At 45.4% G+C, this 57,671-nt stretch carries 44 protein-coding genes and 1 other annotated feature (2 of these 45 running past the window's edge); of the genes, 16 read left to right on the top strand and 28 right to left on the bottom strand.

Features of this window, described 5'->3' with window-relative positions:
- Positions 1-283, top strand: partial view of an autonomous glycyl radical cofactor GrcA gene (grcA, locus tag R7Q41_RS10880; protein ID WP_005381814.1) — the 3' portion only. Its footprint begins 95 nt before the window's first position; the window shows 283 of its 378 coding nt (coding positions 96-378); its start codon lies beyond the left edge, outside the window; it ends in the stop codon at positions 281-283.
- Between the two features lie 110 nt (positions 284-393).
- Here grcA and R7Q41_RS10875 read toward each other — a convergent pair whose 3' ends face one another.
- From R7Q41_RS10875 to thrL, 5 genes are all read right to left on the bottom strand, one after another.
- The gene (locus R7Q41_RS10875; protein ID WP_318144492.1) at positions 394-1,053 is read right to left on the bottom strand and encodes an NAD(P)H-dependent oxidoreductase; all 660 of its coding nucleotides are present in this window, start codon (positions 1,051-1,053) and stop codon (positions 394-396) included.
- 140 nt (positions 1,054-1,193) lie between these two features.
- Positions 1,194-2,474, bottom strand: a complete 1,281-nt coding sequence (gene thrC, locus R7Q41_RS10870) for a threonine synthase (RefSeq protein ID WP_318108296.1) — start codon at positions 2,472-2,474, stop codon at positions 1,194-1,196.
- Positions 2,471-3,427, bottom strand: coding sequence for a homoserine kinase (gene thrB, locus R7Q41_RS10865; protein ID WP_318108468.1), 957 nt, complete (start codon positions 3,425-3,427; stop codon positions 2,471-2,473). The genes thrC and thrB overlap by 4 nt, the downstream gene beginning before the upstream one ends.
- Positions 3,428-3,447: 20 nt before the next feature.
- Positions 3,448-5,907, bottom strand: a complete 2,460-nt coding sequence (gene thrA / locus R7Q41_RS10860) for a bifunctional aspartate kinase/homoserine dehydrogenase I (RefSeq protein WP_318108298.1) — start codon at positions 5,905-5,907, stop codon at positions 3,448-3,450.
- A 53-nt stretch (positions 5,908-5,960) separates the two neighbouring features.
- Positions 5,961-6,080, bottom strand: a sequence feature (Thr leader region).
- A complete protein-coding gene (gene thrL, locus R7Q41_RS10855; RefSeq protein ID WP_074192076.1) occupies positions 6,016-6,093 on the bottom strand; it encodes a thr operon leader peptide in 78 nt (25 codons plus the stop codon). It overlaps the preceding feature by 65 nt.
- 423 nt (positions 6,094-6,516) lie before the next feature.
- Between thrL and R7Q41_RS10850 the strand changes: the two genes are divergently transcribed.
- Positions 6,517-6,987, top strand: a complete 471-nt coding sequence (locus R7Q41_RS10850) for a hypothetical protein (protein ID WP_017821468.1) — start codon at positions 6,517-6,519, stop codon at positions 6,985-6,987.
- Here R7Q41_RS10850 and R7Q41_RS10845 read toward each other — a convergent pair.
- Positions 6,984-7,466, bottom strand: coding sequence for a putative 4-hydroxy-4-methyl-2-oxoglutarate aldolase (locus tag R7Q41_RS10845; RefSeq protein WP_318108300.1), 483 nt, complete (start codon positions 7,464-7,466; stop codon positions 6,984-6,986). The two genes, R7Q41_RS10850 and R7Q41_RS10845, sit on opposite strands and share 4 nt — an antisense overlap.
- Before the next feature lie 64 nt (positions 7,467-7,530).
- Positions 7,531-7,938 (bottom strand): DUF3293 domain-containing protein, encoded by a 408-nt coding sequence (locus R7Q41_RS10840; protein ID WP_104978799.1) that lies wholly within the window; start codon positions 7,936-7,938, stop codon positions 7,531-7,533.
- 361 nt (positions 7,939-8,299) lie between these two features.
- Here R7Q41_RS10840 and arcA point away from each other — a divergent pair, with 361 nt between their 5' ends.
- Positions 8,300-9,016, top strand: a complete 717-nt coding sequence (gene arcA / locus R7Q41_RS10835) for a two-component system response regulator ArcA (protein ID WP_005381824.1) — start codon at positions 8,300-8,302, stop codon at positions 9,014-9,016.
- Between the two features lie 85 nt (positions 9,017-9,101).
- On the opposite strand, the gene R7Q41_RS10830 is transcribed toward arcA, so the two are convergent.
- From R7Q41_RS10830 to R7Q41_RS10815, 4 genes are all read right to left on the bottom strand, one after another.
- Complete coding sequence (locus R7Q41_RS10830) at positions 9,102-9,551, bottom strand: hypothetical protein (protein ID WP_005381825.1); 450 nt, start codon at positions 9,549-9,551, stop codon at positions 9,102-9,104.
- 1 nt (position 9,552) lies between these two features.
- The gene (gene arcB / locus R7Q41_RS10825) at positions 9,553-11,907 is read right to left on the bottom strand and encodes an aerobic respiration two-component sensor histidine kinase ArcB (RefSeq protein ID WP_005381826.1); all 2,355 of its coding nucleotides are present in this window, start codon (positions 11,905-11,907) and stop codon (positions 9,553-9,555) included.
- 237 nt (positions 11,908-12,144) lie between these two features.
- Positions 12,145-13,890 (bottom strand): GGDEF domain-containing protein, encoded by a 1,746-nt coding sequence (locus tag R7Q41_RS10820; RefSeq protein WP_104978797.1) that lies wholly within the window; start codon positions 13,888-13,890, stop codon positions 12,145-12,147.
- A gap of 35 nt (positions 13,891-13,925) precedes the next feature.
- Positions 13,926-14,885 carry a TIGR01212 family radical SAM protein gene (locus R7Q41_RS10815; protein ID WP_017633631.1) on the bottom strand — a complete coding sequence of 320 codons (960 nt, stop codon included), beginning with the start codon at positions 14,883-14,885 and terminating at the stop codon, positions 13,926-13,928.
- Positions 14,886-15,436: 551 nt separating this feature from the next.
- Between R7Q41_RS10815 and gltB (R7Q41_RS10810) the strand changes: the two genes are divergently transcribed.
- The 10 genes from gltB (R7Q41_RS10810) (at position 15,437) to R7Q41_RS10765 (ending at position 32,538) form a co-directional block, all read left to right on the top strand.
- Entirely contained in the window at positions 15,437-19,987 is a 4,551-nt protein-coding gene (gene gltB / locus R7Q41_RS10810) for a glutamate synthase large subunit (RefSeq protein ID WP_318144491.1), read from the top strand.
- A complete protein-coding gene (locus R7Q41_RS10805) occupies positions 19,987-21,456 on the top strand; it encodes a glutamate synthase subunit beta (RefSeq protein WP_064376566.1) in 1,470 nt (489 codons plus the stop codon). Before gltB (R7Q41_RS10810) ends, R7Q41_RS10805 begins: the two co-directional genes overlap by 1 nt.
- Before the next feature lie 448 nt (positions 21,457-21,904).
- On the top strand, positions 21,905-26,368 hold the full coding sequence (gltB, locus tag R7Q41_RS10800; RefSeq protein WP_258494433.1) for a glutamate synthase large subunit: 4,464 nt from the start codon (positions 21,905-21,907) through the stop codon (positions 26,366-26,368).
- A gap of 20 nt (positions 26,369-26,388) precedes the next feature.
- Entirely contained in the window at positions 26,389-27,801 is a 1,413-nt protein-coding gene (locus R7Q41_RS10795; protein ID WP_005381833.1) for an FAD-dependent oxidoreductase, read from the top strand.
- Between the two features lie 90 nt (positions 27,802-27,891).
- Positions 27,892-28,320 carry a DUF1499 domain-containing protein gene (locus tag R7Q41_RS10790; protein ID WP_065274183.1) on the top strand — a complete coding sequence of 143 codons (429 nt, stop codon included), beginning with the start codon at positions 27,892-27,894 and terminating at the stop codon, positions 28,318-28,320.
- Between the two features lie 63 nt (positions 28,321-28,383).
- Positions 28,384-29,079: a 5'-methylthioadenosine/S-adenosylhomocysteine nucleosidase gene (gene mtnN, locus R7Q41_RS10785; RefSeq protein WP_005381837.1), complete on the top strand. Its 696-nt coding sequence runs from the start codon at positions 28,384-28,386 to the stop codon at positions 29,077-29,079.
- An 11-nt stretch (positions 29,080-29,090) separates the two neighbouring features.
- Positions 29,091-30,044, top strand: coding sequence for a cobalamin biosynthesis family protein (locus R7Q41_RS10780; protein ID WP_065274182.1), 954 nt, complete (start codon positions 29,091-29,093; stop codon positions 30,042-30,044).
- Positions 30,044-30,865 (top strand): vitamin B12 ABC transporter substrate-binding protein BtuF, encoded by an 822-nt coding sequence (gene btuF, locus R7Q41_RS10775; protein WP_065274181.1) that lies wholly within the window; start codon positions 30,044-30,046, stop codon positions 30,863-30,865. The genes R7Q41_RS10780 and btuF overlap by 1 nt, the downstream gene beginning before the upstream one ends.
- Before the next feature lie 69 nt (positions 30,866-30,934).
- Positions 30,935-31,555 (top strand): TRIC cation channel family protein, encoded by a 621-nt coding sequence (locus tag R7Q41_RS10770; protein WP_005387377.1) that lies wholly within the window; start codon positions 30,935-30,937, stop codon positions 31,553-31,555.
- A 128-nt stretch (positions 31,556-31,683) separates the two neighbouring features.
- The gene (locus tag R7Q41_RS10765) at positions 31,684-32,538 is read left to right on the top strand and encodes a LysR family transcriptional regulator (RefSeq protein ID WP_213869785.1); all 855 of its coding nucleotides are present in this window, start codon (positions 31,684-31,686) and stop codon (positions 32,536-32,538) included.
- Here the strand turns inward: R7Q41_RS10765 and R7Q41_RS10760 are convergent.
- Positions 32,480-33,259: a TSUP family transporter gene (locus tag R7Q41_RS10760; RefSeq protein WP_017821480.1), complete on the bottom strand. Its 780-nt coding sequence runs from the start codon at positions 33,257-33,259 to the stop codon at positions 32,480-32,482. The two genes, R7Q41_RS10765 and R7Q41_RS10760, sit on opposite strands and share 59 nt — an antisense overlap.
- 304 nt (positions 33,260-33,563) lie before the next feature.
- Between R7Q41_RS10760 and R7Q41_RS10755 the strand changes: the two genes are divergently transcribed.
- Both R7Q41_RS10755 and R7Q41_RS10750 read left to right on the top strand, forming a co-directional pair.
- Positions 33,564-34,433, top strand: coding sequence for a hypothetical protein (locus R7Q41_RS10755; RefSeq protein ID WP_065274179.1), 870 nt, complete (start codon positions 33,564-33,566; stop codon positions 34,431-34,433).
- Positions 34,430-34,855 (top strand): hypothetical protein, encoded by a 426-nt coding sequence (locus tag R7Q41_RS10750; protein ID WP_017633621.1) that lies wholly within the window; start codon positions 34,430-34,432, stop codon positions 34,853-34,855. Before R7Q41_RS10755 ends, R7Q41_RS10750 begins: the two co-directional genes overlap by 4 nt.
- A gap of 323 nt (positions 34,856-35,178) precedes the next feature.
- On the opposite strand, the gene carB is transcribed toward R7Q41_RS10750, so the two are convergent.
- From carB to secA, 5 genes are all read right to left on the bottom strand, one after another.
- Complete coding sequence (gene carB / locus R7Q41_RS10745; RefSeq protein ID WP_005381854.1) at positions 35,179-38,412, bottom strand: carbamoyl-phosphate synthase large subunit; 3,234 nt, start codon at positions 38,410-38,412, stop codon at positions 35,179-35,181.
- A 16-nt stretch (positions 38,413-38,428) separates the two neighbouring features.
- Positions 38,429-39,568, bottom strand: a complete 1,140-nt coding sequence (carA, locus tag R7Q41_RS10740; protein ID WP_017633620.1) for a glutamine-hydrolyzing carbamoyl-phosphate synthase small subunit — start codon at positions 39,566-39,568, stop codon at positions 38,429-38,431.
- A 481-nt stretch (positions 39,569-40,049) separates the two neighbouring features.
- Complete coding sequence (dapB, locus tag R7Q41_RS10735; RefSeq protein WP_005381860.1) at positions 40,050-40,859, bottom strand: 4-hydroxy-tetrahydrodipicolinate reductase; 810 nt, start codon at positions 40,857-40,859, stop codon at positions 40,050-40,052.
- A 110-nt stretch (positions 40,860-40,969) separates the two neighbouring features.
- Positions 40,970-41,368 (bottom strand): 8-oxo-dGTP diphosphatase MutT, encoded by a 399-nt coding sequence (gene mutT / locus R7Q41_RS10730; RefSeq protein ID WP_005387387.1) that lies wholly within the window; start codon positions 41,366-41,368, stop codon positions 40,970-40,972.
- Positions 41,369-41,523: 155 nt separating this feature from the next.
- Positions 41,524-44,253, bottom strand: coding sequence for a preprotein translocase subunit SecA (gene secA / locus R7Q41_RS10725; RefSeq protein WP_005381868.1), 2,730 nt, complete (start codon positions 44,251-44,253; stop codon positions 41,524-41,526).
- Positions 44,254-44,660: 407 nt separating this feature from the next.
- Between secA and R7Q41_RS10720 the strand changes: the two genes are divergently transcribed.
- The gene (locus R7Q41_RS10720) at positions 44,661-45,119 is read left to right on the top strand and encodes a DUF721 domain-containing protein (RefSeq protein WP_033906094.1); all 459 of its coding nucleotides are present in this window, start codon (positions 44,661-44,663) and stop codon (positions 45,117-45,119) included.
- A gap of 113 nt (positions 45,120-45,232) precedes the next feature.
- Here R7Q41_RS10720 and lpxC read toward each other — a convergent pair whose 3' ends face one another.
- The 11 genes from lpxC to murE form a co-directional block, all read right to left on the bottom strand.
- Positions 45,233-46,150, bottom strand: a complete 918-nt coding sequence (gene lpxC / locus R7Q41_RS10715; RefSeq protein ID WP_005381871.1) for a UDP-3-O-acyl-N-acetylglucosamine deacetylase — start codon at positions 46,148-46,150, stop codon at positions 45,233-45,235.
- Between the two features lie 101 nt (positions 46,151-46,251).
- Complete coding sequence (gene ftsZ / locus R7Q41_RS10710; RefSeq protein ID WP_318108311.1) at positions 46,252-47,490, bottom strand: cell division protein FtsZ; 1,239 nt, start codon at positions 47,488-47,490, stop codon at positions 46,252-46,254.
- 30 nt (positions 47,491-47,520) lie between these two features.
- The gene (gene ftsA, locus R7Q41_RS10705) at positions 47,521-48,783 is read right to left on the bottom strand and encodes a cell division protein FtsA (RefSeq protein ID WP_005372946.1); all 1,263 of its coding nucleotides are present in this window, start codon (positions 48,781-48,783) and stop codon (positions 47,521-47,523) included.
- Positions 48,776-49,558 carry a cell division protein FtsQ/DivIB gene (locus tag R7Q41_RS10700; RefSeq protein ID WP_005387393.1) on the bottom strand — a complete coding sequence of 261 codons (783 nt, stop codon included), beginning with the start codon at positions 49,556-49,558 and terminating at the stop codon, positions 48,776-48,778. The genes ftsA and R7Q41_RS10700 overlap by 8 nt, the downstream gene beginning before the upstream one ends.
- Positions 49,559-49,750: 192 nt before the next feature.
- Positions 49,751-51,208: a UDP-N-acetylmuramate--L-alanine ligase gene (gene murC / locus R7Q41_RS10695; RefSeq protein WP_318108313.1), complete on the bottom strand. Its 1,458-nt coding sequence runs from the start codon at positions 51,206-51,208 to the stop codon at positions 49,751-49,753.
- 23 nt (positions 51,209-51,231) lie between these two features.
- Positions 51,232-52,299 (bottom strand): undecaprenyldiphospho-muramoylpentapeptide beta-N-acetylglucosaminyltransferase, encoded by a 1,068-nt coding sequence (murG, locus tag R7Q41_RS10690; RefSeq protein ID WP_151514437.1) that lies wholly within the window; start codon positions 52,297-52,299, stop codon positions 51,232-51,234.
- On the bottom strand, positions 52,286-53,482 hold the full coding sequence (gene ftsW / locus R7Q41_RS10685) for a cell division protein FtsW (RefSeq protein WP_318108315.1): 1,197 nt from the start codon (positions 53,480-53,482) through the stop codon (positions 52,286-52,288). The genes murG and ftsW overlap by 14 nt, the downstream gene beginning before the upstream one ends.
- A gap of 18 nt (positions 53,483-53,500) precedes the next feature.
- Positions 53,501-54,814: a UDP-N-acetylmuramoyl-L-alanine--D-glutamate ligase gene (gene murD, locus R7Q41_RS10680; protein WP_086046526.1), complete on the bottom strand. Its 1,314-nt coding sequence runs from the start codon at positions 54,812-54,814 to the stop codon at positions 53,501-53,503.
- A gap of 39 nt (positions 54,815-54,853) precedes the next feature.
- A complete protein-coding gene (gene mraY / locus R7Q41_RS10675; RefSeq protein WP_005372931.1) occupies positions 54,854-55,936 on the bottom strand; it encodes a phospho-N-acetylmuramoyl-pentapeptide-transferase in 1,083 nt (360 codons plus the stop codon).
- Positions 55,936-57,300 (bottom strand): UDP-N-acetylmuramoyl-tripeptide--D-alanyl-D-alanine ligase, encoded by a 1,365-nt coding sequence (locus R7Q41_RS10670; RefSeq protein ID WP_213909604.1) that lies wholly within the window; start codon positions 57,298-57,300, stop codon positions 55,936-55,938. The genes mraY and R7Q41_RS10670 overlap by 1 nt, the downstream gene beginning before the upstream one ends.
- Positions 57,297-57,671, bottom strand: the 3' end of a protein-coding gene (murE, locus tag R7Q41_RS10665) for a UDP-N-acetylmuramoyl-L-alanyl-D-glutamate--2,6-diaminopimelate ligase (protein WP_158173666.1). The gene runs 1,107 nt beyond the window's last position; only the last 375 of its 1,482 coding nucleotides appear in the window; its start codon lies off the right edge, out of view; it ends in the stop codon at positions 57,297-57,299. The genes R7Q41_RS10670 and murE overlap by 4 nt, the downstream gene beginning before the upstream one ends.

The following is a 57,671-nucleotide window of genomic DNA, read 5'->3' as shown; positions in this document are numbered from 1 at the left end:
TGCTGCAACTGCTGGCTACGAAGCAGACCAAGTTATCGCAATCAGCGACCTAGGTGAATACGAAAGCCGTGAAGTTGCAATCGAAACTGCTCCTCGTATCGAAGGCGGCCAACACCTAAACGTGAACGTGCTTAAACGCGAAACACTAGAAGATGCAGTTGCACACCCAGAGAAATACCCACAACTAACTATTCGTGTTTCTGGTTACGCAGTACGTTTTAACTCGCTAACTCCAGAGCAACAACGTGATGTAATCGCTCGTACTTTTACTGAGACTCTATAATCTCTCAGTAAACTAGCTCGCTAGAATTTAAAAAGCTTGGTCAGCAATGACCAAGCTTTTTTGTTTCAGAATCCTTCTAAACCCTTTCTATAATGGAAAGCAACTCGCCTCTAAGGTGCATTTCTTTGCGAAGGATCTTTCTGAAACGCTTGCGCTAAGGAGGTTGGATCAAGCCTATCTCTTTGCAGTGAGGCCCCTTCTGCCCACCAGATCAATTGATGCATAGTGCGATTCATATAACTGTCCCACTGCGCCTGATCCGACTCATCCGCAGCCACGCCCTGTTCATCAAACACCTCTTGTGCTTTCGGAATATGGCTCATTGCCGACACGGGTAAACATCCCAACTCGGATAAAAAGGTCCGCATCGACACTGCAGCACGAGCGCCACCCCATTGCCCAGCAGAGTAGGTCACGATAGCACTTGGCTTATAGGAAAACAGTGAACTGCCAAAATGGTTAAGCATGTTTGCCAAAGCTGGACTCATCGAATGGTTGTATTCCGGGCTAACCATCACATACCCATCGGCCTGTTTGATTTTATCTGCCAGCTCACTTAGGTGCTCTGGCACTTTAGAGCGGTGATAAGCAAACTCGGGCTTAAACACATCGCCAAAGTCATAGTCCAATGGGTCAATGATTTCGACAGTATGTTGCGAATGCTGACTCGCGATGAGTTTTTTACACGCTCTACTGACTCGCATTCCTAAACGGGCTGGTCTTGGTGGCGTGCTGTCTCTCACCGAACCTAGAAAAATCAAAAAATGCATGCTTCTCTTTCCATCTCATTTAGTTAAGTTCGTTTCTCAATCATAAAGAGAGTTAAAACTTACCGGCAATAAAAAAGGTGAATGATTGCTCATTCACCTCTCGTTATTTGTGTTTTTGATACTGACTGTATTTTTGAAGCTTACTGCACGCGGCGCAGTACTTGCTTCAGTGCGTCAAAGTCTGCGTCGAGATCTTCCGATAGCAGCTCCATCGAAGCGTGCTTCGCTAGTGGCGCAGGAAGGTCGATGTCTGATTCTAGAATATCATCCACCACTTCTTTGAACTTCGCAGGGTGAGCAGTACATAGGAATAGACCGGTTTCACCATCTTGCAATTGTTCTTCAAGAACGCGGTAAGCAATCGCACCGTGCGGTTCACACAGGTAACCCATGGCGTATAGATCTTTTACTGACTGTGCGCTTTGCTCATCAGATACAGCACCTTTACCTAGCGTCTCCAAGCCCCACTCTTTCACGCGGCACAGCTCTTCAATACGAGGCCAGTTGTTTGGTTGGCTCACGTCCATCGCGTTCGATGTTGTTGCGACTGTTGGTTTTGGCTCCCACTTACCTGTTTGTAGGTAGCGAGGAACAGTGTCATTAGCATTCGTTGCAGCGATAAAGCGTTTGATAGGCAAGCCCAGCGCTTTTGCCAGTAGACCAGCAGTTAGGTTACCAAAGTTACCGCTTGGTACTGATACCACTAGGTTTTCACGCTCTTGTTTGCTCATTTGCGCGGCTGCTTCAAAGTAGTAACAGATTTGCGCCATCAAACGGCTGATATTGATTGAGTTTGCTGAGTTCAGACCGATCTCTTCACGCAGTGCAGAATCATCAAAAGCTTGCTTAACCAGAGCCTGACACGCATCGAAGTCTCCATCGATCGCGACAGTATGGATGTTCTTGCCAAGCGTACAGAATAGCTTCTCTTGCAGTGGGCTGATCTTACCTTTCGGGTAAAGAATCACAACGTTGATGTCTTCCATACCGTAGAAAGCATGCGCAACGGCTGCGCCAGTATCGCCAGAAGTTGCAGTCAGAATAGTGATCTTGCCGCCATCCGAAACCGCAGCAAGAGATTGCGCCATAAAGCGACCACCAAAGTCTTTAAACGCAAGCGTTGGACCATGGAACAGCTCCAGTGCATAGACACCGTCTTTTACTTGGTTGATAGGCGCAGGGAATTGGAACGCAGCATCAACAAGAGCATTCACTTGCTCTTCTGCAAGTTCATCGCCAATTAATGCCGATAGAATCTTAGTGCTACGAGAGACAAAGTCTTCTGCAAGCAGCGCATCGATATCTTCAAATTTTGGTAATTCCGATGGGAAAAATAGGCCTTGATTGCGACCTAACCCTTGGCGAACGGCTTGGCCAAAGGAAACTTGTTCATCATTTTCTTTTATATTGTAAAGCTTCATAGCTCACTTCCTGTTACTTTCGAACCCTGCTTATCTAGACGACAAACGTGGACGAATCCTTCTTCGTTTTGTACGTAGTTCTGTTCTAACCAGCGAGCAACTCGCTCAGCGACATCTTTTTCTTTGCAAATACTGAACAGTGTCGGCCCACTGCCAGAAATACCGGTAGCCAATGCCCCCGCAGACGCTGCGTATTGACGTGCATTCGCAAAACCCGGAAGCAGTTTCTCACGATACGGTTCTGCGATCACGTCTTTGATCATTTTTGCAGCAAGTTCTGGCTGACCAGAATGACACGCATGAATAAAGCCTGCAAGGTGGCGACCATGGGCAATGATATCTTGTCGGCGGTATTGAGATGGTAGGATCTCACGCGCTTCTGCTGTGGATACTTTGATACCCGGATACGCCATCACCCAGTACCAATCATCAAAGCAAGGCACTTCTTGGCTGATGACACCCAACTCTTCAAGCATCAATTGCACACCGCCAAGGTAACATGGTGCGACGTTGTCGTAGTGAATACCACCAGAAATCTTGCCTTCCATTTCTCCCATCAGTGCCAGTAACTCTGTCTCGTTAAGTGGCTGTCCATGGAATCGGTTCAATGCATCTAATGCAGCAACGATAGAACATGCACTTGAGCCTAAACCAGAGCCAATTGGCATGTTCTTTTCTAGCGTCATCTCAAGTGGTTTTAGCTCGACGCCTTTTTTGTCTAGCTCGCGAGCAAACACTACCCAACAATCGTAAACGATGTTCTCTTTTGGCTCGGTTGGCAGCTTCTCAACAAAATCACCCGCTGTCTTTAGACTGAACGGCTCAGCCCCAGACTTAACCAACACTCGGTCGCCCAATAGTGTGCCATCAACTGGGGACACCGCCGCCCCCAGAACGTCGAAACCAACGCTTACATTACCAATTGACGCAGGAGCATAAACCACTACATCCATATCACTTGAAATCATTGTTGTTATACCCCTAGCTTCCAACCTAAAGTACGCATCACATCCGAGAATACGCCAGCAGCCGTAACCTCTGTACCCGCACCGTAACCACGCAATACCAGTGGAATTGGTTGGTAGTAGCGGCTGTAGAATGCCAGTGCGTTTTCACCGTCTTTAATCTTAAACATCGGGTCGTTTTCATCGACTGCAGCAATGCTTACTGTGCATTTACCGTCAACGATTTCACCCACGTAGCGCAGTACTTTGCCTTCTTCCGCTGCTTTAGCTGACAGCTCTTTAAAGTATGCATCCGCCTCTGGCAGGCGTTCCATGAATTCTTCAACACTGCCTGAGTCATCAAAACCAGGTGGCAGAGCTTGATCAACCACAACGTCTTCTAGTTCTAGAGACATGCCAGCTTCACGAGCAAGGATCAGAAGCTTACGCGCCACATCCATACCCGATAGATCGTCACGCGGATCTGGTTCCGTAAAGCCGTTTTGTTTTGCGATGTTTGTCGCTTCACTTAGGCTCATGCCTTCATCTAATTTGCCAAAGATGTATGACAGAGAGCCAGAAAGGATGCCGCTGAAGCGCTCTAGTTCATCACCCGCTGAGATTAGGTTTTGCAGGTTTTCGATTACCGGTAGACCCGCCCCCACAGTTGTTTCGTACATCAGCTTGCGACGAGAGCTGCGCGCAACATCGCGAAGCTGATGGTAGTAAGCCATGCTTGCTGTGTTTGCTTTTTTATTTGGTGTAACGACATGGAAACCAGCAGCTAAGAAATCAGCGTATTGATTCGCGATATCTTCACTTGATGTACAGTCAACCAATACTGGGTTGATGATGTGGTTACGTTGAACCAAAGAAATCAAACGCGCTAGGCTGAACTCTTCTGTCGCTGCCGACATACGATCACGCCAATGCTCGAGTGGCAGACCTTCACTATCAAGCAGAAGACCTTTGCTGTTTGCCAAGCCACACACGCGGATCACGATGCCTTTTTCCGCAAGCTTCGCCTGTTGACGCTCGATCTGATCCACCAGCTCACCACCAACGCCACCAATACCAACCACGAATACGTCTAAGAAGTGCTTAGAGTTGAATAGGTTTTCGTGACACGCTTTGATCGCTTCAGAGATTTTATCTTCAGGAATCACGGCTGAGATTGCACGCTCAGATGAGCCCTGTGCGATGGCTACAATGTTTACGTTCACTTCAGCAAGAGATGAGAAGAAGCGAGATGCAACACCGCGCGATGTACGCATGCCGTCACCAACCAACGTTATGATTGAAACATTATCAATAAACTCGACGGGCTCTAATAAGCTATCTTTCAGTTCCAACTCAAACGCATCGGCCAGTACTTGTTGCGCTTTTGCTTTATCTTCTGCCTCAATACAGAAGCTAATGCTGTACTCAGAAGAAGACTGAGTAATAAGAACAATAGACACACCAGCGGAAGACATTGCGCCAAATACGCGGCTTGCCATGCCAACCATACCCTTCATACCTGGGCCGGAGACGTTAACCATGGTTAGGTCGTTTAGCGTCGTGATACCTTTGATCGCCAGATTGTCTTCACCAGTGTCTTGCCCAATCAGGGTACCTGCACCTTGTGGGTTAAAGCTGTTTTTGATCAGACATGGGATGTGGAACTGCGCGATAGGAGCAATGGTTTTCGGATGCAAAACGGAAGCACCGAAGTAAGAAAGCTCCATTGCTTCTTGGTAGCTAAGAGATTTAAGCAGGCGAGCATCTTCTACTAAACGAGGGTCACAGTTGTATACACCATCTACGTCAGTCCAGATCTCACAACAATCTGCGCGCAGACACGCTGCAAGAACCGCCGCTGAATAATCAGAGCCATTGCGACCAAGTGTTACCAATTCACCTTTCTCGTTACCTGCGGTAAAGCCTGGCATGATGTTCACATGGCCCAGAGGAAGAGGGTTTTGGCGGAAGTTTTGCGTTGAAACGTCTACATCAACCATGGCTTCAAGGTGATCACCTTTTGCGTATAGGTATTCAACTGGGTCGATAAGATGTGCAGGCTGGCCTTTGGCTTCTAACACTGCTTTCATCAATTGAATCGAAACGCGTTCGCCTTTGCTAATAATACGTGCATTAACATTGTTTGGGCACATGCCAAGAAGATTGATGCCATGAACGAATTGGCGTAATTGAGAGAGAGAAGTTTTCACTTGGTTATCGAAAGCTGAACCATCGATATTGGGTAGTACTGCTTGGACTTGAGTGAAGAGCGTTTTAAACGACTCCTCCAATTCTTTGATTTGTAGTTCTGCTTCACCATTGCGCAATGCGCCTTCAATGACCGAAACCAATTTGTTTGTTGTTTTACCAGGAGCGGAAAGAACAACCGCCACTTCTTCTTGTTGAGCGTTATTGGCAATAATGTCTGCCGCTCTCAAAAAGCGATCTGCATCAGCTAGTGATGATCCGCCAAACTTCAATACTCGCATCCCTTCCTCCGGTATATCTTCTTAAATTTGTCTAAATTCTGGATAAAAAAGCATAAAAAAAGGCCTGTATCTTGTTGGATACAGGCCTTTTTTGTGAATTTCTTTCGCTCAGCAGCCTGCCCCAACATGTGTCGTGTCGGTAATAATAATGGTCGTGGTCATTACTACTAGGCTGTTAGATGGCATAAATAAATATTCAACGTTAATTGTGTTTGCTTAACTCTACGTTTACCGAGTTTCTGATACATAGTCAACAAAAAATTGTTTGTTTTTCCATCTTTCAGAGATTTCTGCTAAGCAATGTCATTGATATTTATAGTTAATTACACATTATTGATCATTTGAAAATCTACAGTTAATTTTTGTAAAGGACTTAACCATCATCACCAGTTCGGTTTTTTATCTAATAACTAGTCTGATCTTTGCCATAAAACGTACGATCAAATAATTCGAGAGGGTTGTGACACATAACAACAACTTAACTGTGACTTATGTTCATAGGATCGAATTATTTAGAAAATAGGTGAGCTAGCTTTCATATTCTATGCTTTAATAGTGAGAAGCTTTGGGCGCATACTAATAAAAAAGTTGACACAAGGAGTGGTGAACATGAAAAGAGGGCTTTTTCTGTTGCTGTTTTTTGTGCCTGGTGTTTGTCTAGCAAACGAGCTTCCGCCGCTTCCAGGTAAAATATCCCCTTCTCCTCATAAACTATTCATTTCCAGCGACAGTTATCAGTCTGACAGTTTTGATGTTTGGAATATCGATACGGGTTACGCTTACGAACTTTTTGATTCGGTAGACGTTTATGTCGGTGCGCGAGTCAATAACTCTCCTACCAAAAATCAAAGTGGTTTTTTGAGTGGGATCAGCTATCACTTTAATGATCGTGTCACGCTGAAAAGTACAGTTCGCTCTTACAAGAATGAAACAGCGGAAGGTATTCGCCAAGACGACAGTAGCCTCGCGGCTGAAGTATCAAGTCGCGTAAAAATTACCGATAAACTGGATCTTCACGCGACTCTTGATTACCAAGATTGGCAACAAGGCTTTGAGGTTGGTTTAGGCTTTCGTTTTTAGAAGCCCAGCTTTTGCTTAGAAATCAACACACCGTTCCAGTCCGCGTAAACGTAGTGCTTAGGTTGAACGATTTGGTTTTGCATCGTTAAGGTTACGTTTACCTCTCCTATCCCGCGTTTCTCTGTTTTAAACGGGTTAGTTCCAAGAGCTTGAACGCCAATGTCCATTTGAGATATTTGTGCTACGTCGCGTATTGCACCATAGACAATGATACCTTCCCACCCATTTTCTATTCCGAGTATCGCTAATTGATCGCCGAGTAATGCTCTCTGACACGATCCATGTCCGTCAACAATCAATACTTTACCCGTTCCATCTTCGCCCAGTACTTCACGCACTTTCGAGTTATCGTGATAGCAGCGCACCGTAACGATTTCACCGTAAAAAGCGCTACGTTGACCAAAGTTCTGCAATGGTAAAGTAAGCAAGCTCACTTGGTCTTCAAATTGGTCACAAATATCGGGTGTAATGTCTCTCATATTTCCTCCGTGAATTTTCTCACCCAAGCGGTGCTTCAGTGAGCAGTATCCTTTTCTATACCTTCTATACGAGCCGAGGTTTAATGGAGCCTAACGTATGAAAAACTTTCGGCTGCAAGCACGCAATAAGATAAAGTTGGTCATTAATGACGTAATAAATCGCGTTTTGTTGAAAGTCACTCGCCAATTCAACGGCTACCTCTGGCGACAACTCGACGGCAAAGCTTTCCTCATACCATGTAAAAGCGCTATCACCTACCGTGACAGGCGCGTAATTAACGTGCTGTAGCTGTTTTTCTAACGCGTGATTGTTTATGCTGTTCTCTTCTTTGGACCTCAAGTTACTGTATGGGTTCCAAGCGGTTATCACAGCATAGTTTGAAACACGCCACTCGGCTTCGAATCTGAAAAAAGATTCTGAATAAGCATTCCATAACGATGCGTCTATGTTCTTATTACTTTTTTCTATCATAAGTCTTAAACGATTAATAACAGTTACATTTCATCAATTGATATAAATCAACAAACTGAATGGAATTAACATTTGAGCATTGTTAGCATGCTGTTAACAATATAAAATCCGCTCAATATCTTAGGGTGTTTACGTTTCAGGCCCCACTGAAAGCAGGAAATGAAAGGTAAACAAGCCCTTTAGAATAAACGTCGCCATTGGATACTGGTGAGTTGGCAAAATTCCATGGAGGGCGGATAACTGAAAGAAGTGTTTTTTTGATCAACTTGATTTATTATCAAAATCACATTACCTGTATGTTATATTTTTGCCTAGAATTTATTCTATTAGCACAATTTTGTCACAAATTTAGGTACCGCCAATGCAAACCCCGCAGATTCTTATCGTTGAAGATGAGCAAGTAACTCGTAACACTCTTAAGAGTATTTTTGAAGCAGAGGGATACGCTGTTTTTGAAGCCAGTGACGGTGAAGAGATGCACCAAGTGTTGTCTGATAACTCAGTCAACTTGGTTATTATGGACATTAATCTTCCAGGCAAGAATGGCCTTCTACTAGCGCGTGAATTACGCGAGCAAGCGAACATTGCTTTAATGTTCCTGACAGGCCGTGACAATGAAGTAGACAAGATCCTAGGTCTTGAGATTGGTGCAGATGACTACATCACTAAACCATTCAACCCACGTGAACTAACTATTCGTGCACGTAACCTACTTAGTCGCTCAATGAGCTCTAACGCGGTGCAAGAAGAGAAGCGCTCGGTAGAAAAGTATGAATTCAACGGTTGGGTACTAGACATCAACAGCCGCTCTCTAGTAAGCCCTGCTGGTGATAGCTACAAGCTACCTCGCTCTGAGTTCCGCGCATTACTGCACTTCTGTGAGAACCCGGGTAAGATTCAAACTCGTGCAGATCTTCTTAAGAAGATGACTGGTCGTGAACTTAAGCCACACGACCGTACTGTAGACGTAACGATTCGTCGTATCCGTAAGCACTTTGAGTCTGTTTCAGGTACGCCAGAAATCATCGCCACTATCCACGGCGAAGGTTACCGCTTCTGTGGCGATCTAGAAGACTAGATTTAACCGCTAATATGCAAAGGGCTTGCTCATTGAGCAAGCCCTTTTTGTTTTAGGTCTAACGACTAATGCAACATCATTGCGGTTAATAAACCTTGTTAATCTTCACGTACTTTTCGACTAACCAACGCTGTTTACCCGCATCGTCTAGAAGCACTGCGATATCAACCGATTTTTCTGTGTTCACATCAATGTGAGACGAGAACGCCACCTCCCATCGGCTTTCACTGTGCGTTCGAGTATCTAAAGACGCACTGTCCACCAACCACTCTTTTTGCCCCTGTTTAATAATAAGAGCTTCTGCCGTTAGATTTGCAGGAAGTAACTGATCTCCTTCGAGGTAAAGTGCACCTTGAATACTTTGCTCTTCCACGTCCCCAATATTCGGCATGAGGTTCACCCATAAATTACTTTTGAGCTCAACATTAACCTCATTAATCGTAATCTGACTGTTTTGTTGCCAATTCACATTTGGAACGGAACTACAGCCTGCCATCAATGCCATGGCTAATGCCAATGGTGCGATTCTTTTCATGTTATTTCCTTTGTTCCAACCAACTTTTGAGGACTTGAATATCGTTTTGGTATTCATTTTTGATCTCTTCAACCCAGTCTGAAATGTTTTCCCACCATGCTGGCATATCAGGCGATTGCGCTTTTTGCGCCACACTTTGGATACGTTTCAGGCCAATTGAACCTGCAGCACCTTTGATTTTATGCGCTTCAGAAACAATCCCATCTTGATCTTTCGCTGTCATGTTCGAATCTAAGACATCAATATAGTCTGGCATCATATCTTCAAACATTTTTATGCTGTCGTAGACAGGTTTTGCACCAACAATGTCGACGTAAGACTCTAACATATCCATATCGAGCAAATGTGTCTCAATCACAGGAGAAGGCACTGGCTCTTCCACTGTTTCGGGACCGCTCACCACTTCCTTAGGTTGTTCTAACTGGTGAGCGAAGAATTTATCAATCACTGACTGAATAGCATTCACTGCCAGCGGCTTACTGATCGCATCATCCATGCCGTTATCTAAGTATTCACGACGATCTTTCATTACATTAGCAGTTAAGGCGACCAATGGAGGAAGATTGTTATAATGCTTGCGGTAATAATTGGCGACATCAAAGCCCGTCATATCAGGCAGTTGGATATCCAACAACGCTAAGTCGTATTTTTCTGGCACAAAGTTCACTAACGCTTCTTGGCCCGTCATTGCCACGGTGACAGAGTGCCCTAGGCTCTCAAGTAACGATTTAGCCACAGTTACGTTAAGCTCGATGTCTTCGACCATAAATATGTTGAGGCGCACATTGTCGCGTTTCGCATCAATGACTGGCTCAGCTAGTTCAACAATCGGAACGTGGATCGATACAGTAAAAGTGCTACCAAAGCCTTCCTCACTGGTAACCGTAATGTCACCATCCATCATATTGATCAGTTGCTTAGATACCGCCAAACCAATACCTGTACCGACCGCATGCAGGTTGTCCTTGCCTGATTTCACTTGGTAGTACATCGCAAAGATCTTATCTAGCTCTTCGTCTGGGATACCAATACCAGTGTCTTCCACTTCCATAATAATGGTCGCAAAATCGTCTTCGACATCCGCGCTCACTGTCATCACAACGCCACCTTCTTTGGTGAACTTCATTGCGTTGCTGACCAAGTTCCAAATCACCTGACGTAGACGGGTTGCATCCACTTCAATTGCTTTTGGCAAGTCGCTTAAACGTTCTAAGTCAAAGCGTAACCCTTTTTGTTCCGCCATCAGAGCAGAGATACTCTCAATCTCTGCGACGAAGTCTTCGAAGTTAAGTGGCGCAGGTAATAGTTCTAACTTACGGCGATCAAATTTATCCATATCGATAATATCGTTGAAGATGTTACCTAGCGTAATCGCACTCACATTGATGGTCTGCATGTGTTTACGCTGCTCTTCTGTCAACGGACTATCTAGAAGCATACGACTTAAGCCTACAATGCCATTCAGCGGCGTTCGCAGCTCATGACTGATGGTTGAGATGAAGGTAGTTTTGTCGCGGCTTGCTTTCTCTAACGACTCTTCATGGCGCTTACGTTCAGTGATATCACGACCGAACCCAACGAGACCAAGGTGGCGGCCATCTTTGCTGTAAAATGGCACTTTACGCAGCTCAAAGTAATGCTTGCGACCATCTGGGTATTCGAGCCATTGCTCGTAAGTAATCGCTTGATTATCGGCAAAAACCTTTTGGTCAGTATCAACGATATGCTCGGCTATTTCTTTGCTATACACATCCCAAGGGCTTAATCCGACTAACTGGTGCTCTTTCTTGCCCGTTAGCTCTTCCATCGCGCGGTTACAGCCAGAGAAAACACCATCCGCATTGCGGTAGTAAATTAAGTCTGGTGAGGCATCAATAAATGAACGCAGTAATGCGGTACGTTCTGCCAACTCTAATTGAGTACGTTCGCGTTGGAACACCTCATTTTCGAGGTCTTGCATCGCCTCTTCACGTGCTTCTTCCGCTTTAATACGCTCTTCAATTTCTTGGTTAAGCTTTTCAATGTTTTGTTGAAGTTGGTAATTCAGCTCTTGATCTCGCGAACGCATGTCCTTCAGTTTGGACACCAGCTTAGTTAAACGCTGGCGAGACTCTTCTAGTTGATCGACAACCACAGAGAGGAAGTAAACCGCCCAAGGGGTGATCAATAGACCAAAAAACACCGAACGGACAATGTCGATATCATCTACTCGCCCTTTGAGAGCTAAAGTAATCCCTACCTGCACCACAACAGCTAATGCCACCAGCGCAAGGGCTAGCAAAATAGAGAAGCGAACAATCCCCAGTTTGACTAGCAAGTCGACATAATACTGGGCGAGGTTTTTCATGGGTTTCATTAACTACTCCATGGTGGTGGCTAGATAGCGCCATTCGATGATGAAAAACAGGTAAATGCACTCGACCTAACGCAATTTAGGTCTGTTTGATTAGTGAAAAACACACGGTGCGATCTGCGCTTGTGACACGAGATAGAAAGATAAACCAACGAGCGCACAGGCTTCTGTAAGTTTAACGTGTTTAATACGGTGATTTAAACAATCAGCTATCAACTTAGAGCAAGCGGTCACAAAGCGTTAGCAAGAACTGGGGTGAATACAGGTGCGATTACGTCCATCAGCTTTAGCTTGGTATAACGCACTGTCAGCCATAGCGATGCCCATTTCGGGTTCATCACCATGCTGAGGAATGTAAGAGACCAGACCGATACTGACGGTAAGGCGTTCAGATGCTTCTGAACTGTCGTGTTCCATATCAAGCTGTAGAATTTTCTCATGAATACGCTGTGCTACGTTGCGCGCACCTTCCGTGGTGGTATTCGGCAAGATAAAACCAAACTCCTCGCCACCATAACGCGCAACACAATCCGAAGAACGATTGATGACTTGTGTAAACACGGTAGCGACACTGACTAACGCTTCATCACCTTGTTGGTGACCGTAACAGTCGTTGTAATCTTTGAAAAAGTCGATGTCACATAACATGATGGTGAGCGGCAGCTTTTCTCGAGCGTGGTGGTACCACAATACCTGCAGTTGTTCGTCGAAACGGCGTCGGTTCGATACTTGAGTTAAGCTATCCATAAAGCTCAATTTTTCTAACTCTAGGTTGGCTTTTTCCAACTTTTGTTCTGCAAGATAACGCTCAGAAATATCACGCGCCATGATCAGCACACCATTCGTTCCTGATGCTTTATCTTTAAAAGGCGATTTCACCACATCAAACCACGTACTTTTACCATCACTACTCACGACTTTATCTATGTATCGAACTGGCTCTAACTGGCGTAATGCTTCTAAGTCACTATCTGCTAAGCGCGCGTACATCTCTTTAGGAATCACGTCTTGGAGGCGCTTACCTATCAAATCAGAAATTTTTGAAATGCCTAACGCCTTAACAAAAGGCTGATTACACGCTTGATAGACCATGTTCTCATTGAAAATACCAATAGAGTCCGGACTGGCATCCAGAATCGTTTGTAAGATAGTATCTCTTTGCGCTAGCGCCACCTCTGTATCTTTGCGACGCTCCATTTCATCTCGCAGATTCTGTTGCATCTTGTGCCATTCAGTCACGTCATGACTAATAGACAGCGTACCGATAAGCTCACCACTCGGCGAAACAAGAGAGTTTTGATTGACTTCCAATAAGCAACTTCGACCTTGTGGATCCGTTGTCCATTTACGTTCGCTTTTTCTGGTCATCTCACCCAAGGCCTTGGATGCGCAAGCTTCTTCCCTTCGCCCTTGCCAGAATTGATCAAATGCTCGATTGGTCGTTAATAGATTGCCTTGGCGGTCTTGGGTACAAATCAGCTCTGAAAGTGAGTCTAATGCCGAACGTGCGATGATTAATTGTGCAAGTTCTTGTTGCTGATCTTGGTGAGTGGCTTGATATGGCTGAGCATAAAGAATCCAAACTCGATGATTGCGCAATAAACTCTTTCTGCCTGACAGCTCCACTTTAATAGATTCACTATCAGATAGTCGCCAGTCAAAAGCCTGCTGACGAAAATGACGACTAGAGAAGCGATCGAGAAACTGCTCAAGCTCATGAATATCGAATAAAGCAGGATACAAATACCCCGTTCCCAAAGAGCGAATGCCTAACAACTGCATCGCAGCCTGGTTAGATAGCAAGAGCTGAGCATGGCTAGTGTCCACCACTATGACTGGATAGGGAGAATCCGTTACTAGTTGCTTAAGTGATGTCTGAAAGTGCAAATAGATCAGTGCTAACGCGCACACGCCTGCGATTAACAACAAGACGACATAGCCATAACCGCCTTGACCACCCCAAAGCCAATTGAGTAACTGATCCATCGTTTAAACCTTCAAAGAACACTGGTTAAAATATATCAGTTATTTATTGAGCGATCTGCTATTAATTCCGGTTTAGTATAGATAAAGGTATTCCCCGTAAGACTCCCTTGAGCACCATGAGCACTGAGATCTCGACCAATTTCCGTCATCGCTAGCCAACGGTTTTCACACCACAGAGGCGATAATAACGTGGGCCTCCTGGCTGCTGATGAAACGCGATGATAAATCACATCTGGTGGTGTCATACGAATCATTTCACTGGCGATCGCAACATATTCTTCTAATTCAGGGGCTTCTAGCTTTCCAGCACGCCAAGCTTTCGCCATGGTGCTACCTTCGACAATATGCAAGCCATGTAACTTGATGCCATCCGTTCCCACGGCCAACACTTTTTGCAGCGTTTCAATATTTTCGGCGCGGGTTTCTTTGGGTAAACCCACAATTAAGTGAGTACAAACCTTGATTCCGAGTGTTCGCGCACGCTTAGTGATTTCGGCATAACACTCAAAGTCATGACCACGATTGATACGTTTGAGGGTGTCATTGTTGGCGGTTTGAAGGCCTAGTTCTAGCCAAATTTCATAACCTTGCTGTACATAGCCCGACAGTAAATCCAATACCGCATCAGGGACGCAATCAGGACGCGTCCCCACACAAAGACCAACCATGTCTGCAGCCTTTAGTGCTTCCTCATACATGTTTTTGAGAACTTGTACTTCGGCATAGGTACTGGTGTAGGCCTGAAAATAAGCGAGATACTTCTTCGCTCTGTGAATTTCACCTGCGCGATCTTTTAACTGTTCGTGAATGCTTTTTATCTGGACTTCTTCATCTGCAAACGAAGCCACATTGCAAAATGTACATCCTCCCCGCCCAATCGTGCCATCGCGGTTAGGGCAACTAAATCCACCGTGCAATGTTAACTTATGAACCTTTTCACCGTATCGACGCTGAAGATCTTGGCCGATTGTATTGACCAACTCATGTAACTGCATAAATTCTCACCAACAATAAATCGTAATCAATCTCACTACGATCTGTGTAAATAAATTACATCCCTGCAAGAAAAAACACACAATATTAATCAATTCAAACACCCATCATGCGGGTCAAAATCAATAAACTTGCATAATTAAAGACAAAAATCGTTCATGTTGCGTAAATGTTAAACTAAAAATGCATAATTAAACGAAAAAATTGGGTCACAACGCCGACTTTTTCATTGCATTCTGAAGTGACAAAATTGTAGGATACTTACACAACCCCGTTATTTTTGTGACTTTTATTACAAAGCACACTGCGGGATTTGTCGGTGTTATCCCACTCCTACCTATATAAATCACTAGATAGTGATAATAAATAAAGGGATACCACCAAGGATTGTTTTTCTCGCAAAACTTTTCCTGCGAGATACGGAAAGGAATCAAGACCGGTCAACCTAGATCGGTGGCGATAATAAATATAAAGGACAAGACGTAATCAATAGTCTAGGTAGTATTTGCTGCCCGGTACTTTTGCGTCGACATTGAACTGGAAGGATGTATCTATGGTAGATAGAGAGCAAAATCCACAGGGTCTGTACACTCCGGAACTGGAGCATGACGCTTGTGGTATCGGTTTTGTTGCTCACCTTAAAAACCGTAAATCTCATGAAGTAGTGACTCAAGCATTGGATATGCTGGCTCGCATGGAACACCGTGGTGGTCAAGGTTGTGACCCATGCAGCGGTGATGGTGCGGGTATCTTGCTACAAAAACCTCATGAATTCCTATTAGAAGAAGCCGTTAAGCTAGGCATTAAACTGCCTTCGTTTGAAAAGTATGGTGTTGGTGTCGTTCTTTTCCCGAAAGACGAATACAAACGCGAGCAATGCCGTGACATTCTAGAACGTAACGCACAACGTCTAGATCTTGAAGTTATCGGCTACCGCGTATTGCCAACCGATAACTCAATGATCGGTGCAGACCCACTAAGCACAGAGCCTCAGTTTGAGCATGTGTTTATCTCTGGTGGCCCGGGCATCACACCTGAAGAGCTAGAGCGCAAACTGTACGTACTTCGTAACTATACTGTACGTGTTTGCCTAGAAAGCGTTTCGAACATTGGTGACGACTTCTACATTAACTCCATGTCTTACAAGACATTGGTGTACAAAGGTCAGTTAACGACCGAGCAAGTACCTCAGTACTTCCTTGATCTACAAAACCCGACCATGGTGACTGCACTGGCACTGGTACACTCTCGTTTCTCTACCAATACCTTCCCGAAATGGCGTCTTGCACAGCCTTTCCGTTACATTGCCCACAACGGTGAAATCAATACAGTTCGCGGTAACTTGAACTGGATGAAAGCCCGTGAAGCAATCCTAGAATCAGACCTGTTTACTCAGGCTGAAATCGACATGCTTCTTCCAATCTGTCAGGAAGGCAGCTCGGATTCATCTAACTTCGATATGGCACTTGAGCTCCTAGTTCTTTCTGGTCGCAGCCTGCCACACGCATTGATGATGATGATCCCGGAAGCATGGCAAGAAAACAAAAACATGGATCCTAAACGTCGCGCGTTCTATCAGTACCACGCGAACATCATGGAACCATGGGATGGTCCTGCTTCAGTATGTTTTACTGATGGTGTTCAAGTTGGTGCGACACTAGACCGTAACGGTTTGCGCCCTTCTCGCTACACAGTGACCAAAGATAACTTCCTAGTGATGGCATCTGAATCTGGTGTTGTGGATATTGAACCAGAGAACGTAGAGTTCCGTGGTCGTCTACAACCGGGTCGTATCTTCGTTGCAGACCTAGAGCAAGGTCGCATCATCTCCGATGAAGAAGTGAAAGACACCATCGCAACGGCACAGCCTTACGAGAAATGGGTAGAAGAAAACCTACTGAGCTTGAAGAAGCTGCCAGATGCGAGCAACCAGTTCAGCCAACCTAAGCCAGAACACCTTCTACACCGCCAACAAGCGTTTGGCGTAAGCACTGAAGAAGTGAACGAAATCATCGTTCCAATGGCGAATGACGCGAAAGAGCCATTATCAGCAATGGGTGCCGACTGGCCTCTTGCGGTTCTATCTCATCAGTCTCAGCATCTTTCAAACTACTTCAAGCAGCTGTTTGCACAGGTAACTAACCCGCCGATCGACCCGATCCGTGAGCGTATGGTTATGTCGCTGAACACTTACTTGGGTAAAGACCAAAACCTTCTGACTGAAACACCACTTCACTGTCAGAAAGTAGAATTGGAATCGCCTGTTCTAGCCAACTCTGAGCTTGAGAAATTACGTGCGATCGATAACGAGCACCTACAAGCGAAGACGCTGGATATCGTATTCCAAGCTAGTGAAGATCAAGGCAAACTTGAGCGTGCATTAAAACGTATCTGCCAATACGCAGAAGACGCGGTTATCGATGGTTACTCAATCATCCTACTCACTGACCGCGCAGTTAATTCAAACCACGCTGCGATCCCAGCAATGCTGGCAGTTGGCGCAGTGCACCACCACTTGATCCGTAAAGGTCTACGTGCGAAGTGTGACATCGTGGTTGAAACCGGTGACGCGCGTGAAACGCACCACTTTGCAACACTACTTGGTTACGGTGCGAATGCGGTTAACCCATACCTAGTGATTGAAACCATCATTGAACTTCAACGTACGAAGAAGTTGGATCCAGAAGCGAACCCTCGTGATCTGTTCAACAACTACCGTAAAGCGATCAATGGCGGTCTTCTGAAGATCTTCTCGAAGATGGGTATCTCAACGCTACAGTCGTACCATGGTGCGCAAATCTTCGAAGCATTGGGTATCCACAAATCCGTGGTCGACAAATACTTCACAGGGACGGTTTCTCGTATCCAAGGTCTAACCCTTGATGATATCGCCAAAGAAGTACTTATCCGTCACCGCATCGGTTACCCACAACGCGAAATCCCAATTCAAATGCTGGATATTGGTGGTGTTTACCAATGGAAACAGCGTGGTGAGAAGCACCTATTCAACCCAGAAACCATTTCTCTACTGCAAGAGTCTACGCGCAACAAGAACTACGATCAGTTCAAGCAGTACGCGACAGCCGTAGATAAACAAGGTGACAACGCAGTAACTCTGCGTAGCCAGCTAGAATTCATTAAGAACCCAGCAGGTTCTATCTCTATCGACGAAGTCGAACCAATTGAAAGCATCGTGAAACGCTTCGCGACGGGCGCTATGTCATTCGGTTCTATTTCTTACGAAGCACACTCCACACTAGCTGTTGCGATGAACCGTCTTGGCGCGAAATCGAACTCTGGTGAAGGTGGTGAAGACCCAATGCGTTTCGAGCGCAAAGAGAACGGCGATTGGGAACGCTCTGCAATCAAGCAGGTGGCTTCAGGTCGTTTCGGCGTAACCTCTTACTACCTAACTAACGCTGAAGAGCTGCAAATCAAAATGGCTCAAGGTGCGAAGCCAGGTGAAGGTGGTCAGCTACCAGGCGATAAAGTAGATGACTGGATCGGTGCAACGCGTCACTCGACTCCGGGCGTTGGCCTTATCTCTCCACCACCACACCACGATATCTACTCAATCGAAGATTTGGCTCAGCTTATCTACGACTTGAAGAACGCGAACCGCGCAGGCCGTGTAAACGTGAAGCTGGTATCAGAAGCAGGCGTAGGTACGATCGCTTCTGGTGTAGCGAAAGCGAAAGCGGACGTTGTACTAATCGCAGGTTTCGACGGCGGTACAGGTGCATCACCAATGTCTTCAATCCGCCATACAGGTCTTCCTTGGGAACTTGGCTTGGCAGAAACGCACCAAACGCTACTGAAGAACGGTCTACGTAACCGTATCGTGGTTCAAGCGGATGGTCAGATGAAGACACCTCGCGACCTTGCAGTGGCAACACTACTTGGTGCAGAAGAATGGGGCGTAGCAACCGCAGCATTAGTGGTTGAAGGTTGTATCATGATGCGTAAGTGTCACAAGAACACTTGTCCTGTTGGTATCGCGACTCAGAACAAGACGCTTCGCGAGCGCTTTGATGGCCGCGTAGAAGACGTCGTAACCTTCTTCCAATACATGGCACAAGGTCTACGTGAAATCATGGCTGAACTTGGCTTCCGCACTATCGATGAAATGGTCGGTCAAGGTCAGAAACTGAAGATCCGCCAAGACATTTCTCACTGGAAATACAAGAACCTAGATCTGTCTCCTGTTCTCCACGTTGAGCAACCACGTGAAGCTGATGGTGTATTCAACCAAGCTCAACAGAACCACAACCTAGAAGAAGTGCTAGACCGTAAGCTGATTCAAGCAGCGATTCCTGCACTAGAGAAAGGCGAAGCGGTGAATGCCGAGTTCCCTATCGTCAACACGGACCGCTCTGCAGGTACCATGTTGTCGAACGAAATCTCGAAAGTGTACAAAGATGCAGGTCTACCTCAGCCAATGAACGTGAAGTTCAAAGGTTCTGCAGGTCAGTCATTCGGCGCATTCCTAGCTAAGGGCGTGAAGTTCGAAGTGGAAGGCGACGCGAACGACTACTGGGGTAAAGGCTTATCCGGCGGTACTTTAGTACTTTATCCAGATGCGAAATCAAGCATTGTCGCGGAAGACAACATCGTGGTTGGTAACGTGTGCTTCTACGGTGCAACTTCGGGTGAGTCTTTCATTCGTGGTATGGCTGGTGAACGTTTCTGTGTTCGTAACTCAGGCGCGAAAGTAGTAGTAGAAGGCGTCGGTGACCACGGTTGTGAATACATGACTGGCGGTGCAGCCATCATCCTTGGGTCAACAGGTCGTAACTTTGCCGCAGGTATGAGTGGTGGCGTGGCTTACGTATGGGATAAATCAGGTGACTTTGAGTCAAAACTGAACCCAGAGTTAGTAGACCTAGATCCAATCGAGCAAGAAGACAGAGATCTATTACTCGACATGCTAACTAAGCATGTTCAATTCACAGGAAGTGAAGTCGCTCAGTCTTTCCTAGACAACTTTGAAGCAAGCCTAGCCTCTATGGTTAAGGTAATGCCGCGTGACTACAAAGCGGTTCTTCAAAAACGCAAAGCTGAAGCACTGTCTCAAGGAAACGAAACTCAAGTGGAGGCCGTATAATGGGTAAGCCTACTGGATTTTTAGAGCATGGTCGTGAACTACCACAGAAGATCGACCCAGCTGAACGCATCAAGAACAACAAAGAGTTCGTTCTGAACGAGGAGTTTGGTGACAAGATCAATACTCAGGCTTCTCGTTGTATGGATTGTGGTGTGCCGTTTTGTCATAACGGCTGCCCTATCGGTAACATCATCCCAGAGTTTAACGATGCGGTTTATCGTGATAGCTGGGAAGAAGCTTGGAACATTCTAAGCTCAACCAATAACTTCCCAGAGTTCACTGGTCGTGTTTGCCCTGCTCCATGTGAAAGTGCTTGTGTTCTTGGTATCAACCAAGACCCAATCACTATCTGTAATATCGAAAAAACTATCGTAGAAACGGCGTATCGTGAAGGGTACGCCAAACCAAAAACACCACGTTCTCGCACTGGTAAAACGGTGGCGATCATTGGTTCTGGACCTGCTGGTCTTGCGGCTGCTGAGCAGCTAAACAGCGCAGGCCATACCGTGACAGTATTCGAGCGAGACGAGAAAGTGGGCGGTCTGCTACGTTTTGGTATCCCAGACTTTAAACTGAGCATGGAAGTCATTGATCGCAAGATCAATCTAATGGCAGAAGCTGGCATTGAGTTTAAAGTAAACCAACACGTCGGTGTTGATGTAAATGCTCAGCAACTGCGTCAAGAATTCGATGTGGTTCTACTGACGGGAGGCTCAACAGTTCCACGTGATTTGCCAGTTCCGGGTCGTGAGCTCAAAGGCGTTCACTTCGCAATGGAATTCCTAGGTCAAAACAACCGCCGTGCAAATAACATGGACCTGAAAACGGAAGAGATTCACGCAAAAGGTAAACATGTGGTTGTCATCGGTGGTGGTGATACCGGTTCAGACTGTGTAGGTACGTCAAACCGTCACGGCGCAGCAAGCGTAACTCAAGTGGAAATCATGCCGATTCCACCAGAGAAGCGCCCAGCCAATATGCCTTGGCCTCAATACCCAATGATCCTACGTACTTCGACCTCTCATGAAGAAGGTGTCGATCGTCACTGGAACATCCTGACCAAAGAGTTCATCGGAAATGACAAAGGTGAAGTCACAGGCCTTCGTCTTGCTGATATCGTTTGGCAAGATGCAAAACCAGGCGAGCGCCCAAGCTTCAAAGAAGTAGAAGGCAGCGAGCGTGTGATTCCATGTGATATGGCATTTCTAGCGATGGGATTCCTACACCCTGAACCAACAGGCGTACTTGCTCAACTGGATATCGCGCTAGATGATCGTGGTAACGTAGCAACTCAAGGTTTTGCTACAAACCAAGAAGGTGTATTTGCTGCTGGTGATATGCGAACAGGCCAATCTTTGGTGGTTCGTTGTATCAACGAAGGCCGTGAATGTGCCCGTGCTATCGATGATTACTTAATGGGTGGCACAAACCTAGAAGCAAAAGCAGATTCACTGATGCTTTCTGCTTAACGAAGCAGTCATGCTTCTCTCTTTCAATTGCCTAATAGCCATCAGCAATATCGATGGCTATCGGTGAAGAAAGAAAACAATTCCTTCCAATCTTTCTATTTTGACCAGCATTTTATGCTGGTCTTTTTTATCTCCCACAGAATCAAATGTTACTTTTTTGTAACAATCAATTTTCTATCTATTTGAAATTATTAAACTATTTTAGCTTATTAAATGGTAAATCGCATATTCACGTGATGATCCACTAATAACTTGACCTTTTTTACAATAAGCTATAGCTTGTGAAGTTGATGAAAATAAAACACTCAAAAAATGTTAAATATTTCACAACTTTTACTGAATAATTATACATAAAGCTATAAAGATGACGCATAGTTAGTCATCGATATCAACGTAAGCAGTGTTGATATATCTGTCGGGATGACGGATAAGCAAAGGGAGAATTGCAATGGCTCTTTATGATCCAAGTCTTGAGAAAGACAACTGTGGATTTGGCTTGATCGCGCATATGGAAGGCGAACAAAGCCACAAGCTGGTACGTACAGCAATTTCTGCACTTGACCGCATGACTCACCGTGGTGGTATCGCCGCCGATGGTAAAACTGGTGATGGTTGTGGTCTTCTGTTACAAAAGCCCGATTCCTATTTACGTCTTATTGCCGAAGAAAATGGTTTCAACCTTGGTAAGCAATACGCCGTAGGGATGATTTTCTTCAACCAAGATCCAGTCAAAGCTCAACTCGCTAAAGACATCGTCAACAAAGAACTGGCGCAAGAGACGCTAACTGTGGCTGGTTGGCGTGAAGTACCAACTAATTCAGAAGTACTCGGTCCAATTGCGGCCAACTCGCTTCCAAATATTCAGCAAGTCTTTATCTCTGCACCGGCAGGTTGGCGCGAGCGTGACATTGAACGTCGTCTCTACATCGCACGCCGTCGCATCGAGAAACAAATCACCGAAGATCCGGATTTCTACATCTGTAGCTTGTCGACTCAAGTTTTGGTGTACAAAGGCCTATGCATGCCTGCGGACTTACCGCGCTTTTATCTTGATCTTGCCGATCTACGTATGGAATCTGCTATCTGTCTGTTCCACCAGCGTTTTTCTACCAACACTCAACCGCGTTGGCCATTAGCTCAACCGTTCCGCTACCTTGCTCATAATGGTGAGATCAATACCATTGAAGGTAACCGACAATGGGCACGCGCTCGTGCTTACAAGTTCTCGTCACCACTGCTGCCTGACCTACAAACTGCAGCACCGTTTGTGAACGAGACAGGCTCAGACTCGTCTAGCCTAGATAATATGCTAGATCTCTTTTTAGCTGGCGGCATGGATATCTTCCGTGCCATGCGTATGCTTGTGCCGCCAGCATGGCAAAACCACCCTGACATGGATCCGGATTTGCGTGCGTTTTACGATTTCAACTCCAAACACATGGAACCATGGGATGGCCCAGCAGGTATCGTACTGTCCGATGGTCGTTATGCTGCTTGTAACCTAGACCGAAACGGTCTACGTCCTGCGCGTTATGTAATTACCAAAGACAAGTTGATCACTCTGGCGTCTGAGGTAGGGATTTGGAATTACGCCCCAGATGAAGTTGCCAAAAAAGGTCGTGTAGGTCCGGGGGAATTGCTCGTCATCGACACTCGTAAAGGTAAGCTTTGGCAATCTAGCGAGATCGATAATGACCTGAAATGTCGTCACCCTTATCGCGAATGGATGGAGAACAACGTTCGCAAACTAACACCGTTCTCTCAGCTGCCTGAAGATCAAGTAGGTGAGCGCAGCTTTGATGAAGACTTGCTTAAGACTTATCAAAAGCAGTTTGCTATGAGCAATGAAGAAGTCGATCAAGTATTGCGTGTCCTCGGTGATATGGGGCAAGAAGCCGTCGGTTCGATGGGTGATGACACCCCGATGGCGGTTCTTTCTTCGAAAGAGCGCTTGGTGACTGATTACTTCCGTCAGAAGTTCGCGCAGGTCACCAACCCACCAATCGATCCACTGCGTGAGAAACACGTCATGTCGCTGGCGACCAGCATCGGCCAGGAGATGAACGTCTTCTGTGAAACCGATGGCCACGCGCATCGTGTAACCTTTGATTCTCCAGTACTGCTCTATTCAGACATGCAGCAACTACTAGAGCTGAGTGACGATCATTACCGTAATACCATTCTCGATATCAACTACGATCCACAACAGAAAGATCTCAAACAAGCCATTGATGATCTGTGTGAGCAAGCAGAACAAGTGGTGCGTGAAGGCACGGTTCTAGTCGTGCTTTCAGATCGCGCTTTAGTCAAAGGCAAGCTGCCAATTCCTGCAGCAATGGCAGTCGGCGCCGTTCAAACTCGTCTGATTGACGCGAACTTACGTTGCGATGCCAACATTGTTGTCGAAACCGCAACAGCCCGTGATCCACACCAATTTGCCGTCTTACTTGGTTTTGGTGCCACTGCGGTTTACCCATACCTTGCTTATGAAGCGTTAGGTAAACTGATTGATGATAAAGCACTAGAGAAAGACTACCGCGATGTGATGCAAAACTACCAATACGGCATCAACAAAGGCCTGTACAAGATCATGTCGAAAATGGGGATCTCAACCATCGCCTCTTACCGCTGCTCACAACTGTTTGAAGCAGTTGGCTTGAGCCAAAATGTGGTCGATCTGTGTTTTAAAGGCGTCACAACTCGAATTGAAGGCGCGAATTTTGACGACTTCCAGCAAGATCTTACAAACTTATCTCGTAAAGCATGGGCGAAACGCAAATCGATTGATCATGGCGGCTTGTTAAAGTACGTCCATGGAGGTGAGTATCATGCTTACAACCCGGATGTTGTCGGCACGCTGCAACAGGCCGTTAAATCTGGCGAAAGTAACGACTATCAGAGCTTTGCTAAGCAGGTAAACCAACGCCCTGTTGCCATGCTGCGTGACTTAATGTCGCTGAAAAAATCAGACTCACCGCTGCCACTTGAGCAAATAGAACCACGCACTGAACTGTTCAAACGCTTTGACTCAGCGGCAATGTCCATTGGCGCACTTAGCCCAGAAGCGCATGAAGCACTTGCAACGGCGATGAACCGTCTTGGTGGTTACTCTAACTCGGGTGAAGGCGGTGAAGATCCTCGCCGTTTCGGTACTGAGCGTAACTCACGTATCAAACAGATTGCTTCTGGACGATTTGGTGTAACGCCGCATTACCTGACTAATGCGGATGTACTGCAAATCAAGGTGGCACAAGGTGCGAAACCGGGTGAAGGTGGACAGCTACCAGGACACAAAGTCACCGCAGAAATCGCAAAACTGCGTTATTCGGTACAAGGCGTGACTCTGATCTCCCCTCCTCCGCATCACGATATCTATTCGATTGAAGATTTGGCCCAGCTGATCTTCGACCTTAAACAAGTCAACCCGAATGCGCTGGTTTCGGTAAAACTCGTCTCCGAGCCAGGTGTCGGCACCATCGCAACGGGTGTAGCCAAGGCTTACGCTGATCTTATTACCATTTCGGGTTACGACGGTGGTACCGCAGCAAGCCCATTAACTTCGGTAAAATACGCTGGTAGCCCTTGGGAGTTGGGGTTGGCAGAGACACAACAAGCTCTGGTTGCTAATGGTCTGCGTCATAAGATCCGCCTACAGGTAGACGGTGGTCTAAAGACTGGTTTAGACGTAGTTAAAGCCGCAATTTTAGGTGCAGAAAGCTTCGGTTTTGGTACTGCGCCAATGGTCGCTATGGGTTGTAAGTTCCTACGAATTTGTCACCTCAACAACTGTGCAACTGGGGTTGCGACTCAAGACGAGACACTGCGTAAAGAATACTTCAAAGGTCTACCAGAAATGGTGATGAATTACTTCATCGGCCTGGCAGACGAAGTGCGCGGATTACTCGCCGAACTTGGCGTTGAAAAGCTGACGGACTTGATTGGTCGTACCGATTTACTTGAGGCAGTAGAGGGATTTACAGCGAAACAGACCAAGCTGGATCTATCCAATATTCTAGAAGCTCCAGTATCACCTGAGGGCCATCCGCTATTTTGGACAGAGCCAAACAAACCGTTTGATAAAGCTGAGCTCAACCAAAAGATCGTTGATGATGCCATGCATGCGGTCGAAAACAGTCAATCGGCAAGTTTCTTCTACAATGTCATCAACACTGATCGTTCTGTTGGTGCACGCTTATCTGGCGAAATAGCAAAACGCTATGGCAACCAAGGGTTGGCGGCTTCCCCTATCAAAATCTATCTTGACGGCACCGCAGGCCAGTCCTTTGGTGTTTGGAACGCAGGTGGTGTAGAGCTTTACCTCACGGGCGATGCGAACGACTACGTGGGCAAAGGCATGGCGGGTGGTAAAGTGGTTATCAAACCTCACCTTGGCACTGCATTTAAGTGTAATGAAGCAACCATCATTGGTAACACCTGTCTGTACGGCGCGACCGGCGGTAAACTATTTGCAGCCGGTAAAGCAGGTGAGCGTTTCGGCGTACGAAACTCAGGTACGATAGCCGTCATTGAAGGTGCTGGCGATAACGCTTGTGAGTACATGACTGGCGGTATTGTTGCCATTCTTGGTGCGACAGGTGTGAACTTTGGCGCGGGTATGACTGGAGGCTTTGCCTATGTTCTGGATGAGAACCAAAGCTTTGAAGGTCGAGTTAATACTGAGTCTGTCGAAGCCATCTCATTGTCCGATCTTTACATCCACCAAGAACATTTGCGTGGCCTAATTGCGGAACACCTTGAAGAAACAGGGTCGAGTCATGCTGAAAATATTTTGGCGAACTTTGATGAATGGATTCCAAAGTTCTATTTGGTGAAACCACAAGCGGCAGATCTTCGCACGCTACTTGGTCACCAGAGCCGCAGTGCCGCAGAGCTGCGTGTTCAAGCACAGTAATCATGGAGGATGTTTGAATCATGAGCCAGAACGTTTATCAATTTATCGATGTGCAGCGTGTAGATCCTGCGAAAAAGCCTATCAAAGTTCGTAAGATCGAGTTCGTTGAAATCTATGAACCGTTCACTAAACAACAGGCGACTGCACAAGCGGATCGCTGCTTAGATTGTGGCAACCCATATTGTGAATGGAAATGCCCAGTCCACAACTACATCCCTCAATGGTTAAAACTTGCCAATGAAGGTCGTATTCTTGAAGCGGTTGAACTATCGCATCAAACCAATAGCCTACCGGAAGTATGTGGGCGCGTTTGTCCTCAAGACCGCCTATGTGAAGGTTCATGCACGCTTAATGATGACTTTGGTGCCGTCACCATCGGTAACATAGAAAAGTACATTACCGACAAAGCGTTTGAAATGGGCTGGAAGCCAGATATGTCCAAGGTGGAGTGGACCGATAAAAAGGTTGCAATCATTGGAGCTGGCCCAGCTGGCTTGGCTGCCGCGGATATCCTAGTGCGCAATGGCGTTAAGCCAGTCGTGTTTGACCGCTACCCTGAAATTGGAGGCCTTCTGACCTTCGGTATTCCTTCCTTCAAGCTTGAAAAAGGCGTGATGGAAAACCGCCGCCGTGTGTTCACTGAAATGGGCGTCGAGTTCCGCATGAACATGGAAGTAGGCAAAGATGTCCAAATGCAAGAGCTGCTTGATGAATACGATGCTGTTTTCTTGGGCGTTGGCACCTATAAATACATGCGTGCAGGTCTAGATAATGAAGATGCGCCGGGTGTGTATGACGCGCTGCCATTTTTAGTTTCGAACACCTACAAAGTCATGGATCTTGAGAGTAACCAACCCTTTATCGATATGGCAGGAAAGAAAGTCGTCGTACTGGGTGGTGGTGATACAGCAATGGACTGCGTTCGTACCTCAATTCGCCAAGGTGCCTCCAACGTAGTTTGTGCTTATCGTCGTGATGAGGCCAACATGCCAGGCTCTCGTCGCGAGGTAAAAAACGCAAAGGAAGAAGGCGTGAAGTTCATGTTCAACCTTCAGCCTTTGGGAGTGGAAGTGGATGCGTCAGGCAAAGTCTCGGGGGTCAAAGTGGTGAAAACCGCACTTGGTGAACCTGATGAAGCAGGTCGCCGACGTCCAGAGCCCGTTGAAGGCAGCGAGCACGTTCTACCAGCAGACGTTGTTATCATGGCGTTTGGTTTCCAGCCGCACAAAATGGACTGGTTAGCACCGTTTGATGTCGATTTGGATCAATGGGGTCGTATCAAAGCCCCAGCGAAGCAAGAGTTCCAGTTCCAGACCAGCAATGAAAAGATCTTCGCCGGTGGTGATGCGGTACGAGGTTCTGATCTTGTCGTAACCGCAATTGATGAAGGACGAAAAGCGGCAGAAGGCATTCTCGATTACCTCGAAGTTTAATCTCAGTTAACCTCACAAAAAGGGTCCTATTATTGGATCCTTTTTCTTTTGTATCCATATAATTAGAAGCAAATTATAAGAGTAAATACAATGAAAAAAGCCGCTCTCCTTTCCATTACTTTGCTCGGCTTAACCGCTTGTAGCCAAGGAGTCACAACCATGACGGATCGTTCTCAATCACCTTGTGGTGACAAACCAAACTGCGTCTCCACCCAAGACTCGCGAGAAAAATACAACCTAACGCCATTCATCTTAGTTGATTCAGTGAACATCGACGCTATTGAGCAAGTTGCGCTTGAACTGCCAGGCGCGAAAACCGCGGTGAAAGAAAGCAACTACCTTCGTATCGAGTGCACATCTAAAATCATGCGCTTCGTGGATGACCTCGAACTAAAAATAGCAGGAGACCAACTGATTGTGCGCTCGGAATCTCGTGTGGGCTACTCTGACTTTGGCGTAAACAGAAAGCGCGCCGATCAATTACGAGAAAAGCTCACTCAAGCTAAGCTCATCAAATAGAAAACTGCCAACGGGGAGTGCTATACTCTCGGCCAACTAAAATATTTACCTAAAGAGAGTGTTATGAAAGTTGGTATCATCGGTGCGATGGAACAAGAAGTGACCATCCTGAAGCAAGCAATTACAAACTGCAAAACTGTAAATAAAGCAGGTTGTACGTTTTTCTCTGGTCAAATTAACGATGTTGAAGTCGTCGTACTACAATCGGGCATCGGTAAAGTTGCAGCGGCAGTGGGCACGACAATCCTTCTTGATGAATACCAACCAGACGTTGTGATTAACACAGGGTCTGCTGGCGGTTTCGATTCAAGCTTAAACCTTGGCGATGTAGTTATCTCTACAGAAGTTCGTCATCACGATGCAGACGTAACCGCTTTTGGTTATGAAATTGGCCAAATGGCCGGTCAACCAGCTGCATTCAAAGCGGATGACAAGCTAATGGACTTAGCAGAAAAAGCCCTAGCACAAATGGAAAACACTCATGCGGTTCGCGGCCTAATTTGTACTGGCGATGCGTTTGTTTGTACTGCTGAGCGTCAAGAGTTTATTCGTAAACACTTCCCGTCAGTTATCGCTGTAGAAATGGAAGCATCTGCTATCGCTCAAACTTGTCACCAATTCAACACACCGTTTGTTGTTGTGCGTGCAATCTCTGATGTCGCTGATAAAGAATCACCAATGAGCTTTGATGAGTTCCTGCCTCTAGCAGCAAAAAGCTCTTCCGAAATGGTATTCAAAATGCTGGAACTCATTAAGTAAACGACTCATTCATGGAAGAAGTTTTTCAGTCATTTTATGCCAACGGTGCGCTCCTCATTATGTGGGGTGCACTGATCTTGCACCTTTTAGTGCCACTCCCCCATTCAGCGCACCCCATCACTTTATGGCGAAAGCTAGCAGAACAGCTAGCCAACAAAGTGAACAATAATCACAATTACTCACAGAGTGTAATCTCAGGCAGTCTTGCATTAGGCTTGATGCTGTTTCCTTGCTTGATATTACTGATTGCAATAAAGCCATTTGTTTGGCAAATCCCTTTATATGAACTGGTTCTATTGATCATTGCGCTAGACTGGCGTAACAGCGAAACGTTAACGAAACAGCTCGTAACTAGTATGTCTTCGGAAGACAAAGCTCAGTGTCGAGCATTACTAAGACCATATCTTAATCGCGATACTGGTAGCCTCTCGATCGTTGGCATAGGTAAAGCTGGCTCAGAAACCCTGATTATGGGATACAGCCGCAACGTGATCGGCGTGCTATTTTGGTACGCACTAACAGGTGGTATTGGTGCGTTAATGTATCGACTCACAACAGAATTAGCGCGAGTGTGGTCCCCTAGCCGACGCCAATATTTGCCCTTTGGTAAACCTGTGATTCAACTGGTTGCTACTCTGGATATTATTCCACTTCGTCTCTTTGCCATACTTTTAGCTGCCGGAAAGAATACAAGTAATGTGCTCTCTGGAATACAACAGCAAGCGAAGTCTTGGCCCTTACCAGGACCTAGCTGGGTGTTATGTACTATCGGACACAAACTACAACTGTCTTTATGCGGCCCTGCTATCTATCAAGGTGTGCGTGCAGAGCGCGCAAAAATCGGTGGGCGCATTGCGCCATCGGCTATTCACCTTTCACAAATACATACGCTGCTCGTTTGGCGCGTCCTGGCTTGGATCGCAATCCAAAGTTTGCTTTTAGGAATAATTTATCAAGGATTATGATGAATAAATTATGCTTCGCATTAACGCTGTTTGTTTCGACAGCGACCTTCGCTCAACCCGCTCAACGCATTATAAGTTTAGCTCCACATGCCACCGAAATTGCCTTTGCAGCAGGGCTAGGAGAGCAGCTTGTTGCTGTCAGCGAAATGAGCGATTATCCAGAACAGGCAAAGCAGCTAGAAAGAGTCTCAAATTATCAAGGAATTAAATTAGAGCGTATTATTGCTCTTCAGCCGGACTTAGTGATTGCTTGGCCAGCCGGAAACCCCGCTAAAGAGTTGGAGAAAATTAAACAGTTCGGTATTCCTATCTATTACTCCACTACAGGTTCATTAGAAGATATCGCCAACAATATTGAGCAACTCAGCCAATACAGCGAAACTCCACAAGTAGGAAAAAAGGCCGCTGAAGATTTTAGAACGCAGCTGAGTACACTAAAAGAACAGTACAACACGAACGAGAAAGTTAGTTACTTTTATCAGTTGAGTGAAAAGCCTATCATCACTGTCGCCGGAAAGAACTGGCCAAGTGAAGTCTTTACTTTTTGCGGTGGTGAGAACATTTTCGCCGCATCTAGCGCGCCTTATCCTCAAGTTAGCATCGAGCAAGTCATTACTCGCCAGCCAGAGGTTATTTTTACTTCTCGTCACGCAATGAGTAACGATAGTATGTGGGCTGAGTGGAGTAATGAGCTTCTTGCTCTTAAAAACAAACACATCTGGTCCCTAAACTCTGATTGGATTAACCGTCCCACACCACGCACATTGAACGCGATCAAGGAAGTGTGTGAGCACTTTAAAAGCGTTCGTCAAAAACGCTAACGATTTCGTGGCAAATACCGTACAATTTCCGCCCATTTTTTCTCACACTATTTAAAGGTACTAAGTAACATGGACTCCATGCTGCTTTATATGATCGATTTGTTCGGTACCGCTGTTTTCGCTATCTCTGGCGTATTACTGGCGGGCCGTTTAAAAATGGATCCATTCGGCGTTATCGTGCTCGGCAGTGTGACTGCTATAGGTGGCGGAACAATCCGAGACATGGCGCTTGGTGCCACTCCCGTATTTTGGATAACAGATACGACTTACTTATGGGTGATATTTGTTACGTGTCTACTAACCATGCTTGTTATTCGAAGACCCAAGCGACTCTCATGGTGGGTATTACCCGTTTGTGATGCCATCGGTCTCGCTGTATTTGTGGGAATAGGAGTAGAAAAGGCACTCGCCTACAATGCATCCGGGATGGTCGCGGTGATAATGGGGGTTATTACTGGCTGTGGCGGTGGCATTATACGAGACGTGCTGGCTCGCGAAGTTCCTATGGTATTAAGAAGTGAAGTCTATGCTACGGCATGTATTATTGGCGGCATCTTCCATACGATGGCGGTAAACATGGGTTATGACCACTCAACGGCTTTACTCGCTGGTGTAATCTCAACGCTCATTATACGCCTCGGTGCGATTCGTTGGCATCTATCCCTGCCAACTTTCGCCATTAACCGTTAAACACCAACAACATCACTCATTATGGAGTCGACCAAGTGTCGGCTCCTCTCATTTATGCTCATTTGATTCGCCAATTCTTGGGCAATTCGCTAAATTATCTCAACCATTCCTAACTTTCATTAATCATTATGTTGCTTGAAGGTATTGAAACGTTACTTGTCCTCAGTAAAGAAAAAACCATGAGCCGCACAGGCAGTCAACTCTATATTAGTCAATCTGCCGTGAGTAAACGTATTTCAAATCTAGAGAAGAAGTTAGGAAAAAAATTGATAGAGCCAAATGGTCGGCACATAAAGCTGACCTCCGATGGCCTTGCCCTCATAAACACAATAGAACCAACGTTCAATGAGTTAAGAGGTCAGATCTATGATCAACAACAAATAGAAGATACTTCTTTAATCAAAATGGACTGCTCTGAAACCTTAGTGGCGGGATACCTCAGCATGATCATGGCAGAACACTTTGCCCATGATCAGTACATACGAATATCGACCAATCATACGCCACGCATTATTGAGAATGTGAAATCAGGCAAAGCAACATTGGGATTTTGCGCTGGCTATCTACCACCTCATCATGGATTAATGAGCCTTCACCTCGCCGATGAACCTTTCTCAATTGTCAGTCGACATTCACTTTCACAACTACCTAAAGCTATTTTGACCAATGACCTAACTAACCCTGCCAACACATATCAACAAGCTATTTTATCCAAACACGGAATCGAACCTTTGATGGAAATGGATTCGTATACTGCGGCAGCACAACTGGCTTTGGGAGGTATGGCTCCCGCTTTAATCCCTAAATCTATCCTAACGACACTTAATATCACATCTAAGTTCTGCTATGACTTTGAAGAGCTAGATCAGTTAGTTCGACCAATACATATCTGCTTACGTCACAGCACATATCGTAGCGAACGAGTTAAAGCACTGACAGAATCCATTGCTGATGTTGTTGCCAAAGAAGTTTCGTTGCCATAAGCATCGACATCACTATAACTAGAGGACGAATCCATTTTTGCCCTTTACTTACCACGACCTTCGCCCCTAACTGAGCACCAAGAAAACCGCCAACAGCCATAGTTAAGCCAAGCTTCCACACTGGCAACCCAGCTAAGATAAAAAAGAGTAGTGCCGCAATGTTTGACGTGAAATTGAGGATTTTGGTTCTAGCTGTGGCTTCGACCAAAGAAAAGTGACCTAGTGCAACAAAACAAACAGTAAAAATAGATCCAGTCCCAGGGCCAAAAAAGCCATCATAGAAGCCAATCCCGCCACCAATGCATAGCGCAAACATCGCTTCAGATAACTTTGGTTCTCCATCGATTTTTCTCGTACTTGGCGCGAGTAAAAAATAGAGGGAAATGGCTATCAAAAGAACAGGGATCAAACTGGTGAGTACGCTAGCATCAATAAACTGCACAGCCTCGGCACCGATCGCTGCACCAATAAAAGTACAGAGTATCGCGAAACGCATTTCCTTTAGGCTGACAATACCGTTACGCACGAAATACCAGCTAGCAGAGAAACTGCCAAACGAACTTTGTAACTTATTGGTTGCTAGAGCTTGAGTCGGACTCAACCCCGCAGCCAAAAGCGCAGGGAGCGTAATGAGCCCTCCCCCACCAGCCATCGCATCAATAAAGCCTGCGGCAGTCGCAACCAAAAATAAGGCCAACAAAATCTCAACCGTGATTTCCACTACACTTCCTTTTTGAAGAGGTATCAAAGAGGAAGAAACGGTAGCACTTATTCACAAAACTACCAATGGAAAGTCAAGACACCAATCTATTCCTAATTTTCATAGAATTAATGCTTAAACTTGACTCCAAACTTTTATATAAAATTTAGTTGTCAGAAAGAATTGAATCACTGTCACAAATCTATTCCTGATAATGAGATCAAACGCTTACCTTTAAATATAAAACTAGACGAATATGAAAGATCTGTTCAGCATGTAGAGTTTACATTGTCAGCTCTCAAGGCCCGATATCTGAGGAAAATACATGACTAGCAACTACCCTTTATCTCGACATCAATCCTCAAAAAATAGTGGTAGTATAAGCACCTACCCACTTTATAAATCAAATCATCAACATCGAAATCAAGAAACCATTATCTTATCTATCGAGAGCTTCGATATCGTTGTCAAGAACAATGTAAAAGATAAAGCGAAATTAGAACGTTGGGAAAAGATAAAGGGAATGTTTGAAAATACAGCAAACTATTATGCTACAGGACAGGACTTAGTTTTTATAACCAACTTATCAAACTATTTGTACGGAAATAATAGCTCTGTTATCGTTAAAAATTATTCTGGATCTCCACATATCATACTCACAGGCTCCCCTGCTATGCACTCAAAGCTTTCTGGATTAGGAAAATTTCTTCCCACTCCAACTGTGGCAAAGTTCGCTGTTGGACCAGAAGGGGCATTACAATCCATTAGAAGTGGGGGCATAATAACAATTATCTTAATATCCACATACAGAGTGATTGACTTTTTCCTCAATGACCGTCAAACCTTAGCCAAACTATTTGGTACTTTAGCTAGTGATATAATCACTATCGGGTTATCGTCAGCTGCAGCAGCTATATTTGTAAACTTTGCCGCAGCAGTGGGTGGCAGTGTTGTAACTTTAAGTGCTGGCCCATTATTAGGGGCTATTTTGATAAGCTCGGCTGTAGGTCTTTTATTGAATAGAGAAAATGATAAACGAGGTTTAACACAGAAGTTAATAGCCTCTATAGATATTTACTTAAAGCAAAGAGATATAGAAGCAAAGAGAAGAGCAAAAGAAGAATATAATGAGATTCAACGTAAAACTCAAAGTATGATTTTCTCGCAAGAAATACAGCGAGGTTTGTTACGATGAAAAAAGGGAGTTACGACCGAACGCAAGTGTTTTTTTATTTAATAATTTTATTAGCATCAGCAATATCACTGTTAATATATGGTTTTGATGGATTGTCAGACTTTTATCTTAACATCTATAATAATGAAAGTTATTCATCTTTTGATCAGGCTGATATTTTGATTATAGGCTCTAGTTTGATCTTATTTGAATGCTCTAGAATGTCCGTAAAAACATTAAAATCAAATAATTTCCTAACTAAAAGTGAGTTTAAAAGCTCTAGTAAGATATTCCTAACTATATCGGTAACTAGTTTTTTTCTTCTTTATCCCTCGCTACTAGCAGCAGATGTTTTTGCAAAAAGTAACGGATACTCTCTTGATACTGAAGAATCAACTTATAACTTAGTCTTAGAAAAAAGAACCTATCGAAGCACTCCATAGTTAGTATGTTTTTAAGCTCGACAGTGCTTATTTTAACTTTTTCTAATTACCTATCTGCTTAAAGAGTTATGGTCGGCTTAATACCTCAGTCCTACAGCATTAATTTTGTTGTAGCAAATGGTAGTACTATTTCTTCATCTTTGGGTACATTGCTTGCCATCATTAGCTTAATGATCTTCAAAAGCGAAGCATACCAATCGTTCCTAGCACACTTTAATGCTCTTCATTTTAGAAAAACCTCGATATAAAAAAGCCCGCTCAAATGAGCGGGCAATGAGGTTGTCATGTAAGCCCTGATTAATGAGCTTACTGATTTTTATCTGTTACGCGTCTAGACTCGCTTTCACTTTAGCGTGTAACTCTTGAACCGAAGTTACTGACGCTTTTGCGTCTGCAGTATGAGACATACATGTAGCGAACGCTGCATTCAGTGTCGTTGTGTAGTTCACTTTTTCTGCCAGTGCACCACGGCGTAGAACTTTCGAATCTTCAATCGCTTGACGACCAGCAGCCGTGTTTACGATGTAGGTGTATTCGTTGTTCTTGATGCGGTCAAGAATGTGTGGACGACCTTCGTGTACTTTGTTTACCAATCGTGGGTTAATACCCGCTTCGCCCAGAATTACAGCTGTACCGTGTGTCGCATCCAACTGGTAACCCAGTTTCACTAACTTAGAAGCTAGGTCAACAACACGCTCTTTATCACCTTCACGTACAGACAGTAGCGCACGACCACCTTCAGGATAAACCGCACCACAACCTAGCTCTGCTTTCGCGTAAGCTTCTGCGAACGTTGCACCCACACCCATTACTTCACCTGTTGAGCGCATTTCAGGGCCCAATAGAGGGTCAACACCAGGGAATTTGTTGAACGGCAGAACCACTTCTTTCACTGAGTAGTAAGGAGGGATAATCTCTTTAGTAAAGCCTTGTGACTCTAGAGATTGACCCGCCATTACACGTGCAGCGATTTTCGCTAGAGGAGCGCCTGTCGCTTTCGATACGAATGGTACCGTACGAGCAGCACGAGGGTTCACTTCAATTAGATAAACGTCGTTATCTTTCACAGCAAACTGCGTGTTCATCAAACCGCGCACACCGAGTTCGAATGCTAACTTCTCAACTTGCTCACGCATCTTGTCTTGAATTTCCTGACTTAGCGTGTATGCAGGCAGTGAACATGCAGAGTCACCAGAGTGAACACCCGCTTGTTCGATGTGCTCCATGATACCGCCGATAACGACGCGTTCACCGTCACAGATAGCATCAATATCAACTTCGGTTGCATCATCCAAGAAACGGTCTAGCAGAACTGGAGACTCGTTCGATACGCTTACTGCTTCGTTGAAGTAGCGACGCAGGTCTTGCTCGTCGTATACGATTTCCATCGCACGACCACCGAGTACATAAGATGGACGAACAACTAATGGGAAGCCAATTTCTTTCGATTTCTCAACCGCTTGCTCCATCGTTGTTACTGTCGCGTTTTCTGGCTGAAGTAGACCTAAACGGTCAACAGCGGCTTGGAAGCGTTCACGATCTTCCGCACGGTCGATAGCATCTGGGCTAGTACCAATGATTGGCACACCAGCCGCTTCTAGAGCACGAGCCAGTTTAAGTGGCGTTTGACCACCGTACTGAACAATCACACCTTTTGGTTTTTCAACGCGAGCGATAGACAGTACATCTTCCAGAGTTACTGGCTCGAAGTACAGACGATCAGACGTATCGTAGTCAGTAGATACCGTTTCTGGGTTACAGTTAACCATAATGGTTTCGTAACCGTCTTCACGCAGCGCAAGTGATGCATGAACACAACAGTAATCGAATTCGATACCTTGGCCGATACGGTTTGGACCGCCACCAAGAACCATGATCTTATCTTTGTCTGTTGGGTTTGCTTCACATTCTTCATCGTAAGATGAGTACATGTAAGCCGTGTCAGAAGAAAACTCTGCTGCACATGTATCCACACGTTTGTAAACCGGATGAATATCAAACTGCTCACGAGCACGGCGAATTTCACTTTCAGCGACACCAAGCAATTTAGACAAGCGAGCATCAGAGAAGCCTTTGCGTTTCATCTGACGAAGCACTTCTTTGGTCAAACCTGCGTAGCCGCCCGCCTTGACTTGTTCTTCGAGTTTTACAATTTCTTCGATTTGAACCAGGAACCAGCGGTCGATTTGAGTCAAGTTGAACACACCGTCGACTGACATACCCGCTCGGAATGCATCGGCGATGTACCAGATACGCTCTGCACCTGCTTCTTTAAGTTCGTGACGAATCTTAGTCAGTGCATCTGGCGCTTCCAGATCGACCATCTCATCAAAACCAGTTGCGCCAACTTCTAGGCCACGCAGTGCTTTGTGAAGAGATTCTTGTTGGTTACGACCAATCGCCATTACCTCACCAACCGATTTCATCTGAGTTGTCAGACGATCGTTTGCACCAGCAAATTTCTCGAAGTTAAAGCGAGGGATCTTAGTTACGACGTAGTCGATAGTTGGTTCAAATGACGCAGGTGTTGCACCACCTGTGATGTCGTTTTGTAGTTCGTCTAGCGTAAAGCCAACAGCCAGTTTCGCGGCAATTTTCGCAATTGGGAAGCCTGTTGCTTTTGATGCTAGCGCAGAAGAGCGAGATACACGCGGGTTCATCTCGATGATGACCATACGACCATCTTTCGGGTTGATACCAAACTGTACGTTTGAACCACCTGTTTCAACACCGATTTCACGCAGAACAGCTAGCGATGCATTACGCATAAGCTGGTATTCTTTGTCAGTCAGTGTTTGTGCTGGAGCAACCGTGATTGAGTCACCCGTATGGATGCCCATTGGGTCAAAGTTCTCGATTGAACATACGATGATACAGTTGTCCGCTTTGTCACGAACGACTTCCATTTCGTACTCTTTCCAACCGATGAGTGACTCATCGATAAGAAGTTCGTTGGTCGGAGATAAGTCCAGACCACGACGACAGATTTCTTCGAACTCTTCTTTGTTGTACGCGATACCACCACCAGTGCCACCCATGGTGAACGATGGACGGATGATACAAGGGAAGCCAACCATATCTAAAACTTTGTAAGCTTCTTCCATGCTCTTCGCTGTATCTGCGCGAGGACACTCAAGGCCGATAGACTTCATCGCTTTATCAAAACGAGAACGGTCTTCCGCTTTGTCGATTGCATCAGCCGTTGCACCAATCATCTCTACGCCAAACTCTGCGAGAACGCCGTGCTTCTCTAAATCTAACGCACAGTTAAGTGCTGTCTGACCACCCATAGTTGGCAGAACTGCATCAGGACGTTCTTTCTCGATGATCTTGCGTACAACTTCCCACTGAATCGGCTCGATGTAAGTCGCATCTGCCATCTCTGGGTCAGTCATAATCGTTGCTGGATTAGAGTTAACTAGGATAACTCGGTAGCCTTCTTCGCGAAGAGCTTTACACGCTTGTGCGCCAGAGTAGTCAAACTCACATGCCTGACCGATAACAATCGGACCAGCACCAAGAATTAGAATACTTTGAATGTCAGTACGTTTTGGCATTATCTACTACTCCGAATTAAGCGCTGTGTTTTTTGATTAGTTCGATAAAGTGGTCAAATAGCGGTGCCGCGTCATGTGGACCAGGGCTCGCTTCTGGGTGACCTTGGAAGCTAAATGCTGGCTTGTCTGTGCGGTGGATACCTTGCAAAGAGCCATCAAATAGCGATACGTGAGTAGCACGTAAGTTTTCCGGTAATGTTGCTTCATCTGCCGCAAAGCCGTGGTTTTGCGAGGTAATCATCACAACGTTACGCTCTAAATCTTTTACTGGGTGGTTTGCACCGTGGTGACCAAACTTCATTTTCACCGTTTGCGCACCTGATGCTAGCGCCAGAATTTGGTGACCTAGACAAATACCAAAAATTGGCAGGCCTTTTTCTAGGAACACTTTGGTTGCTTCAATCGCGTAAGTACATGGTTCTGGGTCACCAGGGCCGTTTGATAAGAATACGCCATCTGGATTTAGTGCCAGAACTTCTTCCGCTGACGTTTCTGCAGGTACAACCGTTAAGCGGCAGCCGCGGTCAACCAACATTCGTAAGATGTTGCGTTTTGCGCCAAAGTCGTAAGCGACAACGTGGTATGGCAGCTCGCTGTCATCTTTCGCCTCTGGAAGTCCACCTTCAAGCGTCCACGAACCTTGCTTCCATTGATACGCTTCTTTTGTTGTAACTTCTTTCGCAAGGTCCATTCCTTTTAAGCCTGGGAATTCTTTTGCTTTCGCTAGTGCCAAAGCTTCGTCTAGGTTGTTGCCCGCAACAATACAGCCGTTTTGAGCACCTTTTTCACGCAGGATACGAGTGAGCTTACGAGTATCGATATTAGCGATGCCAACGATATTTTGAGACTTAAGATAATCAGAGAGGGATTGTTCGTTACGGAAGTTAGAAGCGATTAGAGGAAGATCGCGAATCACAAGGCCTTGTGCATGAATGGAAGAGGATTCTTCATCTTCGGAAGTGGTTCCGGTATTGCCAATGTGAGGATAAGTGAGAGTGACGATTTGCTGAGAATAGGAAGGATCAGTGAGGATTTCTTGATACCCCGTCATCGAGGTATTAAAAACGACTTCACCAACGGAAAGACCATCTGCCCCTATGGACACTCCGCGGAACACTGTCCCATCTTCTAGGACCAACAGTGCTAATTTACCCAAGACAACCTCCAGAATAAAAATGCAAAAAAAATAAATCAAACTGCAAACATGCCTTCCTTTACCTATAAAATCTACATAAATAGGTATTTCAGACAAATTGGCGGTATTCTAAAGTTGGACTCGAAACCTGTCAACCTACAATCAAAAATAAATGATTAATTTCTAGCGAGTAAGGTCATTTTGAATCAGTAAGGCCCAAAAAGATAACTTTTACATGCTATTACATAGAGAGGCATAGAGGTTTAATGAATTTTACAAATTTGAACTTTTTAGAGATCACAAAAAAGTATGAGTTTTTCACGCAAACGTTCACTCAACAAAAAAGATATTAGTTTTTAGACATTAAAACCAAAAACACCCACAAAACAACTAAAACAACAACAAAAGTAAGCACCAAAATACTTTCTGTTAGAATCATTTCATTTACAAATAATTCTATAGATATAAAAAAGCCGGCTACCGCCGGCGAATAATTATGTATTTAGAGTTCATTCAATCCCAAAACATCTGTCATGGTATAAAAGCCCGCTGGTTTGGCACTCAACCAAACAGCGGCCTTGACGGCGCCATTAGCAAACGTCATACGATCGGTCGCTTTGTGCGTTATCTCCACTCGTTCCCCAATATCAGCAAACATGGCTGTGTGCTCACCGACAATATCGCCAGCGCGAATTGTAGCAAAGCCGATCTCATCTTTAGTACGTTCACCTGTGATACCTTCTCGCGCATAGACAGCTACATCATTCAGCTTGTTGCCCATCGCACCAGCAATGGCTTCGCCCATCCCGATAGCGGTACCAGAAGGAGCATCAACTTTATGACGATGATGTGCTTCGACAATCTCAACATCACAGTAGTCGCCCATCACTTTGGCTGCTTTCTCAAGAAGCTTAAATACTAGGTTCACACCAACAGAGTAGTTAGGAGCCATGACAACAGGCACTTGCTTAGCGGCTTCGTCAATTAGTTCACGCTCTGCATCACTGAAACCAGTCGTCCCAATCACAATACTCTTTCCATGCTTCTTACACAGTTCAAGATTCGCCAACGTACTTACTGGGGCAGTAAAATCGATGATTACATCAAAATTATCGACGTCTTTAGCAAGATCATCCGTTAAGAACACATCGAATTTGCCTTCACCACAAAGTTCACCGATATCGACACCGACAAGTGAGGACTCAGGTCGTTCTGATCCCGCGCTCACTGTCGCCTCTGGGTTAAGGTGTGAAGCTTTAACCAAATTACGGCCCATTCGGCCTGCTGCTCCTGCGATTGCAATACGAACCATTGCGCTTTCTCTCCTTCTCTGGATAACGAGGTTTGCTCTCGTTCTCTCGTTTCGCTTAATCTGTTTAAACTAACAACATACCGTGGTTACCACAAGCAAGTTCATCAGGCTTAAGCGAACTCTTTTACGACACGCTCCAAGATAGGCACGTTCGCTTCAGGAAAGGCATAGTTACCCAATTCTCTTATCTCAACCCAGCGACCTTCTTGACCTTCTCGGCCGTAAGGCTCATTACTGAACTTAGATACCGTAATAAAATCAAACTTAAGTGATTTGTCTGGATAGTCATATTCCAAATGCTCGAAAAGGGCTTGCTCAGTAACTTCAATTCCTACTTCTTCTTCAAGTTCTCTTGCTAGAGCATGTTCAATACTTTCTCCTGACTCGACTTTCCCGCCGGGAAACTCCCAAAACCCGCCTTTATGCTTGTCGTCTGGACGCTTTGTAATAAAAATTTTTGATTTGTCTTGGTTAAAAATAATAGCCGCGACTATGTGAATTCTTTTCATAGGGGTTCCTAACTCTCAAGCCGTTACACTTCAACGGTCTTTGCATCTCTAAAACTATCCGATGCTATCAAAACTTATGAAATTCGACAGCCACAGAATTTGCTTAAAAAAAGAGCCGCCTAGGCGACTCTTTAAAAAATTATCTGACTAATACGTTAGTCGATCTTGCCGTGGCACTGTTTATACTTCTTACCACTACCACAAGGGCAAGGCTCATTGCGACCTACTTTACGTTCATCACGTACCATTGGCTGACTTGAACCTTCTTCAGATTCTTCACCTTCAGAAAGAGGGTTTTGTGCTGCTGCGTGTTGCGCTTGAGCACGACGAGCGGCCTCTTCAGCTTGCGCACGACGTTGCTCTTCCATACGTTCAACTTCTTCTTGTTGCTGAACTCGAACGCGAGATAGAACAGTAATCACATCGGTTTTCAGCGCTTCTAGTAGACCTTCAAACAGTTCAAACGATTCACGCTTGTATTCCTGTTTCGGGTTCTTCTGCGCATAGCCGCGTAAGTGAATACCCTGACGCAAGTGATCCATTGCTGCCAAGTGCTCTTTCCAAAGCGTATCCAACGTTTGAAGCATAACCGATTTCTCGAAGTTACGAAGTACTTGCGCACCCACCACTTCCTCTTTCTCTTTGTACACTTCAACGGCTAGATTGATGATCTTCTCGCGTAGCGCCTCTTCGTAAAGCTTATCGTCTTCTTCAAGCCATTGCTTCACTGGCGCATCAAGATCGAAGTCTGCTTTCAAGCGCTCTTGCAGACCTTCAACGTCCCACATATCTTCTAGTGATTGTGGCGGGATGTACTCATCAATAACCGCTGTTAGCACATCTTCACGGTTTTGCTCGATCATACCGCTGATGTCTTCAACGTTCATCAATTCGTCGCGCAGCTCGTAGACAACCTTACGCTGATCGTTCGCCACATCATCGTATTCTAGTAGCTGCTTACGGATATCAAAGTTACGACCTTCCACTTTACGCTGTGCTTTTTCAATTGAGCGAGAAAGCATTTTCGATTCAATTGCTTCACCTTCTTCCATACCACTTTGGATAAGGCTCGCCATACGATCAGAAGTGAAAATACGTAACAAAGAGTCTTCCATAGATAGGTAGAAGCGAGATGAACCCGCATCTCCTTGACGACCAGAACGACCACGTAGCTGGTTATCAATACGGCGAGATTCGTGGCGCTCAGTACCAATGATGTGTAGACCACCAGCATCTAGTACTTGATCATGTACCACTTTCCACTCTGCTTTAATCGCATCGATTTGTTCTTGAGTTGGGTTCTCCAAAGCTTCCACTTTTGATTGCCAACTACCGCCAAGCACAATGTCCGTACCACGACCGGCCATGTTGGTCGCGATAGTTACCGCACCAGGCATACCCGCTTCAGCAACAATTTCCGCTTCCTTTTCATGGAATTTCGCATTCAATACGTTGTGTTTGATCTTCGCTTTCTTCAATGCGTTAGAAAGAAGTTCTGATTTTTCAATCGATACTGTACCAACCAATGTTGGCTGACCTTTCGCAACGCGCTCTTTGATATCTTCAATGATTGCAGCAAACTTCTCAGCTTCGGTACGGTACACCACATCCGGCATATCGTTACGAATCATTGGTTTGTTGGTTGGGATAACCACCGTTTCCAAGCCATAAATAGATTGGAACTCAAACGCTTCAGTATCCGCAGTACCTGTCATACCAGACAGTTTTTCGTATAAGCGGAAGTAGTTCTGGAAGGTAATCGAAGCCAAAGTTTGGTTTTCGTTTTGAATCTTAACGCCTTCTTTCGCTTCTACTGCTTGGTGAAGACCTTCAGACCAACGACGACCTGGCATTGTACGACCAGTATGTTCATCAACAATTACTACTTCACCTTCGTCTGTAACGATGTAATCAACGTTGCGCTCAAACAACACATGAGCACGCAAAGCGGCATTCACGTGATGTAACATGCTGATGTTAGTCGGAGAGTAAAGTGTGTCACCCTCTTCCATAAGACCATTTTTCACCAATAGTTCTTCAACGTACTCTTGGCCCGTTTCTGTGAGGTATACTTGCTTTGATTTCTCATCAACAGTGTAGTGACCATCACCACGATATTCTTCAGAGTCTTCTTTGTCTTGCTTTTTAAGATGCGGGATCAAAAGGTTGATTCGGGTGTATAGCTCAGAGCTATCTTCAGCAGGACCAGAAATGATTAAAGGGGTACGAGCTTCATCAATTAGGATTGAGTCCACCTCATCGACAACTGCAAAGAAGCGTTCACGTTGTACGCGATCTTCGCTACGGAAAGCCATATTGTCACGAAGGTAGTCAAAACCAAATTCATTGTTCGTTCCGTACAAGATGTCAGCTTGGTACGCTTCTTTTTTCTCTTGAGGGGGCATGTTTGGCACGTTTACGCCAACAGTCATACCTAAAAATTCAAATAGAGGGCGGTTTGTCTCTGCATCACGTTTAGCTAGATAATCGTTCACTGTTACAATGTGAACGCCTTTACCAGCCAGGGCATTTAGGTAAGCAGGAAGCGTTGCCGTCAGCGTTTTACCTTCACCCGTACGCATTTCAGCGATTTGACCCGCATTTAGAACCATACCACCGATAAGCTGGACGTCGAAGTGGCGCATACCGTAGACACGCTTAGATGCTTCACGAACCGTAGCAAAAGCTTCTGGAAGTAGTTTATCAAGAGTTTCACCCTTCTCTAGGCGCTCACGGAATTCAACCGTCTTTGCTTTTAACTCTTCGTCACTTAGAGCTTCGAATGTTGGCTCAAAGTTATTAATTTCTTTTACAATTTTTCTAAGGCGGCGCAGTGTTCGGTCGTTGCGACTGCCAATCACTTTTGTCAGTAGCTTAGTTATCATTTTTCGTGAATCTCTCTTTATTCAGACCGTTCCCGATCTACTCATAATGCCTTCAGTCTCTGCCAGTTTGGAACTAAGAATACTGAGATAAATCATTTATCAAAGATATTGAGTTCAAACATCCATATTTCAAGGCTAAGTTTTGAAACAATGTGGCTTAGTGTAAGGATTTTTAATCGATACAACCATAAATAGACGTATTTGTTTGAAGCACTCTGAAGTTTTTACTTAAAGTGGTGACTGATTAGCCGATATTGCATACCGCAATATGTGTAATCCATCCAGAGCAAACTTTGCTTTTTACCTTGCTACATTGTAAAACTGAAGCTAAAGACGTTAATGTAAACTATACCTTGATAGAAAGCTGCTCTAGAATAGCTATATCTCAACAAAATTAGATTTTACCTATGCGTGATCACCGTCCAACCTCGACTGAAGATGTTATTGCTGAGTCACAGTTCAAGCAGATTCAAGAACATGCTGGAGAAATCTTACAGCTTAACCAAGCTTTGCAAGAGGTCTTACCCACGGGGACGGCCGATCATTGCCGAGTAGCGAATGTTCGTAACGGCCATCTATTGATCGATGTCTCTAGTGCCGCGATCAAAATGAAGATCGATTACGATCGCCTCATGATCCTAAATAAACTTCGTACTCAAGGCTTTGCCAAGCTGATGAGCGTTGAAGTGAGGATCAATCCTTCACTATATCGAAACCGCTTTCAACAAGACGACAGACCTAAGCGTCCACCACTAACCGAATCTGCAGCAAAGTCATTAATGACGATTGCCGACATGGCGCCACCGAAAATTCAAGAGCGTTTAAAACGATTAGCCGATATGGCAGAAAAGGAAGATCGTAAGTGAACGTTATTTCAATATGCTGAAAGCTTGAATGTTATTGATAAATCCAGGATTAAAGCCAAATAGCAAAAAACCAGGCATAAGCCTGGTTTTTTATTAATTCTAATGCCAAGTATTTACGCAAGCACCATATTTGGTTCTGCGAATGCTACTGGTGAGCCGACTTCTTCTTCGAATGTAGTCCACTCCCACGCTTCCTGATCTGCAAGAACAGCACGTAACAGTTGGTTATTTAAACCGTGGCCAGATTTAAAGGCACGGAATTCACCAATGATTGGGTGGCCACACATGTAAAGGTCACCAATCGCATCCAACACTTTGTGAGTCACAAACTCATTTTCAAAGCGTAGACCTTCTTCATTAAGAATACGGTAATCATCCAAAACGATAGCATTGTCAAAACTACCACCCAAAACTAGGTTTTGAGATTGTAGATATTCGATATCACGCATAAAGCCAAACGTACGTGCTCGAGAAATCTCACGAACAAAGCCTTTTGACGAGAAATCAAACAGCAAACGTTGCTCGTCTGATTCAATCGCTGGGTGATTAAACTCAATTTCGAAGTCCATACGGAAGCCGTTAAATGGTACAAATTCTGCCCATTTATCACCATCTTCAAAACGAACTGGCTTTTTGATGCGGATGAAGCGTTTTGGCGCATTTTGCGTTTCGATACCTGCTTGTTGTAGCAAGTATACAAATGGGCTTGCACTACCATCCATGATCGGAATTTCAGGTGCGTCTACTTCGACAACAATGTTATCGATGCCCATACCAGCAAGTGCCGCATTCAAGTGCTCAACAGTTGAAATACGCACACCTTCATCGTTTACCAATGCAGTACAAAGCATGGTGTCACGAACCGAAGCTGGATCAGCTGGAAAATCTACAGGTGGATTTACATCTGTACGACGGTAAATGATACCTGTATTTGCAGCAGCCGGGCGCAGAGTAAGTGTGACTTTACGACCAGAGTGGAGACCCACACCAGTTGTTTTCACTATTTCTTTCAGAGTACGTTGTCTGATCATCTGCTTGCCTCTCAAAAATTTGCTACAAAACACGGCCGTCTGTAACGTCGACCGTGAATGCTACCATAATTTTGAGCCATGTCAAATTTATGGGTTAAAGATTAATCAGCCTGACGACGCAAAAATGCCGGTATATCTAAATAACCACTTTCCTTTTCTTGCTTTGGAGCCGCAGAACTTTGGCTCGACGAAGCTGGAGAAGAAGGAGCAGTGTTTGTCGGCTGAGGAGTTACCTGTGGCTTCTCTTGCACTTGATTATTTTGCAAGGTCTGTGCCGGTTTTTCTTCAGCTTGCGTTGCCGCTGCTTGTTGCAGTGGTTGAGCTTGCGGCGTCGGTGCCACTTTAGCTTTACCACCCGCAACTAGCGTGATATCTGGCTTTTTCTCATTACCAATACCTGTCGCTACAACTGTTACGCGGATTTCGTCAGTCATATCAGGGTCTAGAGAAGTACCGATAACAACAGTCGCATTGTCAGAAGCGAATGCCTTCACTGTATTACCAACCGTCTCAAACTCGTCAAGACGCATATCCAGACCAGCAGTAATATTGACAAGAACACCACGAGCGCCCGCTAGATCGATGTCTTCCAGAAGTGGGCTAGAAATTGCCATTTCAGCCGCTTCTTCAGCACGGTCTTCACCTTTGGCGATGCCGCTACCCATCATTGCGTGACCCATTTCAGACATTACAGTTCTTACGTCCGCAAAGTCGACGTTGATCATGCCAGGGCGAGTAATTAGCTCAGCAATACCTTGAACGGCATTCTTAAGAACATCGTTAGCGCTTGCAAAAGCTTCTAGTAGTGTTACACCACGACCAAGTACTTTAAGTAGCTTTTCGTTTGGAATCGTGATCAAAGAGTCAACATGCTTAGACAGCTCATCGATACCTTGCTCAGCAAATGCCAAACGCTTTTTACCTTCAAAACTAAACGGTTTAGTTACTACCGCTACTGTTAGAATGCCAAGCTCTTTAGCCACTTCAGCAATAACAGGCGCTGCACCAGTACCGGTACCGCCACCCATACCAGCTGCGATAAACACCATATCGGCGCCAGTCAGGGAATCTTTAATTCGATCTCTGTCTTCGAGAGCTGCGTCACGGCCAACCTGTGGATTAGCACCTGCACCCAGACCTTTAGTGATATCACCACCGATCTGAATAACATTGCCAACGCTTGTCTTACGAAGTGCTTGCGCATCAGTGTTGACGCTGATGAATTCCACACCTTCGATGGATTCACGCACCATGTGTTCAACGGCGTTACCACCGCCGCCACCAACCCCAACGACCTTGATTACTGCATCGTCAGACATTTCCATCATCGGTTCAAACATGTGTTGTCTCCGTTTATCCTGCAACTCAGGTTAAAACTCTTTTTGTATCCAGTTACGCAATTTATCGAAAAAGCCAGTTACAGATGAGCGTTTAGGTTCATTATAATCGCTATCGTCGCTAGACTGCATGTCTCTTGCGTAATGAAGTAATCCAACTGCCGTAGAATGGTACGGCTCTTTTACATAGTCAGTTAATCCGCTGACTTCGAGCGGTTTGCCGACCCTTACTTGATTGCGGAATACGCGTTCCGCACATTCTACCACTCCGTCCATTTGCGCAGCACCGCCGGTGAGTACAACTCCCGCAGCCAGATGGTGCTTGATACCCTCTTCGCGCAATTTTGCTTGTACAGAGTCGATAGTTTGGTTAACCAGTCCCATAAGCTCAGAGTAGCGTGGCTCAATCACTTCTGACAACGTTTGACGTTGCAGGCTACGTGATGGTCGTCCACCTACGCTTGGTACATTAACCGTGTCATCCTTACTGACCAGTTCACTCAAAGCACAGCCATATTTGACTTTTATTTCTTCAGCATCGCTCACTGGCGTGCCAAAAGCAAAAGCAATATCACTGGTTACAGCATTTCCTGCGTACGAAAATACTTCTGTGTGACGTAACGCACCGCCAGTCCAGATGGCCACATCCATCGTGCCGGCGCCAATATCAACCACACAAACTCCAAGCTCTCTTTCATCCTCGGTGATTACTGCATTACTAGCAGCAAGCCCAGAAAATACGAGTTGTTCTACTTTAAGGCCGCAGCGTTCTACCGCCTTAATAATGTTGCGTGCCATGTCATTATGGCATGAGATAAGGTGGACACTCACTTCCATTCTTACCCCAGATAAACCAAGCGGATTTTTGATTCCTTCTTGGTAATCAATGGTGAACTCTTGCGGGATCACATGAAGAATTCGCTGTTCATCACCGATTTTAATCGATTTTGCGGTATGGATAGCGCGATCCATGTCTTCTTGAGACACCTCTTCATCAGAAATCGTGCCCATACCTTTTTCAATTCGGCTTGCGATATGCTTACCAGACAACGAAATGAAGACTCGGCTGATCTGGCACTCTGCCATTAATTCAGCTTGATCAATTGCACGTTGTACTGATTTTACAACCGACTCCAAATCATTCACGCCACCTTTATCCATGCCGCGTGAGGGGCTACTACCTGCGCCAATAATATTAATTTGACCGTCTGGTAAAACCTCACCCACTAGAGCCGATACGGTTGCAGTGCCTATATCAAGACCAACAATAATGTTGTCATCAGCGGCCTTAGTCATCTGTACTCTCTTCTAACTCTTGTTCAGGAAACCAACCAACTGCGGCTCCTGTATCGTACCTAAGATCGATATAACTGATTCTTTGCGTGTCACTGCCAAGCTTGTTATAGAGCTTAAAAAAGCGCTCTATACGCTCAAGAAGAGACTCTTTACCGAGCTCTAATCGAATACCGTTATCAAGGATGATTTGCCAAGCTCGTCGCTCGTTTAATACCAGAGACGATATCGCTAAACCCAATTGCTGAAACTTAGGACTCAAATCACGGTAAGTCTGTAAGACTTCCGGTCCGCTATCTTTGGGTCCGTACAGCTTCACTTTTTCTTCTTGCAACAGAGCAACATCTCCATCAAAAACGAACCCGTTTTTATCTAACAGTTCGTTGCCATTCCAAATGGCTTCTGGTTGATGCTCCGTCAAAAAAACTTTTACTGTATCCGGCCACTGCTTTCGGATTGCGGCATGCGCTACCCATGGCAGAGCTTCGACACTTTGCTGTAATACATCAATATCCTGAGACATAAATGTACCGATGTGATCAATTCGACTAAATGCAGCCTGCACATCGTCAGCTTGGACATACTCCAGTTTCCCCTGAAGTACTATTTTGGAGAGAGGTAACCTTTGGTCATCCCACATCCAACTGATCGCCGCGTACAAAACAGAACTAATTAAAGTCACAACCACAACGAAAAATAACGCACCCAAGATTTTTTCTTGGCGACCACGGTTGTTACCCGTGTTTGGTCGCTCGTCATTCAGTGCAATATTCAACAACGTCTTCGTTTCCTGACTTTTGTCGTGTACTTTTTACCCATATAATTACGCAGAGGTAAAAGTCTTGACTTTAACCTTGGGATTATACTGAGCTCTTGTAAACTATCAAACACTGATAGCAATAAATCACAATGATATTGACGCAAAATCGAGATCTGAGTCTTTATCTGTCCTTCGCGTCAACAATATGTGTCAGCCAAGCATCTTGTTTATATTCAATTTAAGACCTGCCAGCTGTTTCGCCACTTTACCAATATCACCCGCACCTTGCGTTAAGATTAGGTCGCCGTCTTGTATAACGTTAGCTAAAACTGAAGGTAATTGCTCGATTTCTGGAACAAAAATCGGATCTACCTTGCCTCGGCTGCGAATTGTGCGACATAAAGCGCGCCCATCAGCCCCTGCAATCGGCTTTTCACCCGCTGCGTAAACATCCAGCATGATCAATACATCTACCTGTTCAAGCACATTCGCGAAATCATCGTATAAATCACGAGTACGGCTATAACGGTGCGGTTGGAAAATCATCACCAAACGCTTGTCTTGCCAACCACTGCGTGCTGCATTAATGGTTACATCCACTTCTGTGGGATGATGGCCGTAATCATCAACAAGCATTGCATGGCCGTTGCCAGTATCAAACTCGCCAAGGTGATCAAAACGTCTTCCCGTACCTTGCGTACCAGCCATTGCCTTTAGGATCGCATCGTCTTCAATGTCATCTTCAGTAGCAACCGCAATCGCAGCAGACGCATTCAATGCATTGTGACGACCTGGAATATTCAGCGTGATATCTAAGTTAGCTCGCCCTTTACGTACTACCGTAAATTTGCCTTGCTGCCCCTCTTGACGATAATCTTCAATACGTACGTCGGCATCTTCAGAAAAACCGTAAGTTATCACTTGACGACTAATACGTGGGATTAACTCTCGAACCACAGGATCGTCAATGCAAACAATTGCTTGGCCGTAAAACGGTAGATTATGAAGGAAATCGATGAAGGTTTGCTTTAAGGTTTCAAAGTCACCACCATAGGTATCCATATGATCGGCTTCGATATTGGTAACAATGCTCACCATTGGTTGCAAGTGCAGGAATGACGCGTCACTTTCATCTGCCTCTGCAATTAGAATACGACTCGAGCCTAGACGCGCATTTGTACCTGCGCTTTTCACCAAACCGCCATTCACAAACGTTGGATCAAGACCGGCTTCAGAATAGATTTGAGTAACAAGAGCGGTCGTCGTGGTTTTACCGTGTGTACCCGCAACGGCAATACCGTGACGGAATCGCATCAATTCAGCCAACATCTCTGCGCGGCGTACAATAGGGATGCGTAATTCACGTGCCGCCATCACTTCTGGGTTTTCTTCGTTGATCGCCGTTGACACAACAACCACACTGGCTTTTTCTACATTACTGGCTTGATGACCAATAAATACCGTCGTACCTTTTGATACCAAACGCTCTGTCACAGCGTTCTCTGATAGATCAGAACCTGTGATTTGGTAGCCTTCGTTCAACAGCACTTCTGCAATGCCGCTCATGCCCGCACCACCAATACCGATGAAGTGGATGGATTTCACGCGGCGCATCTCTGGCACCATTGCGCGAATCTGAGCTAAGTCTTGTGTATGTTGGATTGTCATCAATTCTATTCTCAATAATTCGGTTAACGCTTTTCGGTCAAAGCGACAATGGCTTGTGCGACAACTCGGTCAGCATTCAATTTTGCAGCGCCACGCGCTTGCTCAGCCATTGTAAGTAAAGCTTGGCGATCCAATTGTTGGATCTGCAGAGTCAGAGACTCAACGGTTAAATCTGGTTGTTCAATCATTTTCGCCGCGCCGCAATCCACCAAGTGGTCTGCATTAAGTGCTTGCTGGCGGTCTTTGTGCATGAATGGAACAAAAATAGCGCCTACACCTGCCGCCGAGACTTCAGATACGGTTAACGCTCCAGAGCGACAAACTAAAAGGTCAGCCCATGCGTAAGCTTCTGCAACGTCATCAATGAATTCCATTACTTCTGCATTTACCACACCATTAGCTTGGTATGCTGCATTCACTTCTTCGGCGGCACCTTTACCCGCTTGATGACGAATACAGTAATCTTCGCCCAATTTCGACATCACTTCTGGCAGAGTTTGGTTAAGAATACGTGCGCCTTGGCTGCCACCCATCACCAAAATGCGAATTGGACCTTGGCGCTCTTGCATGCGCTCAGTTGGCGCTGCTAATTGAGTCACGTCTTCACGAACTGGGTTCCCAACCACTTCGGCATTTGGAAAAGCGCCTGGGAAAGCCTGAAAAACCTTCTTAGCGATTTTCGATAACCATTGGTTCGTTAAACCTGCTACTGCATTTTGTTCATGCAGAACAACAGGAATACCACTCATCCAAGCGGCAATACCACCCGGGCCGCTAACATAACCGCCCATACCAAGCACTGCGTCTGGCTGCCAGCGTTTCATGTGAGCACGAGCCTGCATAATGGCATTGATAATTTGAAATGGTGCTGCAAGAAGACGTGTAACGCCTTGACCTCGTAACCCTTTCACTTTGATAAAGTCGATTTCAATGCCATGTTTTGGCACCAAATCCGCTTCCATTCGATCCGCCGTACCTAACCAACGGATCTCCCAACCTTGTTCTTGAAGCTGTTTTGCTACCGCCAAACCTGGGAATACGTGACCGCCAGTACCACCAGCCATCACCATCAAACGTTTATTTTGTTTCATTAGCTTGTTGTTCTGATTGTTGTTGCTCGCGTTTCAAGCGGCATTCGTAATCGATACGCAGTAGTATGGACACTGCGACGGACATAATTATTAGACTAGAACCACCATAACTGATGAGTGGAAGTGTTAAACCTTTAGTTGGAACAATACCGGCGGCAGCTCCAACATTAACCAAGGTTTGAAACGCAAACCAAATACCAATTCCGAAAGCCAGATAACCTCCGAACATTTCGCCGTCTTCAAATGCACGCTTGCCGATGTAAACCGCTTTTAGCACCAAGCTAAAAATCAGCATTAAGACCAGCACTACGCCTACGAAACCAAGCTCTTCAGCAAGTACGGCAAACACAAAGTCGGTATGCGCTTCCGGTAGATATTCCAGTTTTTGAATTGAATTACCGAGACCTTGTCCGAACCATTCACCACGACCAAACGCCATCAAAGACTGAGTCAACTGATAGCCACTGCCAAATGGATCTTCCCACGGGTCAAGGAAGGAGGTTACTCGTCGCATACGGTATGGCTCGACGAGAATCAAACCTACCACAGCGCCGATACCTGCCACCATCAAGGCAAGAAACTGGGTTAGTTTTGCACCTGCGATAAAAAGCATGCCAAACAGCGTGACCAGCATCACGACGACCGTCCCCAAGTCTGGCTGACCAAGTAGTAATACTGCGAAGAAGGCAAACACCATGATTGGCTTCATAAAGCCACCAAAGAAGGTTTGTCGTACTTCGTCTTGCTTTCGAACTAAGTAACCAGACATGAAGATAAACAGCGATAGCTTCGCGACTTCCGCTGGCTGAAGGTTAAACAGCCCAAGGGGAATCCAACGAGACGCACCATTAACCGACTTACCCGCCAAGAGCACGATGATCAACAGTGCGAAAGAAGCCCAAAGTAAGTAATGGCTCTTCTTAAACCACTCTTGCAAAGGCACTTGCAAAATAACAGCGGAGGTCCCTAACGCCAGCACGAGAAACGTCGCATGACGAAACATAAAGTGGAACGGCTGTTCCGTTAATCGAGAGCTGATTGGAAATGATGCAGAGGTTACCATGACCAAACCAGTCAACATCAAACCCAGTGCAATCCACACTAACTGACGATCAAACATCGCCTCTGGGGCTGGATGCTTGAGCCAATTGCCAATACTGCGTTTAACGTTACCTAAACCCACGAAGTGTGTAACCTTTAATTATGCATATTTCTGAGCAAGAGCAGCGAAAGCATCACCTCTTGCCATAAAGTTGTCGAATTGATCAAAGCTAGCACATGCAGGAGACAGCATCACCATATCACCTGGTTTTAACTGCGAAGATACTTGTTGAATCACATCTTCCATAGTGTCGAAACGTATTGCAGATTCATGCAGTGGCATAAATTCATCGCCATCAGCGCCAAAGCAACACAGTTGCAAGTTAAGCGTCGCGAAGATCGGTTTTAATGGCGAGAAGTCAGCACCTTTGCCAACACCACCAACGAGTAAGTAGAGCTTGCCTGTCGATTCCAAACCAGATAGCGCAGCCATAGTGCTGGCAATATTAGTTGCTTTAGAGTCATTCACCCATTTGACGCCTTGATTATCCGCAACCACCTGGCATCGGTGTGTCAGTCCTGTGTAATTTTTAAGTGCATTCAATGCGTTGTGATAGTTTACATCCGCAGCTTTTAATAGCGCTAAAGCAACCAGAGCGTTAGATAAGTTGTGCTTACCAACCAACTTAAGCTCATCACTTGCGACAACTCGTTGACCGTGATCGAGCAACCAAGTACGGTTGCCATCCACCTCGAGACCAAAGTCCTGATTGTCGCTGCCAAATGTCACCAATGGCATCTCTGCGTCTGGGAAGGTTTCTTGATCATCACGGTTCACGACCGCAAGAGCAGCATGGTTAAAAATACGCAACTTGGCATGTCGATAGTCAGACATGCCTTGATAACGATCCATGTGGTCTTCAGAAAGATTCAGAAACGCAGCGGCTTTGAGCTTTAAGCTTGACGTCGTTTCTAACTGGAAGCTCGAGAGTTCGAGTATATATAGATCTGCGTCTTGTTCTAACAAATCCAGTGCTGGCACACCGATGTTACCACCAACGCCAACATCCAAACCTGCAGCCTTAGCCATCACACCTGTGAGGTCGGTTACTGTGCTCTTACCGTTTGAGCCCGTAATCGCAATTACGGGTTTCTGCACCGCCCAAGCGAATAACTCGATATCACCTACTACTGCCGTACCTTTTGCTAATACGGCTTGGATCTCTGGTGTCGCTAGCGCAATACCAGGGTTGGTCACGATAAGATCCGCGTCAGAAAGCCAGTCTGTATTCCAACCACCACTATGCAGTTGAACACTTTCCGGCAAGCGCTCTGCACCTGGAGGGTTTACACGAGTATCAATGACTTTGACCACAAGTTGTGGCTGATTTTTTCTTAGGTGTTTAACGACAGAGAGCCCGGTAATACCGAGCCCTACGACGACAACACTATGTATGTTTTGCCAACGTTCCATATTTGATCACACTGTAAATCTTGTTCTTGGAAAGCGCGATTAACGCACTTTCAATGTCGCAAGACCAATCAGAACAAGAACCATAGAAATAATCCAGAAGCGCACGATTACGCGAGGTTCTGGCCAACCTTTCAATTCGTAGTGGTGGTGAATTGGTGCCATACGGAAAATACGCTGACCACGTAATTTGTAAGAACCTACCTGCAGGATGACTGATAGCGTTTCCATTACAAATACGCCACCCATGATCACTAACACCAACTCTTGACGAACTAGAACAGCAATGGTGCCCAATGCACCGCCAAGCGCTAGTGAACCTACATCGCCCATGAACACTTGTGCTGGGTAAGTGTTAAACCACAAGAAACCAAGGCCTGCACCTACGATTGCTGTACATACGACAACTAACTCAGATGCATGTGGTAAGTATGGTATATGAAGGTATTCAGAGAAGTTAACGTTACCGGTCGCCCATGCAATAACCGCGAAGCCTGCTGCAACAAGAACCGTTGGCATGATTGCCAAACCGTCTAGACCATCAGTCAGGTTAACCGCGTTACTTGTACCTACAATGACAAAGTAAGTCAGAATGATATACATCAAACCAAGTTGCGGCATGATGTCTTTAAAGAATGGCACCACTAGCTGAGTTGCTGCTGTGTCTTTACCGTAAGCATACAATGCGAAAGCGACGACAAACGCGATCAACGACTGCCAGAAGTACTTCCAACGCGCGATCAAGCCATCGGTATTTTTGCGTACCACTTTACGATAATCATCAACAAATCCGACCGCACCGTAGCCAAGTAAGACTGTCAGTACCGCCCATACATAAGGGTTGGATAAGTCTGTCCATAGCAAAATCGTGATTGAGATGGCCGCTAAGATCATGATACCGCCCATTGTTGGGGTACCACGCTTACTAAAGTGAGATTCAGGACCTTCGTTACGCACTACCTGACCAATTTGCAGCATTTGCAAACGCTTGATCATGATTGGTCCCATCCATAATGACAGACCTAGAGCGGTTAATACGCTTAGGATTGCTCGAAAAGACAAGTATTCAAACAATCGGAAAAAAGACAGGTATGGCTGTAGCAGCTCGGCAAGCCAAATAATCATTAATAATACTCCTTCAAAGCAGCAGCGACTTCAAACATACGTGCACCGTTCGCTCCTTTCACCAACATCGTATGGTTTTCAGGAACGGCTTGGTCTAGATGCTGCTTGATGTATTCAATCATCTCTTGGTGCGTCTCAAAATGAATGCCTTGGCAAAGATCACTGATCACCTTGGCGTCTGCACCATATGTGAGAACATGTTCAAATTTTTGTGGGGCAGCATGTTCCCCGACTTGACGATGAAGTGCAAGACTTTCCTCGCCCAATTCCGCCATATTACCTAAAATCAGCCAGCGTTGACCTGGGAAAGCGGCCAATAAATCAACTGCCGCTTTCATGGCTGGCACGCTCGCGTTGTAGCTGTCGTCAATCAATTTTATCTTTTCGCTCAGCGCTTCAACCTCGACGCGACCTTTCACTTTGTTCAAATGTTTAAGGCCAGCACGAACCTCTTCTAATGTGGCGCCCATTTGTAACGCAATAATAGAAGCAGCGATCGCATTCGCAACGTTGTGTTGACCTATAATACCCAGAGACAGTTCAATTTCTTGTGAGCTTGCTGCGATATGTAAGTCAAAGCTTGCTTCACCTGCGGCGTTCAATACGATGTTAGAAGCGAAGAAGTCTGCATCAGTATTACTTTGTGAAAAAGTAATGACTTTCTTATCTGCTAACACTTCATCCCACTTGGCTTCACCATTGCTGTCTAGGTTAACAATCGCAATACCACCAGCTGAAAGGCCTTGGTAGATTTCACCTTTGGCTTGTTTCACGCCATCGATAGAACCAAAGCCTTCAAGGTGAGCGGCTGCTACATTGTTCACTAACGCGATATCTGGTTTTACTAACTGAGTCGTGTAAGCAATTTCACCGATATGGTTAGCACCAAGCTCAATCACGGCATAATCATCATCCTGCTGTGAGCGCAATAATGTCAACGGAACACCAATATCATTATTGAAGTTACCCGCCGTGAATAACACTTTGCCTTTCAATTGCAGGATACTCGCAACCATTTCTTTTACGGTCGTTTTACCGCAACTTCCGGTGATGGCAACGGTAGGTGTTTTGCATGCTTGATGCACCCAAGAAGCAAACTCACCCAATGCAAGTTTGGTATCCGACACCACAATTTGCGGCACATTCACATCTAAGCGTTTTTCTACGAGTAAAGCACCGGCACCTGCATCTACCGCTTGTTGGCAAAAGTTGTGCGCATCAAAGCGCTCCCCTACTAACGCCACAAATAGAGCCCCACGATCAATCGTTCGTGTATCAGTAGAAACCGCGTCGATAAGTAGATCGTCGCCGAATCGCTCGCCACGTGTGATGTCTGCAATTTGAGATAACGTTACTTTGATCATGAGGTCAATCCTAAAAGTTGCATTGCGGACTCGCGGTCGGAGTAATGAATCGTTTCGCCATTACGAATCTGATAATCTTCATGACCCTTCCCAGCTAACAAGATAATGTCGTTTGGCGAAGCATTTTCAATGGCATAAGACAGTGCTTTGAAGCGGTCATGCTGAACAATCGCTTCAGCAGGTTTTGACAGCCCAGCTAACATGTCTTTCACAATCTGAACCGGGTCTTCGCTGCGTGGGTTATCGTCAGTCAACACCACTCTGTCGCCTAGACGCTCTGCAATTTCCGCCATCATTGGGCGCTTACCTGCATCGCGATCGCCACCGCAGCCAAAAATAGCCCACAGCTGGCCTTCACAATGAACTCGTAA

This window comes from Vibrio sp. 2096, assembly GCF_033339595.1.
In the GTDB taxonomy this organism is placed as follows: domain Bacteria; phylum Pseudomonadota; class Gammaproteobacteria; order Enterobacterales; family Vibrionaceae; genus Vibrio; species Vibrio alginolyticus.
The sequence above is the reverse complement of the archived record's forward strand: the minus strand, read 5'-3'. Positions and strand labels throughout refer to the sequence as shown.

Excerpts from the sequence above, each read along its gene's own strand:
- R7Q41_RS10755 (WP_065274179.1), top strand. The coding sequence starts at position 33,564 with ATGACTAGCAACTACCCTTTATCTCGACATCAATCCTCAAAAAATAGT.
- R7Q41_RS10815 (WP_017633631.1), bottom strand. The coding sequence starts at position 14,885 with ATGCAGTTACATGAGTTGGTCAATACAATCGGCCAAGATCTTCAGCGT.
- gltB (WP_318144491.1), top strand. The coding sequence starts at position 15,437 with ATGGTAGATAGAGAGCAAAATCCACAGGGTCTGTACACTCCGGAACTG.
- dapB (WP_005381860.1), bottom strand. The coding sequence starts at position 40,859 with ATGGTTCGTATTGCAATCGCAGGAGCAGCAGGCCGAATGGGCCGTAAT.
- R7Q41_RS10720 (WP_033906094.1), top strand. The coding sequence starts at position 44,661 with ATGCGTGATCACCGTCCAACCTCGACTGAAGATGTTATTGCTGAGTCA.
- secA (WP_005381868.1), bottom strand. The coding sequence starts at position 44,253 with ATGATAACTAAGCTACTGACAAAAGTGATTGGCAGTCGCAACGACCGA.
- R7Q41_RS10840 (WP_104978799.1), bottom strand. The coding sequence starts at position 7,938 with ATGATAGAAAAAAGTAATAAGAACATAGACGCATCGTTATGGAATGCT.
- R7Q41_RS10875 (WP_318144492.1), bottom strand. The coding sequence starts at position 1,053 with ATGCATTTTTTGATTTTTCTAGGTTCGGTGAGAGACAGCACGCCACCA.
- murG (WP_151514437.1), bottom strand. The coding sequence starts at position 52,299 with ATGAAACAAAATAAACGTTTGATGGTGATGGCTGGTGGTACTGGCGGT.
- R7Q41_RS10850 (WP_017821468.1), top strand. The coding sequence starts at position 6,517 with ATGAAAAGAGGGCTTTTTCTGTTGCTGTTTTTTGTGCCTGGTGTTTGT.
- murC (WP_318108313.1), bottom strand. The coding sequence starts at position 51,208 with ATGACAATCCAACATACACAAGACTTAGCTCAGATTCGCGCAATGGTG.
- arcA (WP_005381824.1), top strand. The coding sequence starts at position 8,300 with ATGCAAACCCCGCAGATTCTTATCGTTGAAGATGAGCAAGTAACTCGT.
- R7Q41_RS10790 (WP_065274183.1), top strand. The coding sequence starts at position 27,892 with ATGAAAAAAGCCGCTCTCCTTTCCATTACTTTGCTCGGCTTAACCGCT.
- thrC (WP_318108296.1), bottom strand. The coding sequence starts at position 2,474 with ATGAAGCTTTACAATATAAAAGAAAATGATGAACAAGTTTCCTTTGGC.
- mraY (WP_005372931.1), bottom strand. The coding sequence starts at position 55,936 with ATGATTATTTGGCTTGCCGAGCTGCTACAGCCATACCTGTCTTTTTTC.
- R7Q41_RS10845 (WP_318108300.1), bottom strand. The coding sequence starts at position 7,466 with ATGAGAGACATTACACCCGATATTTGTGACCAATTTGAAGACCAAGTG.
- R7Q41_RS10765 (WP_213869785.1), top strand. The coding sequence starts at position 31,684 with ATGTTGCTTGAAGGTATTGAAACGTTACTTGTCCTCAGTAAAGAAAAA.
- R7Q41_RS10770 (WP_005387377.1), top strand. The coding sequence starts at position 30,935 with ATGGACTCCATGCTGCTTTATATGATCGATTTGTTCGGTACCGCTGTT.
- thrB (WP_318108468.1), bottom strand. The coding sequence starts at position 3,427 with ATGGATGTAGTGGTTTATGCTCCTGCGTCAATTGGTAATGTAAGCGTT.
- R7Q41_RS10805 (WP_064376566.1), top strand. The coding sequence starts at position 19,987 with ATGGGTAAGCCTACTGGATTTTTAGAGCATGGTCGTGAACTACCACAG.
- R7Q41_RS10795 (WP_005381833.1), top strand. The coding sequence starts at position 26,389 with ATGAGCCAGAACGTTTATCAATTTATCGATGTGCAGCGTGTAGATCCT.
- thrL (WP_074192076.1), bottom strand. The coding sequence starts at position 6,093 with ATGCCATCTAACAGCCTAGTAGTAATGACCACGACCATTATTATTACC.
- R7Q41_RS10670 (WP_213909604.1), bottom strand. The coding sequence starts at position 57,300 with ATGATCAAAGTAACGTTATCTCAAATTGCAGACATCACACGTGGCGAG.
- lpxC (WP_005381871.1), bottom strand. The coding sequence starts at position 46,150 with ATGATCAGACAACGTACTCTGAAAGAAATAGTGAAAACAACTGGTGTG.
- mtnN (WP_005381837.1), top strand. The coding sequence starts at position 28,384 with ATGAAAGTTGGTATCATCGGTGCGATGGAACAAGAAGTGACCATCCTG.
- gltB (WP_258494433.1), top strand. The coding sequence starts at position 21,905 with ATGGCTCTTTATGATCCAAGTCTTGAGAAAGACAACTGTGGATTTGGC.
- arcB (WP_005381826.1), bottom strand. The coding sequence starts at position 11,907 with ATGAAACCCATGAAAAACCTCGCCCAGTATTATGTCGACTTGCTAGTC.
- R7Q41_RS10780 (WP_065274182.1), top strand. The coding sequence starts at position 29,091 with ATGGAAGAAGTTTTTCAGTCATTTTATGCCAACGGTGCGCTCCTCATT.
- ftsA (WP_005372946.1), bottom strand. The coding sequence starts at position 48,783 with ATGACTAAGGCCGCTGATGACAACATTATTGTTGGTCTTGATATAGGC.
- thrA (WP_318108298.1), bottom strand. The coding sequence starts at position 5,907 with ATGCGAGTATTGAAGTTTGGCGGATCATCACTAGCTGATGCAGATCGC.
- btuF (WP_065274181.1), top strand. The coding sequence starts at position 30,044 with ATGAATAAATTATGCTTCGCATTAACGCTGTTTGTTTCGACAGCGACC.
- mutT (WP_005387387.1), bottom strand. The coding sequence starts at position 41,368 with ATGAAAAGAATTCACATAGTCGCGGCTATTATTTTTAACCAAGACAAA.
- R7Q41_RS10820 (WP_104978797.1), bottom strand. The coding sequence starts at position 13,890 with ATGGATCAGTTACTCAATTGGCTTTGGGGTGGTCAAGGCGGTTATGGC.
- carB (WP_005381854.1), bottom strand. The coding sequence starts at position 38,412 with ATGCCAAAACGTACTGACATTCAAAGTATTCTAATTCTTGGTGCTGGT.
- murD (WP_086046526.1), bottom strand. The coding sequence starts at position 54,814 with ATGGAACGTTGGCAAAACATACATAGTGTTGTCGTCGTAGGGCTCGGT.
- ftsZ (WP_318108311.1), bottom strand. The coding sequence starts at position 47,490 with ATGTTTGAACCGATGATGGAAATGTCTGACGATGCAGTAATCAAGGTC.
- R7Q41_RS10830 (WP_005381825.1), bottom strand. The coding sequence starts at position 9,551 with ATGAAAAGAATCGCACCATTGGCATTAGCCATGGCATTGATGGCAGGC.
- R7Q41_RS10750 (WP_017633621.1), top strand. The coding sequence starts at position 34,430 with ATGAAAAAAGGGAGTTACGACCGAACGCAAGTGTTTTTTTATTTAATA.